Genomic DNA, 56,828 nt, shown 5'->3' on the forward strand with positions numbered 1-56,828 from the left:
CGGCGGGCCGTAACAAAGCCTTGCGCGGGCACCGCTCCACCGCATCATGCCCGGCGGAAACGGTTCGAGTCCTGTACCGCGCACCACATCAAAAGCCGGACGGTTGGTCCGGCTTTTTTGTTTTGCCTTGTCATCGCAAAATCCCGCCCGCCCCTGCCTGGGGACGGGCGGGATTTGTGGTTTACGGCTGCAATTTGGCGAAGACTTCCCGGTAATAGGGCGCAAAGACGCTGTTTTTCTGCCACAGGAAGGTGAAATCGTGGGCCAGGGTGAAGTCCGGCAGATCAATCTGCTGCAGACTGCCCGCGGCCAGCTCTTTGGCTACCACCGACCGGTAACAGAAGGTGATGCCGCAGTTTTCCAGCACCAGGGCCTTGATGGCGTTCAGGCTGCCCAGTTCCGCCAGGTGGGGGAAGTCCGCCAGGGACAGCCCCCGCTCCTGCAAAGCCCGCTGGAGCATCTCCCGGGTGCCGGAACCTTCCTCCCGCACCAGCAGGTGGGCGTCCAGCAGGTCCCGCAGCCGGTGGGTGCCGGCAGCCAGCGGGTGCTCCGGCGCGCAGACGGGGAGCATCTCCTCCCGGGTATAGACCAGCCCGTCGTAGTCCTGCCGGGGGTAGAAGCCTTCAATGACCGCAAAGTCGATCTCCCCCCGGTCCAGCATAGCCAGCAGGGCGTCGGTGTTGTTCACCACCATCCGCAGCCGCAGGTCCGGGTCGGTGCGCAGCAGCCGGGCCAGGGGACCGGGCATCAGGTATTCTCCGATGGTCAGGGTGGCCCCGAAATGCAGGGTGCGCCGCCCGGCCGCCGCCCGCAGCAACTCTTTCAGGTGCAGATCGTCGTGCCGGGCCGCCGAGGCGGTGCGCAGGAACAGGGTGCCCGCCTCGGTGAGGGAAAGCTGCTTGCCCTCGTATGTGAAGAACCGGGCGCCGTACTCCGCCTCCAGGGCGCGGATATGCTGGGACACCGCCGGCTGGGTGATGTGCAGCTGTTCGGCGGCCCGGGTGTAGTTCATGGTCTGGCACAGCGCCAGAAAGGTTTCCACTTTATGGTCCAGCATGGGGTTTTCCTCACCTTTCCATATATTTCCTTTATTTTAGGGAAAGTATAACACATTTTTATCTATAAATAAAGAATTATAATTTTACATAATACTGAAAACACCATATACTGGTCGACGGAGAAAATCAACCAACCGACTTACGGAGGAGAATCATACCATGGAAAACGTAAAGAAACTGCTGCCCGGCATCGGCGCCTGCCTGGTCATTGCGGTGCCGTCCTGGCTGCTGGGCAAGGCCTTCCCGGTCATCGGCGGCGCGGTGTTCGCCATCCTCATCGGCATGGTCATTGCCCTGTTCTACAAGAACAAGACCCTGACCCAGCCGGGCATCACCTACACGTCCAAGAAGATCTTGCAGTATGCGGTCATCCTGCTGGGCTTCGGGCTGAACCTGTCCGAGATTGCCCGGGTGGGCGCCCAGAGCCTGCCGGTCATCGTGTCCACCATTACCACCTCGCTGGTGGTGGCCTTCCTGCTGCAGAAGGTCCTGCGTCTGCCGGGCAACACCTCCACCCTCATCGGTGTGGGGTCCTCCATCTGCGGCGGTTCCGCCATTGCCGCCACCGCCCCGGTCATCCACGCCGATGACGACGAGATTGCCCAGTCCATCTCGGTCATCTTCCTGTTCAACGTGCTGGCGGCCCTGATCTTCCCCTGGCTGGGCGGCCAGCTGGGCCTGAGCAACGAGGGCTTTGCCCTGTTTGCGGGCACCGCCGTCAACGATACCTCCTCAGTCACCGCGGCGGCGGCTTCCTGGGATGGGCTGCATCCCGGCGCCAACGCCCTGGAAGGCGCCACCATCGTCAAGCTGACCCGCACCCTGGCCATCATCCCCATCACCCTGGTGCTGGCCATCCTCGGCGCCGCCAAGGCCCGCAAGAGCGGCGAAGCCCAGCAGGGCAGCTTCTCGCTGAAAAAGGTGTTTCCCTTCTTCATCCTCTTCTTCCTGCTGGCTTCGGTCATCACCACCGTCTGCGTGGCTTCCGGTGTGGATGCTTCCCTGTTCCAGCCCCTGAAGGAACTGTCCAAGTTCTTCATCGTCATGGCCATGGCGGCCATCGGCCTGAACACCGACCTGGTAAAGATGGTCCGCACCGGCGGCAAGGCCATCGTCATGGGCTTTGTGTGCTGGGTTGCCATCACCGGCGTGAGCCTGGGCATGCAGCATATCATCGGTCTGTGGTAAGCCGGTTTTATACGTAAATCAAAAACAGCCCCTTCCCCGTGGTTGTCACGGCGGAAGGGGCTGTCTGTTTGTATGGGCGGATTACTCGTGGACTTCGTTCACCAGTTTTTCGCCCCGCTCAAAGGCGCGGGCGTTTTCCATGGTGGTGATGGCGATGCTCTGCAGCGCCGTGCGGGTGAAGAAGGCCTGGTGGCTGGTGACCACCACGTTGGGGAAGCTGAGCAGCACGGGGACCACCTCGTTCTGCAGCACGTCGTCGGAGAAGTCCTCGAACACCTGGCCGTCCTCGTCCTCGTACACGTCCAGGCCCACACCCGCAAACTTGCGGGCGCGCAGGGCGTCGATGAGGGCGTTGGTGTCGATGAGGCCGCCCCGGCTGGTGTTGACCAGGATGGCATTGTCCCGCATCTTGGCGATGGTCTCGGCGTTGATCAGGTGATGGCTTTCGGCGGTGAGGGGGCAGTGCAGGCTGATGAGGTCGGCGGCGCGAAGCAGCTCGTCCAGCTCCACGTACCGCACAATGCCTTCCAGCTCGGGGTTGTGGTACTGGTCATAGGCCAGCACGGTCATGCCGTAGCCGTGGCAGATGCGGGCCATGGCCGCACCGATGCGCCCGGTGCCGATGATGCCGGCGCAGGAGCCGTAGAGGTTGTAGCCCAGCAGGCCGTCCAGGGCAAAGTTGTTGTTGCGCACCTTGATGTAGGCCTTGCAGATGCGCCGGTTGGCCGCCTGGGCCAGGGCCATGGCGTGTTCGGCCACCGCTTCGGGGCTGTAGCCGGGCACACGCAGCACCGTGATGCCCAGCCGCTTGGCGGCGGCCAGGTCCACGTTGTTGTAGCCCGCGCAGCGCATGAGCAGTAGACGGATGCCCGCCTCGTGCAGGGCTTCCAGCACGGGGGCGGAGCAGTCGCTGTTCACAAAGGCGCAGACCGCGTCCCCGCCCTTGGCCAGGGGGGCGGTGTCCACGTCCAGGTTGGCAGCCAGGAACCGGATGGAGCAGCCGTAGTCCGGGTCGGCTGCCAGCAGCTCAAAGTACAGGCGATCATAGTCGCGGGTACCGTAAAAAACAATCTTCATATATACTCTCCTATAAAATAGTTCCTTTTTCGTATCCGCTGTTAGTATACCCGGATTCCCGGATATATTCGGTTGCTTATGCAACGGATATGACAAAGTAAGAGAATATCACAATTCTTGCCGGATGTCCACACAGACGATCTCGGTGCGGCCGGCGGTGCGCAGCTTGTAGCCCCAGGTGCCGGTGCCGCCGCTGACCACGGCGGTACAGGTATCGGTGATGCGCTTGCGGCCGTAGTTGACCTCGTTGTACCGGAACAGCCGGGCCACCAGCCCCGCGGGCCAGATCTGCCCGCCGTGGGTGTGGCCGCTGAGAATCACATCCGCCCCGGCCGCGGCGGCATCCCGCAGTTCCCGGGGTTCGTGGTCCAGCCAGAGGGTGAACACCCCGTCCGGGCCGCCGGGCTGCAGTTCGGCGGGGGCCAGGCGCCTGCCCTTGGTATCCAGCCAGTCCTTGCGGCCCACCACCCGCACCGGTGCGGCGTCCCGGCCGGAAAAGGCCACCAGTTCCCCGCAGTCTTCCAGGATGGTGACCCCGGCGGCGGCAAATTGTTCTTCCAGCTCCTGCCGGGTGTAGCTGGGGGTGTGCCAGTAGTGGAAGAAATCGTGGTTGCCCGGCACGAACCACTTGCCCCCGGGCATCTGCCACCGGCCGAACAACTCGCAGAAGGCGTCGAAATCCTGGCGGGAGGTGTACTCGTCAAAGATGTCCCCGGTGAGCACCAGCAGATCCGGATGCAGCGCCGCCACCCGGTCATACAGTTCGGGGATGCGGTCCCGGTTCATGGCGCCGGTGCCGGGGTGCAGGTCGCTGAGCTGCACCACCCGCAGCCGCCCGCCGGGCAGCGGCTTTTGGGTGGTGAGGGTGTAGGTGGTGGTGCACAGCTTCACCGCCTTGCGCCAGCCCCACAGCAGCAGCACCGCCGTGACCTCCCAGGCCAGCAGTCCCCCCTGCCAGGCCAACCGCCAGACCTGCCACACCGGCCCGTCCGCCAGATGGGCCAGCAGGGTGATCAGGTCCCCCGCCGCGTACACCCCGCACAGCTGGGCCGCGGCGGCCAGCCCCACGCCCAGCGGGTCCCGGGCCACCCAGACCAGCACCGCCAGCAGCAGAAAGGGCAGCCCGAAGAAGAGCACCGGCATCCCGGTCAGCGGCCGCAGAAAGGGCAGGGCCAGAAAGTTCAGATACAGCACCAGCGCAATAAGCCCCTGCCCGATGCGGGGGATGACGAACTGGATGAAACGGTTGTACATGGCGGAGAAGTCCTTTCCTTGGCGGCGCAAACGCAAACAGGCCGCCCCGCCGTGCCCGGAACGGACGACGGCGCGGCGGCCTGCGGTTAGTATACGCCGGTTGGCGGCAGGTATGCGCGCTTACTGGTTTTTGGCCTTGATGGCGGCGTCGATGGCCTTGGCGGCCTCCTTGCCGGCGCCCATGGCCAGAATAACGGTGGCGGCGCCGGTGACGGCGTCACCGCCCGCGTAGACGAAGGGACGGCTGGTCAGCCCGTCGGGGCCGTTGGTGATGATGCAGCCGTGCTTGTCGGCGTCCAGGCCGGGGGTGGTGGACCGGATCAGGGGGTTGGGGCTGGTGCCCAGGGCCATGATCATGGTGTCCACGTCCAGCTCGAACTCGCTGCCTTCCTTGACGATGGGACGGCGACGGCCGGAAGCGTCCGGCTCACCCAGTTCCATTTCCACGCAGGTCATGCCCTTGACCCAGCCGTCCTCGTCGCCGAGAACCTCCACCGGGTTGGTCAGGGTCTTGAAGATGATGCCTTCCTCCTCGGCGTGCTCCACTTCCTCCTTACGGGCGGGCAGTTCGGCCATGCCGCGGCGGTAGACGATGTAGACGGTCTCGGCGCCCAGGCGTTTGGCGCAGCGGGCGGCGTCCATGGCCACGTTGCCGCCGCCCACGACGGCCACAGCCTTGGATTTCTTGATGGGGGTGTGGGAATCGGGCAGGTAGGCCTTCATCAGGTTCACGCGGGTCAGGTACTCGTTGGCGGAGTAGACGCCCTTCAGGCTTTCGCCCGGGATGCCCATGAACCGGGGCAGGCCGGCGCCGGACGCGATGTACACGGCCTCGAAGCCGTATTCGTTGAGCAGTTCGTCGATGGTCAGCACCTTGCCGATGACCATGTTGCACTCAATATCCACGCCCAGGTCCTTCAGGCCGTCCACTTCCTTCTGGACGATGTCCTTGGGCAGACGGAATTCGGGAATGCCGTACATCAGCACGCCGCCGGCCACATGCAGGGCCTCGTAGATGGTGACCTTGTAGCCCATCTTGGCCAGGTCGCCGGCTGCGGTCAGGCCGGAAGGACCGGCGCCGATGACCGCTACCTTATGGCCGTTGGGTTCGGGCTTGACGGCCGGGGTATGTACGTTTTCCCGGTGCCAGTCGGCCACAAAGCGTTCCAGACGGCCGATGCCCACCGGCTCGTTCTTGATGCCGCGGACACACTTGCCCTCGCACTGGTTTTCCTGGGGGCAGACACGGCCGCAGACCGCGGGCAGGGCGCTGGACCGGGCAATGACCTGGTAGGCGGCCTTGAAATCGCCCTTGGCCACCTCGGCGATGAAGCCGGGGATGTCAATGTCCACGGGGCAGCCGGAACGGCAGGGATGGTTCTTGCACTGCAGGCAGCGCTTGGCCTCGTTCACGGCCATTTCGGCGGTGTAGCCCAGAGCCACTTCCTTGAAGTTCTTGTTGCGGACGTTGGGGTCCTGGCTGGGCATGGGGCACTTTTTGGGATCCATGTTGGGCATTTTACTCGACCTCCTTCTTGAACAGGTTGCAGGCCTCTTCCCGGGCATGGGTCTCGAATTCCTTGTACATGGTGCCGCGGTGCATAGCCTCGTCAAAATCCACCTCAAAGCCGTCGAAGTCCGGCCCGTCCACGCAGGCGAACTTGGTCTGGCCGCCCACGGTCAGGCGGCAGCCGCCGCACATGCCGGTGCCGTCCACCATGATGGGGTTCATGGAGACGATGGTCTTGACATTGTGGGGTTTGGTGGTCTTGACCACAAACTTCATCATGATCAGGGGGCCGATGGTGATGACCTCGTCGAAGGTTTCGCCGCCGGAAAGCTTTTCTTCCAGGGGCACGGTGACCACGCCCTTGCGGCCGTAGGAACCGTCGTCGGTCATGATGATGAGCTCATCGCAGCAGGCGCGGAACTCATCTTCCAGAATGACCAGGTCCTTGTCACGGAAGCCCACGATGCCGGTGACCTTGGTGCCCTGGGCATGCAGGGCCTGGGCCACGGGCAGGGCGATGGCGCAGCCCACGCCGCCGCCCACCACGCAGACCTTCTTGAGGCCTTCGATCTCGGTGGCTTTGCCCAGCGGGCCCACAAAGTCGTGGACAAAACCGCCCTCAGGCAGGGTGTTGAGTTCCATGGTGCCGGCGCCCACCACCTGGAAGATGATGGTGACGGTGCCCGCCTGCCGGTCATACCCCGCAATGGTCAGCGGGATGCGCTCGCTGTCCGCCTTGGCGCGGATGATGATGAACTGCCCTGCCTTGGCCTTTTTGGCGATCAGCGGTGCCTCGATGACCAGCTCGGTCACCGTGGGGTTCAGTTCGCGTCTTTTCACGATTTTGAACACTGTTGTACCCTCGCTTTTCCTGCGGGCGGCGCGGCGCGTACCGGCCTGGCCCGGTAATGTTTGCCGGCTGTGGGGCAGTCGGCCTATTATAAGTTATTGTACGGCATTTTTTTCCGAAAGTAAAGCACAAAAACCGTGCCTTTGCCCCGGTGCAGAACAGGCAGGGGGCTTTTCCCGCGGCGGGTTTTGTGCTATAATTGAAAATTATCGTATCGGACCATGGTTTCCGGCGCTTGTTTTCGGCTTTTTTTGCGCATTTTTCACCCGCAAAGCCAAAAAAGGCATTGCGCCCAAAAACGGTTTGGTATAAGATAAAGGTGGAACAGATTCGGAAACCTTCCCCGGTAATACCGGGAGATCTTTCTGTTAAGAGGAGCGCGACTTATGTTAAAACAAGATATGTTGCAGCTGAAGATGACTGCAACCCGCGTGCGCATGGGCATCATTGAAGCAACCCATGCCGCCAAGAGCGGGCATCCCGGCGGCAGCCTTTCGGCCGCGGATGCGCTGACCTATCTGTACTTCAAGGAAATGCAGATCGACCCCGAAAACCCGCAGGCCCCCGACCGTGACCGGTTCGTGTTGTCCAAGGGCCATGCGGCACCGGGGTTGTATTCGGTGTTGGCGGAGCGGGGCTTCTTCCCGGTGGAAGACCTGCGCACCCTGCGCCATCTGGGCAGCTACCTGGAAGGTCATCCCAACATGAACACCGTGCCCGGCGTTGACATGAGCACCGGCAGCCTGGGGCAGGGCGTTTCGGCAGCCTGCGGCATGGCGTTGGCCGCGCGCACCCAGAAGAAGGACATCAACGTCTACACCATCATGGGCGACGGCGAGATCGAAGAGGGCGAATGCTGGGAGGCTTTCATGTTTGCTTCCCACTACAAGCTGGACAATCTGTGCATCATGATCGATGTGAACGGGCTGCAGATCGACGGCGCCACCAGCTCCATCATGAACAGCGAACCTCTGGACCAGAAGATGGACGCCTTCGGCTTCAACACCATCGTGTGCAATGGCAACTCCTTCAACGATCTGGAGCAGGCCTTTGTGCTGTTTGACCGGTCCCACGGCAGCGGCAAGCCCACCTGCATGCTGCTGCACACCACCAAGGGCATGGGCGTCAGCTTTATGGAGAATGCCGTTGCCTGGCACGGCAAAGGCCCCAACGATGAAGAATACCAGCGCGCCATGGCGGAGCTGCAGGCTGCCCATGATCAGCTGGAGAAGGAGTATGAACAATGGCTGAAGTAAAAAAGATCGCCACCCGTGACAGCTACGGCGCGGCACTGGTGGAACTGGCGGATGCCGGCCACGACGATCTGGTCGTATTTGACGCCGACCTTTCGGCTTCCACCAAGACGGCTGTCTTCGCCAAGGCATACCCGGCCCGCTTCTTCAACTGCGGCATTGCCGAGGGCAACATGATGGGCGTGGCCGCCGGCATGAGCACCTTCGGCTATGTGCCTTTTGTTTCCAGCTTTGCCATGTTTGCGGCCGGCCGCGCCTGGGAGCAGGTGCGCAACTCCATCGGCTACCCCCATCTGAACGTGAAGATCGCCGCCACCCACGGCGGTCTGTCGGTGGGTGAGGACGGCGCTTCCCACCAGTGCTGCGAGGACTTCGCCCTCATGCGGGTCATTCCCGGCATGACCGTGATCTGCCCCGCCGACGACGTGGAAGCCAAGGCCGCCGTGAAGGCCGCCTACTCCCACAACGGCCCGGTGTATCTGCGCCTGTCCCGTCTGGCCACCCCGGTGTTCCATGACCCCGAAAAGTATCATTTCGAGATCGGCAAGGGCGAAACCCTGACCGACGGCTTCGATATTGCGGTGATCTCCACCGGCCTGATGACCAGCGAGGCCCTGAAGGCCGCCCTGCAGCTGAAAAAGCAGGGCACCCTGAGCGTGCGGGTCATCAACATGCCCTGCATCAAGCCCCTGGACGAAGAGCTGGTTCTGCGCGCCGCCAGGGAGTGCAAGAAGATCGTCACGGTGGAAGAGCACAGCATCATCGGCGGCCTGGGCGAAGCGGTCTGCTCTCTGCTGGCCGAAAAGTGCCCCACCCCCGTACGCCGCATCGGCGTGAAGGACGCCTACGGCCACTCCGGTCCGGCCTGGGACGTGCTGCGTGAGTACGGCCTGACCGCCGAGGCCATCGCGGACGAAATCCAGGATTTCGCCAAAGAAGAGTAATCCAATAAAATATAACAGCCCGGATGTTTCGCAGGAAGCATCCGGGCTGTTTTTGTTTTGTCCAAAGGCGTACAGGGGAACTCAGTGAACAGGTGTTCCGATGTGTTTTTCCAGTCGCCACCGGGGAGCCGGACCATCGTCCGCCCAATATTCCTCCATAGAAGCGATCCGATCCCCCCTGATTTTTATAAAGGAAGTCACATGGCAGGACAGGCTTTGATCCCTGGCGCGCACGTTGGTCACCGTGATGATCAGGTCGCGAAGACGTTCCACCCGCTCCACCGTTCCTTCCCAGTCCCCCGGATATTCACAATTGGCAATCAGGAATTCATCAAGGGTAAACCGTTCATTGGTGCAATGCCAGGTCACCCGGGCATCCGGATGAAAATACTTTCTGATTTCCTGCGCGTTCTGGTCCAGTATTGCTTTCCAAAAGGCGTATATATCCATGCGGTATCTCCTATCCACGCATCGTACCGGTCATTGCCCGCTCTTCACTTTCTTGCCCAGCAAGGTATCCCGGGCACAGAGAAGATAGGGCAGATAGTTTTCGCAGGCGGCCTCCCACTTGCGGCGCACAAAGCTGCGCCGGGGGCCTTCGTTGTGTTTGATGGCTCCCACATTGATCCATTTGCTCTTCTGGCGCACCAGAAGATGGGGCGCAAAGGGCTGTTCCACGTCCTCCGGCATACAGTAGCCCGGGTCCAGCACCCGGAACCGCCGGGGCTGCTCCGCCACCAGGCGGTTGAGCTGGCTTTCGTCATGCCAGCGGGCAATGACCCCGTCGGCCAGATCGGCCTCGGTGCGGTCGTTGAGGGTGTGGCACAGCCAGAGGAACGCCTGGGCCGTGCCCCCGTTGAAGCCCCCCGCCACGTAGACCTGCCCGGCGTTGTAGGGCATGCAGGCCCGGCTGCGGGGGTTGCGGTCATAGGGCAGGAAGTACGGCTTTTTGTGCCAGTAACCCAGATGGCAGGCCACCACCAGGTCTTCCCCCTTTTCCGGGCGGGGCAGAACGTCCGCCGGGGTGATTTGGGCGGTGCACAGCAGGTTGGCGTTGGCAAAATACAGATAATCGCAGCTGCGCAGTTCCTCCTCCGCCTGCAGAAAGACCGCAAACCGCTTGAGGGTGCTGTAGGGCCAGTCGTAGGCTTTCTGGTAGATGCGGCGCACGGCGGGGTCGTCGTCATGGTCGATGCGCTCGGCGTCGGTGAAGACGTAGTAGGTTTTTTCCACGCCGGGAAGGAAGTTCTGTTGAAAACTTTGGAAAAAATCCGGCCAGAAGACGGTGTACGCCCCGGTGCAGATATACAGAATGCCGACTTTCATTGGTTTTCCCCCTTATGAAGACGTCCGGACAGTTTGCGGACCAGATCCAGACCGCGGCCCCGGAGATAGGCGGCGTCGCTGGTCCAGCCGTACAGAAGCAGATTGCACAGGTTGGGCACCACCGCCACAAGGCACACCTTGCCGATGAAGGCCAGAATGCCCTGGCCACACAGTTCGCACAGCCGGGCGGTCAGGAACATGATGGCGAACAGGGTGACCCAGTGCAGCAGCTGCAGGCCCAGATACCGCCAGCCGCAGCCCTTCATGTAATGGCGGCAGACCACCCGGGCCCGGCCGATCCACATGAGGCAGTGGGCAAAGACGGTGGCCCCCACCACGCCGGCCAGCCCGAAGGGGATGACCAGGGCGAAGCTGAGCAGCACGTTGCTGGCGGCAGAAGCCACCATGAACCACTGGTCCTCCTCAAAATGGCCCAGCACCGCCCGGTAGGAACCCAGCATGCGGTGGTTCCAGCCGATGTACTCGTTCATGCAGAACCAGAACACATAGGCCATGGGCAGCAGGTAGCTCTCCCCCATCCACAGCCGGATGAAGGGCTGGAACAGGCAGAAGTAGGCCACCGCCACAAAGCTGCCGAAACAATAGCTGAACAGATCCAGCCCCCAGAACACCGCTTTGGCGTGGCCGTCGGCCTCGGCGTCCCGGTCATAGACAATGCTGCCGATGGCGGCGGCGAAGGAGTCCAGAATCTTGTTGCAGATGTTGTTGACGCTGGTGGAGATGGTGGAATAGTTGCCGGTCTGGGTGACCAGCGCGGCGCCCCGCATGCTGGTGATGACGATGTTGTCCGAGGAACCGTAGATGGTGTTGGACAGCTTGTGCACCAGATAATACCGCAGATCGTGGAAGATGCCCAGATCCTTGAAATCGGACAGGGACACCTTCACATCGTACAGTTCGGGGAAGTCCTTGCGGTACCGCCGGGCCACCACCACGTTGGCCAGGGTGTTGAAGAGAATCTGGATGCCGAAATACAGGAAGTAGTTGGGAATCCACAGAGCAATGGCGATCTTGGCCAGGCTGGTGGCCACGTTGAAGCCCAGGTCGATCTTGGTACACACATAGCCCTGTTGGGTACAGGTGTACATGAGCCGCCGGGTGACAAGGAAGTAGCTGGACAAGGTGGACAGGGCGGTCATGGCGTAGATGCCGTAGACCATGAGCCAGTCCGGTTCCTGTTCCTGCACCACCAGCAAGGGCAGGAAAAAGGCGCAGATCACCGCCATCAGGGCGATGAAGGCGCCGATGGCCCGGTAGGCCCACTTGTACAGGGACATATACCGGCTGATGCGGTCGATGTCCTTGGCAGCGATCTGTTCATACAGCCGGTAGCTGATGACGCTGCCCACCCCGAATTCGGCGATGGAGAAGAAGTTGAAGATGTTGTTGATGGTGTCCGAATACCCGGGGACGAAGGCGTCGAAGTTGGTGACGAAAAGTTTGCGGGTGACAAGGCCCAGCAAAAGCAGCACCAGGCTTTGCCCCAGGGTATAGACCAGATTGATGAGGGTGCGTTTGGTTCGCAAGGCGGAATCTCCTTAGTGTTTCAGGTGTGCGGCCAGCCACAGTCCGGCCCGGGGGCCCAGCAGGGTGAGCATCCAGCGGAACAGCACCCAGTCGGTACGGCCGGAAGCCTGTTCCCCCTTGTTGTACAGATCCCGGCAGCGGGCGATGAGGGCGGCGCAGGCGCGGCGGGTGGCCTTGTCCTTCACGGCGGCGGCCCGGGCCTGGGGCCAGAACACGTTGGCCATCCGGCGCCAGACTTCCTGCTGTTCGGCGGCGCCGAAGCCCCCCGCATCCGGCCGGGCAAAGAGTTTGCGGAACCCCTTGCGGGCGGCCAGGATGCCCACAAAATGCTTGGGCAGATTGCTGTTCAGAAGACTGCCCGCCCGGTTGACCCGGTAGACGGTGAGGGGGAAATCCAGAAAATACAGCCGGATGCAGTGATGGAGCAGGAGCAGGTCGAAGGGGTAATCCTCCGCCCAGACCACCTTGGGCCAGAACCGCACCCCGGTGCTTTCCAGAAAAGACCGGCGGATGCAGAACCGCCACACCGACCAGTTGCCGCTGGTGTACAGTTTCTCCACCCGCTCGGCGTAGTCGGCGTCGGTGAAGGGGCCGGGGACGAAATCCGGCAAAGGCGGGGCGGTGGGTTCTGTTTTGGGCGCGGCGGCGTCCAGTTCCAGATACCGTCCCACGTACCAGTCATACCCGGGGGCGGCGTCCAGGGCCGCCCGCAGATTTTGCAGCATGCCGGCGGGCCACAGGTCGTCGCTGTCCAGAAAGAGAATCCACTCTCCCCTGGCGGCGTCCAGGCCGGTGTTGCGGGCGGCGGCCAGGCCGCCGTTTTCCCGGTGAAGGGCCACCACCCCGGGGCAGGTCTCGGCAAAGAAATCACACATTCTGCCGCTCTGGTCGGTGGAGCCGTCGTCCACCAGGATGCACTCCCAGTCGGGGGCGCCGGGCTGCTCCACCACGCTCTTCACGCAGGCGGACAGGTAATTTTCCACATTATACACCGGCACAATCACCGAAAACCGGATGGGTGTTTGTTCGTCGCGCCGCATGGCGTACCTCCCTTATCCTTGGCGGGTGGGCAGCAGGGTCCAGTCGGCGGCATACAGCGCGCTGCGCTTGCCATTGGCGTACCAGCGGTCGGGGGCAAAGACCCGACGGCCTTCCGGTTCGGCCAGATACTGTCCCCACCAGCTGAAGGTGGAATTGCTCAGGATAAAATGACGGCACCGGGCCATCAGGTCCAGGTCCCACACCGCGGGCCAGCTGCCCCGCACAAAGGTGGCGGGCAGGCCGGCGGTGTCCAGGTGCTGCTGCACATAGTCCGGTTCGTCGGAAAAGACAAAGAGTTCGGCTCCGGGCAGGGCTTTTCCCACCGCCCGGCAGGCATCGGCATAGTACCGGAGCCCGCAGACCTGCAGGGCTGCGTTTTCCGGCTTGCGGTAGTCCCCGCACCGCCAGTGCAGCGCCACCGGGCAGGGGGCCGCGGCGATCTGCGCCGCCACCGGGGCGGCCGCCGGGGGCAGATCCCCCTGGGGGCGCAGCTCGGTGCGGATGGTGTGGGCGGCATCGGCAAAATAGCCCTCCGACTGGAAGTACCCCCAGGCCAGAAAGTCCCGGCTGTGCCCCCGGTGGGCAGGCAAAAAGCCGTCGGAGGCAAAATGCAGCCCCAGGGCATTGAGGACCGGAGCCATCCGCCGTTCAAAGACGGTGTAATCCCGGTTCATCATGCCGCCGCGCTGTTCATATTTGATCATCAGGGCCTTGGCGGCGTTCTGCCGGGGCAGATGGGCCTTGGCGAACCCCGGTTCGGCCAGAATCCGCACGTCCGGGGCAATGTTCAGCGCCTGCAGAGCGCAGTGGGTGTGGGCGGGAGCGCCGTCCCGCCAGTCCTGCCGGTCCAGCAGAGTCACGGGCTCGGCACAGCGCAGCCCCAGGGCCCGGGCAAAGGCGTAGATGAACATCTGGTTGCCCAGCCCCCCGGCCAGTTCGGCGTAGATCATTTGCTTCCCACCCCCGCCAGCAATTCGTACAAAGCCTGCATGCGCAGGGCGGCTTCCTGCTGTTCGTAGCCCGCCGCTTCCAGCTCGGCCCAATGGTCGGCGTGGGGACCGCCCGGGGCGGCTTCGTCGGCGGCTTCCACCCACTGTTTCAGCGGCGCGGTCAGGGGCAGGAACCGCACCAGGTCGGTGACGGCGCCGTCGTCCGGCACGTTGGTGGAGGCCAGGCAGGGGGTGCCGCAGCCCTGGGCTTCCACCAGGGTGATGGGGCTGCCCTCAAAGTTGCTGGGCAGCAAAAACAGGTCGAAGGCGTTCATGAAGGCGGGAATGTCCTCCTGCACGCCGGTCTGGATGACCTTGTTTTCCAACCCCAGGCTGGCAATCTTGCGGTCGATGGCCTCCCGGTCCTCGCCGGTGCCCACCATCATCAGGCGCCAGCGGCAGTCGTCCCGGACCATGGCGGCAAACACATCCAGCAAAAACAGCAGGTTTTTCTGGTGGTTGTACCGCCCCACAAACCCGCACAGCCGGGCATCGGGGGGCAGGTGATAGGCCTTCCGCACCCGGTTGCGGGCCGCCTCGTCGGGATAAAACCGACTGCGGTCCACCGCGTTGCAGGCCACCGAAAAGTTGGTTCTGCGGTCGATATGGTCGCCGAAGACGAACCGACCCGCCGCCACCCCGCAGCCCAGAAACCAGTGGGCGGTGAGCTGGTACAGCCCGTGAGCCAACCGCCAGACAAAAGTCATGGGCGGGTAGACGATGTGACTGTGCACGATGAGCTTGGCCCCCGGGCAATACAGCCGGATGAGCACGCAGGCCAGGGCGTTGACCTTGCTGGCGGTGTGCAGATGCACGATATCATACCCTTTGTGGGTGCGCAGGAACTTGACCAGGGCGGGCAGACGCTTTTTGTCGTCGTCCGGGATGGAATACCAGTGCACGCCGTGGGCTTCCAGGGCGGGGCCGGTGCTCTGCTGGTTGGGCGGACAGGGTCCGGCCAGCAGGTCCACCCGGTAGGTTTCGGTGTCCATATGCAGAAGCAGATTCTGGATATACCGCTGAACCCCGCTCTGGATGCCCAGGTTGTTGCCGATCATCAGGATGCGCATGAAACTCTCCTTTGGGATGTGTTTACCAGTAACTGCCGCCCTCCACCTTTTCCTTGGCGGCGGGCTGCTCCCTGGTGCCGGGACGCACCCAGGCATCGTTGTACAGCTTGCCGATGACCGGGTGGTCGTCCCACCGCTTGCCCTTGATGCCGAACAGCAGCTGGGTGGCGCCGCTCATCTGCACCGCCACGTGGCCGGTTTCCCGGGCGTGGGCGGCCAGGGGCAGGCCGTAGGCCCCCGCCCCGATGATGGCCACCTCATAGTCGGCGGCGTCCATAGCCGCTTCCATGGCGGCCAGGGCGTCAAACCAGGAGGCATACCCGGTGTCCTGCCCGGCCAGGCCCTGCACCGCCTGCACCACCGTCAGGGAGGCGAATTCCGGCAAAATGTCGGTGCCGGGGAAAAGTTTGTCCCGCTTTTGGTACTGGGACAGGATGCTTTCTTTGAATGGATGGACCACCAGCACCTTTTTGCCCGCCAGGGCGGCGCTCCAGGGGTGCTCATGGTAGTAGGGTTCCAGGGCCCGCAGCTGGGTGAAACGGGTGCGGGTGCAGCCCCGGATGACCTGCCGTTCCGCCCCCACATCCCACAAAGCCAGCAGGTCGGCCTGTTGGGCACAGCGGATATACAGTTCACAGAACCGGCGCAGGGTGTCGTCGTCGGTGGGAAACACCCCCGACAGGTCCCGGATCTCCCGCCGGATGCGGTCGGAAAAAGTCCGGCCGCCGTCCCGGTAGTATTCGGCCACGGTGCGCATCTCGGTGGCGCCGCAGCGGCCGAACAGGAAGGGCCGGCCGGCACGCACCGCCTCCCCCGCCAGGCGGTTGCCTTCGGCGGCGGGCAGCACGGTCACGCCCCGGTATTTCCAGCCGAACCGGGCGGACTTGACCAGGTTGCGGGCCAGTTCCAGCAGCTTGCCGTCATTGTCCATCCCGGTACACCCCTTCCTGTTGCAGCATGGTCAGCACGGTGCGGGCGCTGTTGTCCCACAGGAACTGCGTCCGGATGCGCTGCCGGGCGGCTTCGCCCATGGCAGCGTTGCAGGCGGCGGCCTGCACCCCGGCGGCAAAGACGGCGGCGTCCCCGTCCAGCAGAAGGCCGCTGACGCCGTCCTCAATGATCTGGTCCGGGCCGGGGGCATGGCGGGCCACCGGCACACAGCCGGCATACATAGCTTCCAGCAGGCTCATGCCGAAGATTTCGTGGTCGTTGAAGTTGACAAACACGTCACAGGCGTGGTAATAGGCATGTACTTCGGTGTTGGGCAGGCTGGGGATATACCGCCAGCGGCCGTCCAGCCCGGCGGCCTGCATCTGGCCCTGCAGCTGCTCGGCCAGAGCGCCGCTGCCGATGACCACCGCCTGCCAGTTTTCGGGCAGGGCGGCCAGCAGCGGTACCAGGTCCAGGGGGCGCTTGTAGGTGTCCAGCCGCCCCACAAAAAGCAGAATCTGGGCGTCCGGGTCCAGCCCCAGTTTGGCCCGCAGTTCGGCCTTGGTGCCCTCCACCGTGGGGATGATGGCGGTGTCCAGCCCCACGGGCAGCACCCCGGCGCAGGGCACGCCGCAGTCTTCCAGGGTATGCTGCACCGCCAGGGTCTTGGCGTAGGTGGGGGTTTTGCGGTAGACGGCCAGGTTGCGGCGGCAGAGCAGGTTCATCACCGCCCGCACCGCCGGGTTGCGGGCATCGGAGCGCACCGCCCCCAGCTGGCTGTAAAAGAAGATGCCGTGCTCCCGGCAGAAGCGGTACAGCCCCGGCACGCCCAGGGAGTTATCCCCCATGACGTGGACGGCGTCCACCTGCTCGTCCAGCAGGGGCTGCCAGGTACTGTAGAAGGCATGGACCCGCCAGGCTTTGGCCGGGACATACAGGATCTTCACCCCGGGGGTGGGTTCCTCGGTTTCGATGGCGTCGGCGCCCACGGCCGGGTAGAGCACCACGGCCCGGCAGCCCCGACCGGCCAGAGCCCGGGCCAGGCCCACCTCCTGCCGGTTGTAGGCACCCTTTTTGCCCGAAGCCCCGCAGTACAGCTGGGGAATGGCGATGGTCAGCATGACTTGGGGTCCTCCTGTCTGGGAATGGGGGCAACCTTGGCCAGATACCGGGCGTCGATGACCTCGATGTCCTCGTCCCGGCAGTAGGTGTGGATGCCGATGACCGACGCCGGGTCCAGCCCGGCGATGGTCACGTTGGCGGGCATGGCGGCGCACAGGGGCGTTTCCTTCTCCTGGCGGCAGGACCAGAACTGCAGGTAGACGCCGTAGTCCACCTTGGTGCTGACCTGGGCCGGGCGCACCGTCTGCCCTGCCCACCGGAACAAGGGCCCGGCATTGCGGGCGCCCAAATCGTAGGTGCGGTGTTCCAGCCCGAAGGTCTCGTCCTCCTCCAGGGCAAACCCGCCTTCCGCCTGCTCGTCCACCCGCAGGTCATACCGGCGGTACCGGGTGTACAGACCGTTTTCCGCCTTGACCTGGCTGCACAGCAAAGACAGCCCACCCGGGCGGATGTCCAGCAGAATGGTGTCGGCCAGCTCCTGGTCCCCGGTGGAAAAGCTGTGGGCCAGCTCCCACTGGTCGGGGAACTGCTTGCAGCGGTAGAGGTTCAGGCTGTGGTTGGTGCCGGTCTCGGGAATCATCCAGATGCCCCCGTTCCATTCGAAGACGGTGGGAAAGGACAGGTGAAAGCTCTCGGTGAGCACCGTTTTGGGCGTTCCGGGATGGCGGGGGTCGGTGAGGTCGATGACCGCAATGTCCCCCTTGCCGGCGGCCATGTCAAAGGCTTCGCAGAACAGCCAGCGCTTGCCCTCGTGGTGGAACAGCAGCGGGTCGGCATACCAGGTGCCGGGCTGTTCGGGCAGGCGGATGTAGTCCCCCTCCCCCAAGGCGGGCAGAGGATCGCACCCCGGGGCGGTGGGCACCGGGCGCAGGGCGATGGTGTAGATTTCCTTCCATCCGGCCAGCTTTTTGGCCAGGCGCGCCGGGGGCATGTGCAGGGCGCGGTACAGTTGGTTCATGGGGTGTCTCCTTATTGCGGCGCGGGGGTCCCGGTGAGGACGGCCCGGTAAATTTCCATCAGACGGCGGTAGTTTTCTTCCGGCGCAAAGGCGGCCAGGGCCCCGGCGCGCATGGCGTCGGGGTCGGCTTTGTCCCACAGGCCGGGCAGGGCCTGCACGGCGGCGGCCAGGGCGTCCGGGTCCCCGGGGGTGAAGCGCAGACCGTCCACCCCGGGGCGGACCATGGCCCCCACGTTGCCCAGATCACTGGCCAGCACCGGGGTGCCCATAAGATGGGCCTCCGCCGGGACCAGGGCAAAGCTCTCATAGCACAGGCTGGGAGCCAGCACCCCCAGGCTTTGGCCGAACAGGGCGTGCAGCTCCGCCCGGGGCAGGCGGCCCAGCAGCCGCACCCGGGGCACGGCCTGCTCTGCGGCCCAGTCGGCCAGGGGGCCATCCCCCACCACCAGCAGTTCGGGGGTGTCGGGGCTGTGGGGCATCCGCTTCCAGCCTTCCAGGGCGGTACGCAGGCCTTTCAGTTCCTCCAGCCGCCCCGCAAAGACGATCTGGTTTTTCCGACGGGACCGGGGCAGCACGGGGGGCAGCGGATCGTCCGGAGCCAGGGCGTTGGGCTTGACGCAGAGCCGGGCCGGATCGAACACCCGGTGCAGGGTGTTGAATTCCAGCAATTTTTGCTTGTCAAAGTCGGTGAGGGTGATGAGATTCACCCACCGGTAGGTGCCCAGCAGACGGTGAAAGGCATACACAAAGGCGCAGACGGCGCTCTGGGCCAGGCTGTCCCGGTAGCAACGGTACCGCACCGCCTGCCACAGTCCGCCCTTGCGGCGGGGGCAGTCCTCACAGACCCGGCCATCCCGCAGCAACACCCCGTTGGGGCAGAAGATCCGGAAATTGTGCAGCGTCTGCACCACCGGCACCCCCAGCGACCGGGCCGCCCAGAACACCGACGGGCTGACGGTGAGCAGGGTGTTGTGTACATGCACGATATCGATGTGGTGCCGACGGATGAGGGCCCGCACCTCCCGCCAGGTTTTCCAGCTGAACACCGCTTCCAGGCCCATGGCCAGGGCCCCGCCCTCGTTGGTGCGCTCATAGGTGAACACCTGATGGCCGTGGCGTTCCAGCATGGCCTTCTCGTCCGCAAAGACGGCGTCCTCGCCCCCGGCCAGGCGGTAATGGCAGTGGACCAGCAGGATATTGTATCTGTTTTTTTCCACCGTCAACCCTCCAACCCGTATATTTCGGCATTTTACCTATTATACCCCGTGCGGCCATAAAAAGAAAGAGACAGGGCGGATTTTGCCCCCTGAACTTGACGGATCCGACACCCCGGCGTACAATACCCTCATCATCGAATCCCAAGCAGGAGAACAGAAAGGAGCCGCCCATGGAACTGCAACTGATCCGGATGGAGGAATGCTATCGCCCCCTGGCGGAAGAACTGATGGCCGAGTGGACCGCCGCCGGGGAGAAGATCATCCCTTATGCCATCCGCAAAACCGATTACCGGGACTTTTCTGCCTGGCTGGACAGCCTGGAGGTGCACGAGCCCTGCCCGGAAGGACTGGTACCGGATTCCACCTATTTCTGTCTGGACGCAGAGCGGAACAAGCTGGTGGGGGCGGTGAACATCCGCCACCGGCTGAACGAAAGGCTGCTGCTGGATGGCGGGCACATCGGGGACGGGGTGCGGCCGTCGGAGCGGGGCAAGGGCATCGGTACCCGGATGGTGGGGCTGGCGCTGGAAAAGTGCCGGGACCTGGGCCTGGACCGGGTTCTGATGGTCTGCGACAAGGAGAATGTCGCTTCGGCCAGAACCATCCTGCGCAACGGCGGCGTGTTGGAAAACGAAGTGGTGGTGGACGGCGTGGCGGAACAGCGCTACTGGATCCAGCTGTAAGATAAATGCAAAAAGCCCCGCCTGCCTTTTGGGCAGACGGGGCATTTTTTGTTATGTCAGAGCGACGGAAAGATTATTCCGCAACCTGAGAAGCCGCAACAGCGCAGGCGACGGTCATGCCGACCATCGGGTTGTTGCCAGCGCCGATCAGGCCCATCATCTCCACGTGAGCGGGCACGCTGGAGGAGCCGGCGAACTGAGCGTCACCGTGCATACGGCCCATGGAGTCGGTCAGGCCGTAGGAAGCCGGGCCGGCAGCCACGTTGTCGGGATGCAGGGTACGGCCCGTACCGCCGCCGGAAGCGACGGAGAAGTACTTCTTGCCGTTCTCGATGGCCCACTTCTTGTAGGTGCCGGCCACCAGGTGCTGGAAGCGGGTGGGGTTGGTGGAGTTGCCGGTGATGGAAACTTCCACGCCTTCCATCTTCATGATGGCAACGCCTTCCAGAACGTCGTTGGCGCCGTAGCACTTGACAGCGGCGCGCTCGCCCTCGGAGTAGGGGATGGTCTCGACAACCTTGACCTCGCCAGTCTTGAAGTCGAAATCGGTCTTGACGTAGGTGAAGCCGTTGATGCGGCTGATGATCATGGCAGCGTCCTTGCCCAGGCCGTTCAGGATAACCCGCAGGGGCTCCTTGCGGACCTTGTTGGCGGTACGGGCAATGCCGATGGCGCCTTCGGCGGCGGCGAAGGATTCGTGGCCGGCCAGGAAGCAGAAGCAATGGGTGTCTTCATGCAGCAGCATGGCGCCCAGGTTGCCGTGGCCCAGGCCAACATGGCGCTGTTCGGCAACGGAACCGGGGATGGTGAAGGCTTCCAGGCCTTCGCCGATGGCGGCGGCGCAGTCGGCAGCGTTCTTCAGGCCGCGCTTGACAGCGATGGCGGTGCCCAGGGTGTAAGCCCAGACAGCGTTATCGAAGCAGATGGGCTGCACGCCGCGGATGATCTTGTCGCAGTCGATGCCTTTGGAAAGGAGCAGCTCGTTGCAGGCGTCCAGGGATTCGAGGCCGTTGGCTTTCAGGCACTCGTTGATTTTGGGCATGCGGCGCTCCTGAGATTCAAAAGTAGCCATATAGATGATACCTCCCTGTCTTATTCTTCGCGCGGGTCGATGTACTTCACAGCGCCCTGCTCAGCGGAGAAGCGGCCATAGGTGCCGATGTTCTTCTCATACGCGGTCTTCGGGTCAACGCCGTGGCGGATGTCTTCCATCATCTTGCCCAGACGCACGAACTGATAGCCGATGACCTGGTTGTCCTTGTCCAGAGCGGTCTTCAGGATGTAGCCTTCGGTCAGTTCCAGGTAACGGACGCCCTTGGCCTTGGTGGAGAAGATGGTGCCGGTCATGCTGCGCAGACCCTTGCCCAGGTCATCCAGGCCGGCGCCGATGGGCAGGCCGTCTTCAGAGAAGGCAGTCTGGCTGCGGCCGTAGACGATCTGCAGGAACAGTTCGCGCATGGCCACGTTGATGGCGTCGCACACCAGGTCGGTGTTCAGAGCTTCCAGAATGGTCTTGCCGGGCAGAATTTCGCCGGCCATAGCGGCGGAATGGGTCATGCCGGAGCAGCCGATGGTCTCGACCAGGGCTTCTTCGATGATGCCCTTCTTGATGTTCAGGCTCAGCTTGCAGGTGCCCTGCTGGGGGGCGCACCAGCCCACGCCGTGGGTGTAACCGCTGATGTCCTCAATCTTATAGGCCTTTACCCACTCGCCCTCTTCCGGAATGGGCGCGGGGCCGTGCTTCGGGCCTTTGGCGATGGGGCACATGTGTTCGACTTGTGCAGAGTAGGTCATAATTTTCTCTCCTTTGCCTGTATTGTGCGCATGCCGAAGGCCAGCGCACGCCTTGTGAATTCATTCACAGCCAATTTTATTATACGTCCCTGCCGGGCAATTTTCAAGGTGTCTCGACGGAACTTTTACGGTTTTTGACGATTTGTTCGCCTGCACGGAAAAAGTTTTTCGTTTTGTTGTCACGGCAACATTACAAACGCCCCGCCATCGTGTATACTAAAGGCACAGGCAAAGGCCATGCGCCTCCTGTGCTGATTCTGAACCAACGGCGGCAAGGCTGTGCCGCCCGTTTCACCCCCAACAACAAAACGGAGGTTATACTTATGATCAAGATTTATCGCTGTGCCCATTGCGGCAACATCATCACCATGCTCCACGACTCCAACGTTCCCGTGTTCTGCTGCGGCCAGAAGATGGACCTGCTGGTTCCCGGCAGCGTAGACGCCGCCCAGGAAAAGCATGTTCCCGTGGCCACCGTCAATGGCAGTACCGTGGACGTGAAGGTTGGTTCCGTGACCCATCCCATGACCGCCGAACACTGGATCGAGTGGATCCTGCTGGAGACCGACAAGGGCTTCGCCGTGAAGCACCTGACCCCCGATGCTGCTCCCGCCGCCACCTTCGCTCTGGCCGAAGGCGAGACCGCCAAGACCGTTTACGCCTACTGCAATCTGCACGGCCTGTGGAAGACCGACCTGTAAGGCGGGTCCTGTTTTCATCCAAACTTTCCCTTTTTTACTCTCCATACACCAAAAGCGGCGCCCGCATACGGACGCCGCTTTTTTTCATTGTGTTTTTTCGGGCAACGGCCCGTGCACCCCGCCCCATTGCCGGGGCGCCTGGGCAAACACCACCCCCGCCAGCAGCAACGCCGCCGGGTTGGTGGTCAGGTGAAAACTCTGGCACTCGGTGTAGGCGTACACCAGCATGATCAGCAGGCAGCACACCTCCACCCGGCCGCCCCGCCGGGCAAAGCCCCACAGGGCCGCCAGAATGCCCAGCACCAGCAACACCGTCACCACCGGGCCGAACTGGTACAGGGAGAAGACAAAGCTGTTGTCGATGGCGGGCCATTCGGGCAGAACCTGGCCGGCGATCTTCACATCCAGCAGCCGGTAGGCCAGCCACACCTGGGAGAGCCGCCCGGTGAGCACATAGTCCAGCTTTTCCATCCAGTCGGGACCGAAATCCGACCAGCCGGGGCCGTTCTTCACCATGGGCACGGGCAGCAGGAAGGCCAGGGCCGTCAGGCCCAGCACCGCCGCGGTGCACAGGTACCGGGCAAACCGGGGCAGCGGATGGTCCCGCCGCAGCCGGCACCAGGCCAGCAGCACCGCCAGTCCCAGGCAGCTCAGGGCCGCCGTGCGGGACGCCGGGCCCACCATGAGGAAGATCCCGGCCGCCGCCGCCACCGCGGCGTCAACCCAGCGGGGCTTTCTGGCCCGGAGCATGGCGTAGGCCAGCACCAGACCGAACACCAGTCCCCCGAAGGTATTGGGGTGGCCGTAGCCGTAGGTGCCGCGGATTTCATACACGTTGCGCTCCGCCGCCAGGCCCGGGGCCGGGGGCAGCAGCCCGGCAAAGTTCAGCCCGGCCACCAGCACCACCGCCGCCAGACCGCTGTACAAAAAGGCTTTGAGGCCCTTTTCCAGCGGCAGGTCCTTGGCGGCCATCACGGCCACCACCAGACCGATCCACCAGATGTTGTGGCAGTTGAAGTAGACCCACCGGGCGATGAAGTACAGTGCCCCGGCTACCCCCAGGGTCCGCCAGGTGTACCTGGTGCCGAAGAGGATCTTGGCCCCGAAGAAGAGGAAGGCCGCCCAGTCCAGCACCGGCGCCAGCACCCCCTGCACCCAGGGCCAGGCATCCCGGGCCATGCTGTTGCAGAAAGCCACGCTGACCTCATAGGCAGCCAGACCCGCCGCAAAGCAGACCCCGCCGGCTTTGGTGCGCCAGGCGGCGCCCCAGTTGCCGAACAGATAATGGTCCTGCCCCCATAGCCAGCCGAAGGCACGCCCCGCCCGGCCGGGGCCCGGCGTCTGGGCAAGCCATGCCTGCCCCAGGTCCCATACCGCCGCCGCGAACAACGCCAGCAGCAGTCCGTTTGCAAATCCGAACACCCGGCCCGGCCTCCTTTACAAAAAACGTTCTGGGCCTATTATACCTGCCGGGTCCCGGTTTGACAAGCCGCACGGGGGATGGTATCCTTGACCTGTACCTTATTATAAAGGAAAGCAACCCCGCCAAATTCCGGAAAGGAGGCCCCGCCATGACCGCGGACCGTTACCGGGCGGTAATCGGCTGGTTCAACGCCCGCCCCGCCGCCAAGAAGCTGCTGCGCGCCGTATCCCTGGGTTCGGTGGCGGCAGTGTACCTGCTGTATGCAGGGCTGGCCGTCCTGATGATGCTGCGGGGCAATTCCCTGCTGTGGCCTTTGCTGGCGGTGCCCGCCGTGGTGTTTGTGCTGGGCACCGCCCTGCGCCGGGCCATCAACCGTCCCCGCCCCTACGAGACCCTGGGCTTTGCGCCCCTGTTTCCCAAGGACACCAAGGGCCAGAGCCTGCCCAGCCGTCACTGCTTTTCGGCGGCCTGCATCGCGGTGGCGGCCATTCCGGTCAGTCCTGCCGCCGCGGCCGTGCTGGCCGGGCTGGCGGTGGTCATCGCCCTGACCCGGGTGCTGTGCGGGGTGCATTATATCAGCGACGTGCTGGTCGGGCTGGTGTTCGGCGCGGCGGCGTCCCGGCTGGGACTGATTCTGTATTTTACCCTGTTCTGACAAGGGGAAAGGAACCTTCATGAAACACAAGATTTTGCTGTTCCTGACGGCGCTGGGGCTGGCCTTCGGGCTGAGTGCCTGTTCCTTCGGGGACTTCATGGCCTATCTGTACGGCAGCGAGAACGCCGCCAAGGACGCCCCGGCCTACGTCCAGTACGACGGGGCCAACGGGGTTTCGGTGATTTACGACACCAGCGTGTGGGAAGCTCCCACCGAACCCCAGCCGGACACGGTAAGCCTGATGTGCGGCACCAGCTTCAACTATACGGCGGTACTGCTGCAGGTCACCGATACCTACACCGATTTTCTGGCCCAGTCGGGGGCGGAACTGGCCAAGGAGACCACCGCCGCCGTGGAAGAGCCGATGGACTTTACCGTTCCCGATGCCGTCGTGAAGGCGGTGGGCTACGACTGCGGCGGTTACCAGGCGGTGTTTGCCGAAGTCACCTACGACAGCGGCCTGACCGTGTATGTGTCCGCCATGACCCACTCCGCCGAGACCGACCACATTGTGTCCCTGCTGCAGGGGGTATTTCCTACCGGTCAGACACCGGAGAGCGCCGCCCTGCTGACCGAAGACGCCGCGGCCTGACAGGCAACGCAAAAGGCCGGGGCAAGCCCCGGCCTTTGTTGTCAGATTCAGCGGATAAAGTTGGTGCGCAGCGCGTTTTCAGCCACCGGGGGTTCAATGCCCGCGGCGCGGCCTGCCTGGATGCACTTGAGCATCCAGGCCATGTTGTGGCCCAGGTTGCGCATGATCTGCATGCCTTCCTCGTCCTGGGCGGCCTGTTCGGCGTTGCTGCCGTGGACCATGGGCCAGTAGGTGGAGCTGATCAGGGGCATCTCATAGAACTGGGGTACCTTTTCCAGGGCTTCCAGGGCGGAGGTAGTGCCCGCACGGCGGGCGCTGGTCACGATGGCCGCCGGCTTGTGGCGCAGGGTCCGCCCGGCGCTGTAGGCCAGCCGGTGCATGAAGCCCAGCATACCTGCCGCTGCGGTGGCGTAGTGCACCGGCGCGCCGAAGACAAAGGCGTCGGCCTTTTCGGCCAGGGGCACCACATCGGCCACCGGGCCGCCGAAGACGCACTTGCCCGCCTTGGCGCAGCCGCCGCAGCCCACACAGCCGCCCACCGGGGCCGTCCCGATGTGGAAGATGGTGGTCTCGATGCCGTCGGCGTTCAGGGCCTTGGCCACCTCCTGCAGAGCGGCGTCGGTGCAGCCATGGGCGTGGGGGCTGCCGTTGATGAGCAAAACATTCATGATACAATCCCTCCGTGTGCGGCGCCGGACAAATCCGGGCCGGTAAATCATTCCAATACCAGTATACCACAGGCGGCAAGCCCCCGGCCAGGCCGCCCCACCTTATACGCCCCACCTTATATATAAAGGAAGTTGCCCTATGTCCACCCCGACCTGTCCCTTGCAGTCCCGCCGCTGCGGCGGCTGCCCCTTGCTGCACCTGCCCTACGAAGAGCAGCTGGCCCAAAAGCAGCAGAAAGCCCGGGCCCTGCTGGAACGCTATGCCCCCGTGGCCCCCATTCTGGGCCAGGCCGACCCCTGGCATTACCGCAACAAGGCCATCGCCACCTTCACCCAGGGCCGGGGCGGACTGCAGGCGGGCATCTACGCCGCCGGCACCCATCATGTACTGCCCATGCCCCAGGCGGGATGTCTCTTGCAGGATGAGGTCCTCAACCAGACCCTGAAAGCCGCCCTGGATGCCGCCCGCACCTGCCGCTGGCCCGCCTTTGACGAGGACCGGGGGACTGGCCTGGTGCGCCATCTGCTGGTGCGCCGGGGCGTGCACACCGGCCAGGTGATGGTGGTGCTCGTCACCTCCGACCCCCGTCTGCCGGGCAGCCGCAATTTTGTTGCCGCCCTGCGCAAGGCCGCCCCCTGGGTGACCACGGTGGTGCACAACTGCAACCCCCGCCGTACCAGCGCGGTGCTGGGCCGGGATGTGCGGGTGCTGTATGGTCCGGGGCATATCCTGGACACCCTGTGCGGGCTGAAATTCACCATCTCGGCTTCCAGCTTTTACCAGGTGAACCCCGCCCAGACCGAAGTGCTTTATCACAAAGCCATGGAAGCCGCCGCCCTCACCGGCAAGGAGACGGTGCTGGACGCCTACTGCGGCACCGGCACCATCGGGCTGTGCGCTATGGCCGCCGGGGCGGGACGGCTCATCGGGGTGGAGAAGACCCCCGCCGCCGTGAAGGACGCCGGGGCCAACGCCGCCCGCAACGGCATCCGGAACGCCCGGTTCTTCTGTGCCGACGCCACCCACTGGATCGGGGAAGCCGCCCGGGAAGGCCTCTCCCCCGACGTGGTGTTCCTGGACCCGCCCCGGGCGGGCACCACCCCGGAGTTCATCGCCGCCGTCACCGCCATGAAGCCCCAGCGCATAGTGTATGTGAGCTGTGACCCCGAAACCCTGGCCCGGGACGTGGCTCTCTTTGCCCGCCGGAGCTGGCAGGCCACCGGATTCCAGCCCGTGGACCTCTTCCCCCACACCGAACATCTGGAGACGGTGTGCACCCTGGTGCCGAAAAAGTAAAACGATGCCCACAGCAGCGCGGCGGCGGACTTTCGTCCGCCGCCGCTTTTTGTTTCAGTTCAACATCCACACGCCCAGGTTGAGATACCCCGCAAAGGTCAGCCAGGCCAGGTAGGGCCACTGCAGCCGGGCGGCCCACACATCCGCCTTCCCGAACCAGCGGATCATCACAAACACCAGCGCCCACAGCGCCGCCAGCCAGAGGAAGGCGAATCCGTACCACTGCAGGTTGAAGAAGATCAGGCTCCAGAAGAAGTTGAAGCCCAGCTGCACCAGATAGACGGTCAGCGCCCTGGTCCGGTCCTCACCGGCGGGGCTGCGGTCGATGACCGAAGCCCCGTAGCCCATCAGGGCGTACAGAATGGTCCAGGCGATGGGAAAGACGATTCCTGGCGGCGAAAACGGCGGTTTTTCGATCTGCTGGGCATACAGCTGGGCGCCGTCCCGGCTGAGCCACCCCGAAAAGGCCCCCACCGCCTCGGTCACAATGATCCAGAACGCGATATTTTTCCACCCTTGTTTGTTCATAACGGCATCACCCTCTGCCAGTATATGCAGTTTGTGCCGCCCTATGCCCCCTTTCCGGAATAGGGCGGTCCCGGCCGGGCCATACTTCCGCAAAGAGAAAAAGGAGGGTCTGCCATGCGCCGCTATCGCCTGGACCCCGCCGGACGGCTGCACACGGCGGCGGGCAATCAGGGCAACGTGTTTTTGCTCACCCCGGAGGAACTCCCCCGCTGTCCGGGGCTGCCCCACCGCCGGGCCCTGGCCGCCGCGCTGGAAAACATCCGCTACTGCCGGGCGGCCGCCTACCGGGACTGTGTGCAGGGCACCATCCGGCTGCCCACCGGGGGCATGCCCCTGCGGTTCTGTTTTTGCCTGAACGACGCCGAATTGTATCTGATTCCCGCACCGGAAAGTCCCGCTCCCCTGACCCCGGCCCTGCCGGCGGCGGCCCCCGCCACCCCCGCCGGGGTGCTGCTGGCCCTGCTGGAACAGCACATGGGGGCCGACGCCCTGGTGTTGCAGACCCTGGAAAAACGGCTCAACGCCCTGGAGGAAGCCCTGGCCGCCGGGCATATCCGGGGATTTGAGTCCACCGTCATGGCAGAGCGCCGCACCCTGGCCGCCCTGCACGGGGCCTATGCCCAGCTGGTGCTGCTGGGGGACGAACTGCAGGCCGACGCGCCCCGGATGCTGAACCGGGCGGAGCGGGCGGCCTGGCAGCGGGCCACCACCCGGGCCGCCCGCCTGCGGGACGAAGCTGAGACCCTGCGGGAATACATCCTGCAATTGTGGCAGGTATACCAGTCCCGCATTGAGCTGGAACAGAACCGGGTGGTCACCATGCTCACGGTGGTCACCACCCTGTTTTTGCCCCTGAGCCTGATTGTGGGCTGGTACGGCATGAACTTTGACGGCATGCTGGCCCCCAACGTGCCCTGGGGCTACCCCACGGTGGGGGCAGTGTGTGCCCTGGTACTGGGGGCGGGGCTGCTGTTTTTCCGCCGCAAGGGGATGCTGTAAACAAAAAGAAGGACCCCGCCGCAAACGGAGTCCTTCTTTCGGGATGGCTGCTATGGCCGGGATGTGTGCTTACTCCACATCCTGCAGGGCGTCGTAGTCCACCTCACCGGTACGGACCTTGACAACCTTGGCCACGTTGTAGACAAAGATCTTGCCGTCGCCGATATGGCCGGTGTACAGCGCCTTGGTGGCTGCATCGATGATCTTATCCACAGGAATCTTGCTGACGACGACTTCCACCTTGACCTTGGGCATCAGGGTGGCGTCGACCTCGGCACCACGGTATTTCTCGCCGCTGCCCTTCTGCAGGCCGCAGCCCATGACCTGGGTCACGGTCATGCCGGTCACGCCTACGGCGTTCAGGGCACGCTTCAGATCGTCGAACTTGGCCAGCTGCACGATCATGGAGACCTTGTGCATGCCGGAATCCAGATCGGCGGGCAGGGGGGCTTCCTTCTGGACCTTGATGGCGGCCGCCACCTGGGCGGGGCTGGCCTTTTCCAGATCGCTCTGGCCCAGGTCGGTGTTTTCGTTCACGGACAGATCAGCATAGCTGGCATCGCTGATGGCGAAACCGGCGTAGGCGCTGGCCAGGCCATGTTCGTGGATATCCAGGCCGTCGATTTCCTCCTTTTCGGAGACACGCAGGCCAACGAACTTCTTGATCAGGCTGAAGATGATGAACATGCTGACCAGGACCCAGGCAGCCACACAGACAACGCCCAGAGCCTGGATGCCCAGACGGGCGAAGCCGCCGCCGTAGAACAGGCCGCCATCGGTGGCGAACAGGCCCACGGCTAGGGTGCCCCAGGCACCGTTGGCGCAGTGGACGGAAACGGCACCCACAGGGTCATCGATGCGGGCGATCTTGTCGAAGAACTCAACCGAGAGGACAACCAGCACACCGGCGATGATGCCGATGATGGCGGCGCCGTAGGGATCGACCTCATCACAGCCGGCGGTGATGGCAACCAGGCCGGCCAGCGCGCCGTTGAAGGTCAGGGACACATCGGGCTTGCCGTAGCGCACCCAGGTGGTGATCAGGGCGGCCACGGTGGCCAGAGCAGCGGCCAGGTTGGTGTTGAAGCAGATCAGGCCGGCGGAGACCATGGTGTCGTCACCGGTCATGGAGACGGTGGAGCCGCCGTTGAAGCCGAACCAGCAGAACCACAGGATGAAGACGCCGAGAGCCATAGCGGTCATGTTGTGGCCGGGGATGGCGCGGGGCTTGCCGTCCTTGTCGTACTTGCCGATACGGGGACCCAGCATCCAGGCGCCCAGCATGGCGGTGACGCCGCCGACGAAGTGGACGGCCGTGGAACCGGCGAAATCATGGAAGCCCAGCTGGGACAGCCAGCCGCCGCCCCAGATCCAGTGGCCGGAGATGGGATAGACGATCAGGCTGATGGCGGCGGAGTACAGGCAGTAGGCGCTGAACTTGGTGCGCTCGGCCATGGAGCCGGAAACGATGGTGGCGGCGGTGGCGCAGAACACCGTCTGGAACACCACATACACCCAAACGGGCAGGGTGCCGAAGTCATAGCTGCCGCGGATGAACGGGTCGAACCCGCCGATCAGCGCGCCGGAGCCGGCGAACATCACGCCGAAACCTACCAGCCAGTAGCAAGGTGTGCCGATACAAAAGTCCATCATGTTCTTCATGAGGATGTTGCCCGTGTTCTTGGCACGGGTCAGGCCCGCTTCGCACAAAGCAAAGCCCGCCTGCATGAAGAACACCATAAACGCCGCTACCAGCGTCCATGTTACGTCTGCGGAATTGTACATATTCATGTCTCCCCTCTTGCATGTTCAAAATCAAATGACAAAAGGCGCCGGGCGGTGTTTTACCGTCCGGCGCCTTTGCCATTTGCTTTGTTGTCCCCATGCTAGCACAGCCGCGGCGGCGGGTCAAGGGGTTTTGTTCACATTCCGTTCATCTTTGTGGGTTTTTGTGGGTGCAAAGGGAAAGTTTTCCACAATTCTTGTGCAATCCTGTTAAAAATCAGGAGGCATTACTGTACGTCATCGGCGTGCAGCCGGTCCAGCAGTTCCATCACAGCCAGGGTCCGGGTGCGGGCTTCAGCCTCGGCGGCCCGGTCCTTTTCCGCCACGATCCGGGCGAATTCCGCAAATTCGTAGGCCATACGGTGGCGGGTGGCCCGGGGTGCATCGGTGCGGGTTCCCCCGCCCCGGATGCCGCCCAGCACGGCGTACACCTCGTCCAGACTGTTGGTGCCCCCGTGCAGCATCAGGTAGCCGCCGGGGCCCTGGATGCTGGCGAACTTTTCGCTCTCGCTGTCCTTGGCGGCCAGGGCCACGGCACAAAAATCCGGGTAATACAGCAGGGCGGTGCCCGCCGTGTCGATGCCGTTTTGCCCCAGGCTGGGCCGGTACTCGCACTCTTCCGGCATGCCCAGCAGTCCCCAGAAAAAGTGCAGGTTGTACACGTTCATATCATTGAGGGCGCCGCCGTTGCAGGCAGGGTCGAAGGTGGTGTTCCAGATGCCCTTGAGGTAGTCGTCGTACCGGGCACTGCGGGCGCAGAAGCTGGCCATGGCCCCCCGCACCGGCCCGATATTGCCCATATTGTCCCGCAGGAAGCGGTAGGCGGGCAGGTAGGGGGTGGTGATGGCCTCAAAGAGGATGACCCCCTTGCGGTCGGCCAGGTCAAACAGCTCCCGGGCTTCGGCGGCGGTGGCGGTGAAGGGCTTTTCCAGAATCACATGATACCCTGCTTCCAGAGCCTTTTTGGCCGCGGTGTAGTGCAGGTGGTTGGCGGTACCGATGTAGACGGCGTCGAAGCCGCCGGCGGCGTAGCAGGCGTCCTCGTCGGTAAAGACCCGGGGCACGCCGTGGGCTTCGGCCATGGCTCGGGCCTTGGCCTCGCTCTGGGGGCGGCAGCACAGGGCGGTGACCTGGATTTCGGGCATTTCGGTCAGATGGGCCATGAACTCCGCCACAATGCGGCTGGTGGACAAAACAGCCAGTTTCAGGGGCATAAAAATCCCTGCCTTTCCTTGATTTGGGCGGCCGGTTCCCGGGGAAACAAAACCGCGTTTTTTTCCATTATACCCCAGCCGGAATCCGGGTGCAATCGGGCGCACCGCCCCTTGTTTTTTGTTTTGTTCACCGTTATAATGAGTATAGTGGGGATGGTGCGGCCTGCGCGGCCCCGCCAGCCTCAAAATTTGAACTGTGAGGTGGATTATATGGAACCCCTGGTCATCACAATGGCACGTGAATACGCTTCCGGCGGCAGCGAAATTGCACAGCGCGTCGCAGATCTTCTGGGTGTGCCCCTGTACAACAAGGAGCTGATCACCCTGGCCGCCAAAAAGAGCGGTCTGACCGAAGAAGCCATTGCCGCCAGCGAGAATCAGCGCAGCGGCAGCCTGATCTACAGCCTGTATATGATGGGCAACACCATGCCCCTGGCCGACCAGGTGTACATCCTGCAATCCAACGTGATCAAGGAGCTGGCCCAGCAGGGTTCCTGCGTGATTCTGGGCCGCTGCGGCGACTATGTCCTGCGGGACCGTCCCAACGTGCTGAGCACCTTTGTGTATGCGCCGCTGGATCTGCGCATCCGCAACGCCAAGGAACGTCCCGGCGCCAAGGACATGCCCGACCGTCTGTGGGAGACCGCCCTTGCCAAGCATGACCGCGCCCGCGCGAGTTATTATAACTATTACACCGAGAACCGTTGGGGCGAGGCCAAAAATTATGACTTGTGCCTGAACGCTGCCCTGGGCCGGGAAGCCTGCGCCCAGCTGATCGTGCAGGCCGCCAAGGCAATGGAGGCATCCGTGTAAGAAATGAGTAAGACCGTATCCGCCGCCCGCATGGGCACCGAACCGCTGAATCCGCTGCTGCTTTCGCTGGCGATCCCCATGATGATCTCCATGCTGGTGCAGGCGCTGTACAACGTGGTGGACAGCATCTTTGTATCCTACGTCAACGAGGCGGCCCTGTCCGCCGTCAGCCTGGCCTATCCCATCCAGAACCTGCTCATCGCCTTTGCGGTGGGCACCGCGGTGGGTGTGAACGCCTACCTGTCCAAGAATCTGGGCGAAGGCAACCACGCCGAGGCTGACCGCGCCGCCGCCAACGGCTTGTTCCTGGCCGTGTGCAGCGCCATCGCCTTCCTGCTCTTCGGGCTGTTCGGGGCCAGGGCCTTCATCCACGCCCAGACCTCCGATGCGCTGATTGCCCGCTACGGCTCCGAATACCTGAGCATCTGCACCATCTTCAGCCTGGGCTGCTGTGTGCAGTGCATGATGGAAAAGATTCTGGTATCCACCGGACGCAGCACCTTTGCCATGACCACCCAGCTTATCGGTGCCGTGACCAACATTGTACTGGACCCGGTGTTCATCTTCGGGCTGTTCGGCGTGCCCCGCATGGAGGCCGCCGGCGCCGCCGTGGCCACCGTCATCGGCCAGTTTGTGGGCGCGGGTGCGGCTTTGACCCTGCATTTCCTGTACAACAAGGACGTGCACATCTCTTTGCGGGGATTCCGTCCCGCCCCGCGCACCATCCTGCGCATCTACCAGGTGGGCATCCCCTCCATCGCCATGAACGCCATCGGCAGTGTGATGACCTTCGGCATGAACGCCATCCTCATCGCCTATTCCAGCACGGCGGTGGCGGTTTTCGGGGTATACTTCAAACTGCAGAGCTTTGTGTTCATGCCGGTGTTCGGGCTGAACAACGGCATGGTTCCCATCGTCAGCTACAACTACGGCGCCCGCAAACCCGACCGCATCCTGGGCACCAAGCGCCTGGCCGCCATCTACGCTGTGGGCATCATGTGCCTGGGCTTCCTGGCCGGGCAGTTCCTGCCGGGGGTGATGCTCAGCATCTTCAACGCCAGCCCGGACATGCTCAGCCTGGGCACGGTGGCCCTGCGCATCATCTCCATCTCCTTCCTCATGGCCGGTTTCAACGTCATCTCCTCCGCCTACTTCCAGGCGCTGGGCCACGGCGTGCTGGCCTTGTGGGTGTCCATCATCCGCCAGCTGGTGGTGCTACTGCCCACCGCCTGGCTGCTGAGCCTGGCCGGCCGGGTGGAGCTGGTGTGGTGGGCCTTCCCCATCGCCGAAGTCTTCGCCTTTGTGCTGTGCATCGCCTTCCAGCGGGTGTGCTACAACAAGATCATCCGCCCCATGCGCACTGCCGCGGCGGCGGCATGAGACCTCTGCAAGGAGGGGTTTGACTATGCTTCGCAACATGCGTACCGGTATGTTGATTCTCAGTGTGCTGTATTTTGTGCTGGGCCTGGCCCTGCTGGCCGCCCCCGCCACCAGTCTGCCCTGGATATGCGCCGGGTTCGGGGCGCTGATCGCCCTCACCGGTGCCCGCAGCCTGTGGCGGTATTCCCGCAACAAGGAGCGGGGCCTGGCCGCCCTGTTCACCCTGGCGGGCGGGGTGGTCACCCTGGCCCTGGGCCTGTTTTCCCTGCTGCGCCCCGATTTTGTACAGTGGGTGCTGCCGGTGGTGTTCGGCGCTTTCCTGATCGTGGACGGTGGTGCCCGGGAACAGAGCGCCTGGCAGCTGGTGCGCCGCAAGGGCCAGCGCTGGTGGGTGCTCATGCTGCTGGGCTTTGTCACCGGCATTGCGGGCATCCTGCTCATTATGCAGCCCTTTGCGGACTGGAAGGTGGATTCCATCTGGCTGTCCGGTCTGCTGCTGATCCTGGAGGGTGTGCTCAACGCCGGATGCACCGTCTACACCGCCATGCTCCTGCGGGATCTGGACAGGGTAGAAGCCGAACCGGAGGAACCGGCCCCATCCGTGGAAAGCGATGTGCTGCCCTCCGATCCCGAGGATTCCCGACCGTAAAGTTGAATTCACAAACAAAAGGAGACCCTTTTCCCTATGGCAAACCAGTATGATCTGATCATCGTCGGCGCCGGCCCGGCCGGTATCTTCACCGCCCTGGAACTGCTGCGCAAGAGCAGCCGTCCCGAGGCGCTCAAGATCCTGCTCATTGAAAAGGGCAAGCCGGTGGAGCGCCGCCATTGCCCCAAGGCCGAGGTGGGCCACTGTGTGAACTGCAAGCCCACCTGCGCCATCACCACCGGTTTTTCCGGTGCGGGAGCCTTCTCCGACGGCAAACTTTCCCTGTCCCGTGAGGTGGGCGGCGAACTGCCCGAGCTCATCGGGGAGGATTTTGCCCAGGACCTCATTGACTACACCGACAAGATCTATCTGGAATTCGGCGCCGACCCCCATGTGGAGGGCGTGTACGAGGGTGCCGAGATCAAGGAGATCCGCAAGCGCACCATCCAGGCCGGCCTGCAGCTGGTGGACTGCCCCATCCGTCATCTGGGCACCGAAAAAGCCCAGCAGCTCTATCTGAACATCCAGAACTACCTGGCCGCCAAGGGCGTGGAGATGTGGTTTGACACCGAGTGCGACAACATCCTGCTGGACGGGGATACCTGCCGGGGCGTGGTGGCCCGCAAGACCGGCGAGCCGGACACCGAGGCGGTGGAAGTGACCGCCCGCCAGGTGGTCATTGCCACCGGACGCCGGGGCGCCGAATGGCTGGAAAAGATCTGCGCCGAGCACAACATCGCCCACCGTCCCGGCACTGTGGACATCGGTGTGCGTGTGGAATGCCGCAACGAGATCATGGAGACCATCAACAACGTGCTGTATGAGGGCAAGCTCATCGGCTATCCCAACCCCTGGAAGAACAAGGTGCGCACCTTCTGCCAGAATCCCGGCGGCTTTGTGGCCCAGGAAAACTACGACAACGACCTGGCGGTGGTCAACGGCCACAGCTTCAAGGACCTGAAGAGCTCCAACACCAACCTGGCCATTCTGGTCAGCCACAACTTCACCGAGCCCTTCAACCAGCCCATCGCCTACGCCCAGAAGGTGGGCGAGCTGACCAACATGCTGGGCGCGGGGCACATTCTGGTGCAGCGGTACGGGGATATCCTGAACGGCAAGCGCACCTGGCCCCAGGAACTGGCCCGCTCCAACGTCCGCCCCACCCTGAAGGATGCGGTGGCCGGGGACATCACCGCCGCCATGCCCTACCGGGCCATGGTGAACATCATCGAGTTCATCAAGATGGTGGACCATGTGGTGCCGGGCTTTGCCGCCCCCGAAACCCTGCTCTATTCCCCCGAGCTGAAGTTCTACTCCAACAAGGTGCGGATGGACACCGACCTGGAAACCAACGTGGCCAACCTGCACTGCCTGGGGGATTCCTCCGGCTGGACCCGCGGGCTGATGATGGCTTCGGTCATGGGCGTGCTCATGGGCCGCAAGCTCATTGAAAACCACGGCTTCTGATCAAAACCAAAAAAATCCCCGGCACGAAGTTTTTGCCCTTCGTGCCGGGGATTTTCTATTTCCTGGGAAAGGATTTCATGCTGTGCTGCGGATGGGATCAGCCGGCGGCGTTCTCGGTGGTGGAAGCCGCGCTGGTGTTGGTGCCTTCGCCCAGCACCACCTGGTAGGTGGCCATCTTGCCGTCCCGCTCGATCTGCAGGTTGACGGTGTCGCCCACCGCCTTCTGCTGCAGGTACCCGGTCAGGTCACTGCTCTCGGAGACGGAGTTGTCGTCAATGGCAATGATGCGGTCGCCCACCTGCAGGCCGGCGTTGGCCGCGCCGCTGCCCGGGGTAACCTGGTAGATATACACGCCGTAGTCGGACACACCGAACTGCATGGCGTTGTCCTGGGTGACGGTGATGACGGTCACACCCAGGGCCGGGCGCTTGACATAGCCGTTCTCAATCAGGTCCTGGGCAATGTCCATGGCCGTGTTGATGGGGATGGCAAAGCCCAGACCTTCGGCGTTGGTGGCTTCACCGGTGTTGGTGGTGGAGCCGCTCTTGGCGTTGACAATGCCGATGAGTTCGCCCTGGCCGTTGAACAGGCCGCCGCCGGAGTTGCCCGGGCTGATGGCCGCGTCGGTCTGGATCAGGCTCATCTCATTGCTTTCCACCTCCACCGAACGGTTCACCGCGCTGATGATGCCGTCGGTGACGGTGCCGCTCAGGGTGCCCAGGGGGTTGCCCACGGCCACCGCCAGTTCACCCACGGCCAGCGCGTCGGAATCGCCGATGGTGGCGGCGTTCAGGCCGGTGGCGTCAATCTTGACCACCGCAATGTCGGAGGTGGTATCCTCGCCCACCACGGTGGCGGTGTATTCGGTGTCGTCGGGCAGCTGCACCGTGATGTTGGTGGCGCCGTTGACCACGTGGGCGCAGGTCAGGATGTAGCCGTCCTGGCTGATGATGACACCGGAACCGGCGCCGCTCTGCACATAGTTGCCGAACCAGCTGTTGGTGCTGACCATCTGTTCGGTGGTGATGGCCACCACGCTGGGCTGTGCCTTGGCCGCGATTTCGGTCATGGTCAGGTTGGTGCCGCCGGCGCTGCCCTGGTTGGAAGCGGTGGCGTTTTCGTCACGCTGCACCTGCTGCACCACCACCTGGTTGCCGTTGAGCCCGGCGCGGGTGGCGGCCACCGTGCCCAGCAGACCGCCGCCGAAGCCCAGCACCACAACGCCCACACCGGCCAGCACACGCAGGCCGATCTTCTTGCCGTTCTTCTTGTGAGGACGGGGCGGCTGGGGCGGGGTGGTCTGGGTGCCGTAACCGTTCACCGGACCGGTGGGCCCGCCGGGATTGCCGTAGCTGCCGGCGCCGGGATTGGACGCGGTGTAGGTATGGGCCTCGCCGGAGTTGGGCGCATCGGCCGAAGCCTGGCTGGTATAGTCGGTACGGGCGGTGTTGGCGGTGTTCATGCCGCTGCTGCCCACGTTGGGATAGCCCCCCGCGGTGTTCTCGGTTGCGGAGCCCTGGGGCGGCGTGGTCCCGCCGGTGGGCGGGGTATTCTGCGGGTTCTGGTTATACAGACCCGAGTAATCGTATTCGCTCATGATTTGTGCACTCCTTTTATCTATTCAATACGCGGGATCGGCGCCAAAGCGCCTCCGGCTCTCTTTCTTTCGAGCTTGTCTATGAGTATAGTCGCCAATTGTGAAATTGGTTTTTCCTGACCGTGAAACAAATGTGAAAAGCCCGCGGCCATCGCCTTTGCCGGCCTTGACAAACCACGGTTCTTGGCCGTATTCTAATGACAAATCACAGGAAAGGAGCCCCGCCATGCAGGTCACCCGACAAGGCAACCGCTATCTACTGTACAAGGAATCCTCCCTCATCGGTCAGGCCGAGCTGGACGGCGACCGCATCACCCTGTTCACCGTCCATACCCAGTGGCGGGGTCGGGGATACGGCAGCTATCTGTTACGGGAAATGCTGCGGATGAACGACGGATTTGCCCGCCAGATTTCCAGCCGGTTTGTGGCCCCCGCCCCGGAAAACGACGCCGCCATGGCCCTGCTGCAAAAGTTCGGGTTTTCCCCCACGGGGGCGCCGGACGGGTCCTGGCAGCGGGTGCATGCCCCCGACCTGAGCGCCGTGGAGCTGTGCCACCGGTTTCTGGAAAGCACCATTCCCACCGGCGGGTCCTTTCTGGACGCCACCTGCGGCAACGGCCACGACACCCTGTTTTTGTGCCGCAAGGCATCTCCCAACGGCCGGGTTCTGGCCATGGACATCCAGCCCGCCGCAGTGGAAGCCACCAACCGGCTGCTGGCCGAGCACGGCCTGCAGGGGGTGGGGCGGGCCATCGTCTGCAACCACCGGGACCTGGGGCATCTGATTCCGCCGGGCACCCTGGACGGGGTGATGTTCAACTTCGGCTGGCTGCCCGGGGCGGACCACGCCGTCCACTCTGCCGCCGAAAGCACCCTGCCCGCTTTGCAGGCGGCGCTGGATGCCCTGAAACCCGGCGGCGTGCTGGCCGCGGTGCTGTACAGCGGCAAGGTCATCGGCGACGGGGAAAAGCAGGCGGCGCTGGAATTCTTCCGGTCTCTGCCCCTGACCAAGTACACCGTACTGGTGTGCGAGTTCGCCAACTGGGCGCCCACGGCGCCTCTGCCCTGCTTTGTGCTGAAACGGCCCTTCCACACCGGTCTTTGAGTATTATACCACACCCCGGGTTCGCCTCCAAGGCGGTCCGGGGCATTTTTCTGGCCCGGGAATGTAAAAATTCGTTGCAATTGCGCGCCAAACAGGGTATGATAAAAGAGTATGTATAGAATAGAGGAGTGTGCCCCCATGTGACCGATGCCTTTTTGCCGTCACTGTCACAGATACGAAGGAGTAAAGGAAAATATGGCTTCATTGCGTGAAGAAATCGAAAGCCGGCGCACATTTGCGATCATCTCGCACCCCGACGCCGGCAAAACCACCCTGACCGAAAAGCTGCTTCTGTACGGGGGCGCCATCCAGACCGCCGGTTCGGTCAAGGGCAAGCAGAGTGCCAAGCACGCTGTGTCCGACTGGATGGACATTGAAAAGCAGCGCGGCATCTCGGTCACCTCGTCGGTGCTGCAGTTCCGCTACCAGGGCAAGTGCATCAACATTCTGGACACCCCCGGCCACCAGGACTTCTCCGAAGATACCTACCGCACCCTGATGGCGGCGGACTCTGCCGTCATGGTCATCGACGCGGCCAAGGGCGTGGAGGCCCAGACCATCAAGCTGTTCAAGGTCTGCACCCTGCGCCACATCCCCATCTTCACCTTCATCAACAAGATGGACCGGGAGGCCCGGGACCCCTTTGAGCTGATGGAGAACATCGAGGAGATTCTGGGCATCAAGACCTATCCCATGAACTGGCCCATCGGCTGCGGCAAGGGCTTCAAGGGCGTGTTTGACCGGGCCAGCCGCCGGGTGCTGGCCTTTGAGGGCGACGGCCGCGCCAACGGCGTGCGGATGGTGGATGAGATTGAGGCAAGTCTGGGCGATGCCGCCCTGGACGAGCTCATCGGCACCGAAAACCACCAGCGCCTGGCCGACGACATCGAACTATTGGACGGCGCCGCCGAGGAGTTTGACCTGGAGGCGGTACACCGCGGCGAGCTGTCCCCGGTGTTCTTCGGCTCGGCGCTGACCAACTTCGGCGTGGAACCCTTCCTGCGGGACTTTTTGCGCCTGACCCCCACCCCGCTGCCCCGCAAGGACGCCGAGAGCGGCGAGCTGGTGGATCCCATGCGTTCGGATTTTTCCGGGTTCATCTTCAAGATCCAGGCCAACATGAACAAGAACCACCGGGACCGCATCGCCTTTGTGCGCATCTGCTCCGGCAAGTTCGAGCGCGGCATGGAAGCCTACCATGTGCAGGAGAACAAGAACATCAAACTGGCCACCGGCACCAGCATGATGGCCGACGACCGCGCCATTGTGGACGAAGCCTACGCCGGGGACATCATCGGCCTGTTTGACCCGGGCATCTTCTCCATCGGCGACACCTTGTGCACTGGCAAGCCCCATGTGCGGTTTGCGGGCATTCCTACCTTCGCCCCCGAGCACTTTGCCCGGGTGACCCAGGTGGACACCATGAAGCGCAAGCAGTTCGTCAAGGGCATGGAACAGATCGCCCAGGAAGGCGCCATCCAGATCTTCCGGGACCTGGACGCCGGCATGGAAGAAGTCATCGTGGGCGTTGTGGGCGTGCTGCAGCTGGAAGTGCTGGAATACCGCCTGAAGAATGAATACAACGTGGATATCCGGATGCAGAACCTGCCTTACGAGTATATCCGCTGGATTCTGAACACCCCTGACGAGCTGGACCCCAAGACCCTGGACGTGACCAGCGACACCCGCTGTGTGGAGGACCTGAAGGGCAACCGCCTGCTGCTGTTCGGCAGCCCGTGGAGCATCAACTGGGCCCAGGAACACAACAGCGACCTGCGCTTGTCCGAGTTCGGCAACCTCACCTTCTGATTGTACGATGCACCGTTCACCCGTCCGCAGATTGCGGGCGGGTGTTTTTGTTTGTTGGGCACCGTCCTTGTCCTGTCCCCGGTTGTGTGGTATAATAGCCACAAATTTCTGAAACGTTTTTGTCTGGGTCGGTTTTGTGACCGAACCCACTTTTTGAATATGATACAGGAGGGTATCTCATGCCGCTTTTGAGCCGGGCCGAGACCCAGTTTCTGCGCCGCCATCTGGACCACGTGTGCCACGTCACCCTGGACCCGGACGGTCCCGGCGCCCTGCGCATCCATCTGGTGCCCAGCCGGCACCAGCACACCGCCGTACCCTTTGTGGCCATCCTCAACGGGCGGGACATTCTGCCCCTGAGTGTCTCCTGGGCCATTCTGCTGGCCAACCTGATGGAAGCCCTGCAGCCCTATGAGGGCCGCCGGATGGAGGAAGAAGAACAGAAACAGGCGGCCGAAACCGCCGTACAGGCCACCGCCGCCGTTTACAGACAAACGCCAACGGAACAGATCGCCGCCGATTTGGATTCCATGATGACCTCCCTGCTGGCCATTGCCCGGGGCGAAACCCCGCCGGTGGAGGTACAGCCCATGGACCTGGGGGCCTATGCCCCCCACATGGCGGCCCCCCACCGCGTGGACCTGCTCGTCAGCGCCATGGTCAAGGATGGCGCCTGGCACTGCAACCAGAAATGTCTGCACTGCTACGCCGCCCGCCAGCCTTACGGCGAAACCGAGGAGCTGGACACCGACCAGTGGCTGGCCGTCATCCAGAAATGCCGCACCGCGGGCATTCCCCAGCTGACCTTTACCGGCGGCGAACCCACCCTGCGCCACGACCTGGTCAAGCTGGTGGACGCCGCCCAGTGGTTTGTGACCCGGCTGAACACCAACGGCCGGATGCTCACCAGCGCCTTGTGCCACGATCTGTACGAGGCCAGCCTGGACAGCGTGCAGGTCACCCTGTATTCCGCCGAAGAATCGGTTCATAATACCCTGGTGGGGGCCCCCGGCTTTGCCGACACGGTGGCGGGCATCCGCAATGCCCTGGCCGCCGGGCTGAACGTGAGCATCAACACCCCGCTGTGCAGCCTGAACAAGGACTACGCCGCCACCCTGGCCCTGGCCCACGAACTGGGCATCCGGTACGCCACCTGCAGCGGGCTGATCCCCGCCGGCAGCGCCCAGACCCCCGAAAGCCGGGGCACCCGGCTGAGCCCCGGGGAGCTGACCCGGGTGCTGCGGGAAGCCCTGGACTTTGCCAATGCCCACGGGATGGAGCTGGATTTCACCAGCCCCGGCTGGCTGTCCGACGAAACCTTGCAGCAACTGGGCTTCAAACAGGTGCCCAGCTGCGGGGCCTGCCTGTCCAACATGGCCATTGCCCCGGACGGCACCGTCCTGCCCTGCCAGAGCTGGCTGTGCGGCCCTGGTCTGGGCAACATCCTGCACCAGCCCTGGCGGCGCATCTGGAACCACCCGGCCTGCCGGCGTATCCGCCGCCAAAGCGCCAAAATGCTGCACATCTGCCCCCTGGGTGAAACACCTTTGAAGGAGGACGCGCCATGAAAGCCTGTGTACGTTTCCGCCGTCGCCTGACCGCCCTGTGCGCCGTCCTGCTGCTGTTGCTGCTGGCTGTTCCCTCCGCCCACGCCCAGGAAGGGGACCTGGACCGCATCAACCAATACACCGTCACTGTGGACCCCCGGGTGGACGGCAGCGCCGACATCACCTACGACATTGACTGGGAGGTCATCGGCGGCAGTTCCGAGGACCCGCTTTCCTGGGTCAAGATCGGCCTGCCCAACGACCAGGCCAACGACTTTGAAAATCTGACCCCCGACACCGTGTCCAGCGTACGGCTGCAGAAGGAAGGCAGCAACATTTTTGCCCGCGTCACCTTTGTGCGCCGCTACTACGAACCGGTGTACGCCGCCCAGGCGGGCCAGCAGAGCCGGGTGCAGTTTGCCTTCAAGGTGCACCAGAGCTATCTGTACACCCGCAACAGCGACGGCACTGCCAGCTACGTCTTCACCCCCGGCTGGTTCGACGACCTGGAAGTGCAGAATCTGACCATCCGGTGGAAGGCCGCCGACGGCATGACCGCCGACACCGACACCCTGGAAGACGGCTACTATGTGTGGGATTTCGGCACCCTGGACCACGGGGAGAAAGCCACCGTCCGGGTTCAGATGCCCGCCGCAGCGGTGGCCGCCTATGACCCCGCCACCGAAATGCCCGCTTCGGCCCAATCCGACCCCATGGGGACCGTGCTGGCGGTGCTGCTCTTTTCCGGTGTGCTGGGCCTGATCGTCTATCTCCTCTACCGGCAATCCGCCCGGCCCCACTGGCGGGGCGGCTTCAGCGACGGGGAGGTGCTGTGGTACACCAACGGGGTGCACACCATCCACCTGGCCCCGGGAGCGGTGCCCCCTTCCGGGTACCGGCCTACCAATCCCCCCGCCGGGTTCCATGCCGACGGCGGGTCCTTCCGGGGCGGCGGCGCCGGACGCACCGGCGGCAGCTGTGCCTGCGCCTGTGTGGCCAGCTGTGCCTGTGCCTGCGCCTGTGCGGGCGGCGGACGAGCCGGCTGCAGCGTAAAGAACTTCTACCGCATTGCCGTGACCACCGGCAAGGAGGACGGCAAGGAGGAATCCCATGAGCATTGAGGACGGATACGACGCCTGGGTGCGGGGCCTGATGGGCTCCGCCCGGGGCGCGGACAAGCAGCAGGCCGACGCAGCCGCCGCCAGCCTGGCGGACATGCAGGCCCAGCTGGATGCTCTGACCGCCGCCAAAAAGCGCAGCCGCGGCACCCGCAACGTGCTGGATGCGGTGGACAAGGCGGCGGCCGCCACCACCGAGAACGTGCGCCGGATGAGCAGCGAGCTCACCCGCAACCTGCGCACCGACGGACTTTTGCAGAACGCCCCCGCCCAGCCTGCGGCCGCCCCGGCCCGGGGTGCGGGGTTCGAGGGCCTGGCCGCCGAGGTCCGCACCGAAGTGCTGGGCCAGGACGCCTTTGTGGCGGATGTGGTCAAGGCCTTCCGCCGTCCCTTTGTCATGGGCACCGAGGACCCCCGCAAAGCCCGGGGGCCCATGCTGCTCTGCGGGCCGGAGGGCACCGGCCGCCACTATACCCTGCGGTGTGTGGTGCGCCGGATGGCCGACCGGGGGCTTTTGCCCAACGCCGACATCGACACCCTGGACCTGGCGCTGTACCCCGGCCCCGCCCAGGAAAAACTGTTTTTGCAGGATCTGTACGCCGCCCTGCAGTCCCCCGCCCAGGTGCTGGCCTTTGACCATTACGAGGCCTGTGCCGCCTCCTACCTGAACATGCTGGCCGATCTGGCCATGGACGGCACCCTGGCTTTGTCCAGCCGGTATGTATTGCAGCGGGGGATTCTGGTGGACGTGGGCACCGCCCTGGCCCCCGGCGCCGTGGGCGAGCTGAGCGCCAGTGGCAAATACTTCGTCTTTTTCTCCGAGAAGGACGAGGCCGCCCTGGCCGACCGGTTCGGCGCCCGGTTTGTGGACGCCCTGGCCGGGGATATCTGCCGCACCGATCCCTTCACCCCCGAAAGCCTGGCGGCCATCGCCGCCCGGGAGCTGAATTTTCTGGCCCAGAAAACCCGCCGCCAATGCGGGCTGGCCCTGTCCATGGGTGCCGACCTGCGGGACTACCTGGCCGCCCAGTACGGCAAGCGGGGCGGCATGAGCGCCATGCGGGACTTTGCCGACCGGCTTTTCCGGGCACTGGCGGAATACGTGCTTTCCTCCGACACCGCCCCCGCCGACGGCACCCCCGTCACCCTGACGGTGCGGGAGGGCCGGATCTTCGCCGACGTGAACGGGGGCGAGCCCTTTGACCTGCTGGCCCTTCTGCCCCAGCAATACCGGGGTGATGTGGAAGCGGTGGAGGCCGAGCTGGACCGGATTGTGGGCCTGGACGAGGTGAAAGCCTACGTGCGGGACATTGCCAAAAACGTGCAGGCCCAGCAGCGGCGCAAGGCCCAGGGTCTGCCGGTGGCGGAAATCAACATGCACATGATCTTTACCGGCAATCCCGGCACCGGCAAGACCACCATTGCCCGGATTCTGGCCAAGTACCTGAAAGCCATCGGGGCGCTGGCCGGCGGGCAGCTGGTGGAGGTGGGCCGGGCCGACCTGGTGGGCCGGTATGTGGGCCACACCGCCCCCCTGACCAACCAGGTCATCAACAGTGCCCTGGGCGGGGTGCTCTTCATCGACGAAGCCTACAGCCTCTACCGCGGGGGCGAAGACAGCTTCGGCCTGGAGGCCATCGACACCCTGGTCAAGGGCATTGAGGACCACCGCAACGACCTGGTGGTGGTGCTGGCCGGGTACACCCGGGAAATGCAGACCTTCCTGGCCGCCAACTCCGGGCTGGCCAGCCGGTTCCCCAACCAGATCGAGTTTCCCGACTACACCGCCGACGAGCTGTGGGCGATCACCCGGTCCCTGGCCCAGGCCAAGGGCTACCGCCTGGACGAGGGCTGCGCCCTGCCCCTGAAGAGCTGGTTTGCCCGCCGCCAGGCCACGGACGCCGCCAAGGCCGGCAACGGCCGCATGGCCCGCAACGTCCTGGAACGGGCCATCCTGAACCAGTCCCGCCGCCTGGTGGCCGACCCGGCCGCCCCCCTGGACCTGCTTTTGCCCGGGGATTTTGAGCTGGACGAATAAAACCGAAACATGCCTTGCCCGGTTTTCCGGGCAGGGCTTTTTGTTTGGAACGGAAAAGAAATGATAAAAAAATTTTCTTTGCTTCATTTTCTTGATCTGTATCTATTTTTGTTGTTCAGTTGTCCAAAAGCCACCCTTTTGGGGTTCCGGTTGTGCAAATTGACCGTGCCCTGGTGCCAAACCGGTGCCACGGCACAAGGTATGGTCGGGGATGCCCGCCACAGCGTCCTTTTTCCCGTATCGGCAAATTCGTTCCGTTCTTGACAATCTCCCCCCGCCGCGTGCATAATAGAGTAGGTTTCGTCTACCAAAATGTGGGGCGGACCCGATTGTCATCGCATTGTCAGCAATCATTTTTGTTTTTGATTCACAAAGGAGTTGTGGCGGATGGTACATATTTTGACCAATTCTGTCTGCGATCTGACCCCGCAGCAGTTGGAGGAACTGGGCGTCACCGCCATTCCGGACACCATCGCCTTCAGCCCCACCGAACAGTACCGCAACAACATCGAAATCGACCCGCCCACCCTCTACCGCCGCCTGGAGGGCTGCGCCGAACTGCCCAAAACCGCCCACCCCAACCTGGACCAGTTCATGCAGGCTTTCCGGGAGGCCGCCGCGGCCCCGGGCTGTACCGAGCTGCTCTGCCTGAGCCTGACCAGCAAGATGTCCGGCTCCTGCAACACCGCCCGCACCGCCGTCAAGTTGCTGGAAGAGCAGGGCTTTGCCACCCCCGTCACCGTCTATGACAGCCAGCAGGTTTCCTACGGACTGGCGGTGCTGGTCAAGGAGGCTGCCCTTCTGGCAGCCCAGGGCCTGACCGCCGCCCAGATCGTGGAAAAGCTGGAGGCGCTGCGTCCCCACGTGGGGGTATACTTTGCCATGGAATCCCTGGCCAACGCCCGCAAGGGCGGCCGCGCCGGGGCCATCCGGGTGCTGGCCGCCGACCTGCTCAAGGTCAAACCCATCCTGGTGTTCAAGGACGGGCTGGTCAGCGATATCGGCATTGTGCGCGGGTTCGACCGCGCCGTGGACCGGGTGGTGGATATTTACCGGGAAAAAGCCGTCTACGGCGGCGAGGTGTTCCTTTTCCACGCCGACCGCACCGGGCTGGCCCAAACCGTGGCCGACCGGCTGCTGGCCATCGACCCCGACGCCCGGATCACCATCGGCTGGGTGGGCGCCGTCATCGGCATCTACACCGGGGCGGGCTGTCTGGGCCTGGCCTTCCGCCAGAAATGACGGCGGTCCGGCTGTGCTGCCTGGGGTTGGGGGCCCTGGCTTTCGGGCTGATGGCTCTTTCCGATTACGCCCAGGTGCTCCGCGGCAAGCGGGGCGCCGGGATTCTGTTTCCCCTGGGCGGGGCGTTTCTGGCCCTGGCCACCGCCGTACTGGCCGCCGATGCCTGGCGCCGGTACGCCCGGGGTCCGCTGTCCCCTTTGTGGGGCGCGGGTGCCCTGCTCATGCTGGCACTTTTGGTCTATACCCTGTTTTTTGCCCTGCCGGCGGGGGGCAGCAGCGTCACCACCGCCGAGAAGGATGTGCTCCGGCCCCTGGTGAACACCGGCGTGTTCGCCCTGTGCCGCCATCCCGGCGTGTTGTTCCTGGGCGGGTTTTACGCCTGCCTGTGGGGGGCCCTGGGGGGCTGGGCCCTGGGTGCCGCCTTCCTGCTTTTCACCGCCCTGGACGCCGCCTATGCTGCCTGGCAGGGGACCTGCGTGTTTCCCCGCAGCATCCGGGATTATGCGGCCTACTGCGCCGAAACACCCCGGTTTCTGCCCACCCTGCGCAGCCTGCAACGCTGCCTGCACACCCTGCGCACCCCGAAGTAAAATCTGGAAAAGGGATGGTTCACCATGACCTTTGAGGAAAAACTGAAACAATGCCCGGCCGCCGAGGTCTGGCAGGAATATTGCGGCTTTCTGGACCTGAGCTTGCCCGAGTACATGCAGATCCAGAAACGCCTGGTCATGGAGCAGGTGGAGCTGATGGCGGCCTGCCCCCTGGGGCAGCGTCTGTTCAAGAACGGGGTGCCCCGCACTGTGGAAGAGTTCCGCACCATGGTCCCCCTGACCAAGTTTGAAGATTACGCCGACGTACTGCTGCCCCAGCGGGAGGAGATGCTGCCCGCCAAGCCGGTGGTGTGGCTGCACACCACCTGGGAGGGCGGCGACTTTCCTTCCAAGCGTGCGCCCTACACCGAGAGCATGCTGGAAGCCTACACCCGCAACATTCTGGCGGCCATGATCCTGTCCACCAGCACCGGCCGGGGGCACTTTCATGTGCGGCCCGGGGCCCGGGTGCTGTACAGCCTGGCCCCCATGCCTTACGCCACCGGCATGTTCCCGGACCTGATCCGCCCGCAGATCCGCCTGCGGTTCATGCCCTCGGTGCGGGAGGCCCGCAAGATGAGCTTCGGCCAGCAGACCCGCCTGGGGTACAAGCTGGCGGTGAAGCACGGCATGAACCTGTTTTTCGGCATGAGCAGCGTGCTGTACGGGGCCACCCGCAGCCTGGACGGGCTGGTCGGCAGCGGCGGGGGCGGCGGCAGCCTGAAGATGCTGTGGGGCATGAGTCCCCGCATGCTGGTGCGGCTGCTGTCGGCGCTGTACCGCTGCAAGCGGGACGGCACGCCCCTGCGGCCCCGGGACCTGTTCAAGCTGGACGGGTTCGTCTGCGTGGGCACCGACACCGCTTTGTACAAGAACGAGCTGGCGGAAGCCTGGGGCATCCGGCCGCTGGAACTGGCCGGCGGCACCGAGCCTTCCTGCATGGGCACCGAGACCTGGAGCAAGAACGGCCTGGTGCTCTTCCCCGACGCCTGTTTCTACGAATTCATCCCCGAGCACGAGTATATCCGGGAACTGGAAGATCCTTCCTACACGCCCCAGACCTATCTGATGGATGAGCTGGTGGCCGGCCAGAAATATGAGCTGGTCATCACGGTGCTCAAGGGCGGGGCCTTCCTGCGCTACCGGGTGGGGGACATCTACCGCTGCCTGCGGCTGCGCAATCCGGAAGACCAGCTGGACCTGCCCCAGTTCGAGTATGTGGACCGGATTCCCACCGTCATCGACATTGCGGGCTTTACCCGCATCACCAAGCGGGAAATCGAGAAGGTCATCACCCTGTCCCGGCTGCCGGTACGGCACTGGTTTGCGGTGAAGGAGTACGACGCCGACGGTCACTCCTACCTGGACCTGTATGTGGAGCTGGATGCCGTCGACGCCGGGTCCGCCGTCCTGACCAAACAGATTCTGCAGGAGCATCTGTCCATCTATTTCCGCTCCTACGACGGGGATTACAAGGACCTGAAACGGCTGCTGGGCATGGACCCGCTGCGGGTCACGGTGCTGAAAGCTGGCACCATGGACGCCTACACCGCCCGCACCGGCCGCCATGTGCCGCCGGTGGGTGCCCCCCGGGAAATTGTGGTGGACATTTTGCACATGCAGGGTCCCGCCCCGGAAGGGGGTGAGGCCCGGTGAGTCTGAACGAACGGCTTTTCATCGTTGTGCCGCTTCTTTCTCTGCTGTGCAACCTGTTTTTGTTCCTCACAGCCCTGAGCACCAAGAAAGACCGCCTGGTGTACGCCTTCATCGCCCTGCTGGGCGCCTTTACCATGTGGTCCGGCGGGTCGCTGTTCATGCGGCTGCAGCTGGCCCCGGGGTACCCGTTCTGGTACATGGTGTCCATCACCGGCATCTTCCTGGTGCCCTTCCTCATCTACAACTTCATCTACCGGTTTACCGACACCAAAGCCCCCTTCTCCCATGTGGTACAGGGGCTTATCTGGCTGGTGATCCTGCTGCTCAACGCGGGCAACGTGTTCATCACCAACCCCCACATGGTCAACGTGGGGCACGAAACCCGGTTTGAATACGGCACCTCTCCCCTGGTGATCATTCCTATCCTCATGGCGGTGTACACCCTGCTGGCGGCCTGGCGGCTGGCTTACAAGAGCTGCCGGGACGGCCGGTCCGATCTGGCCCAGTTCCGCCCCATGCTGGTGGGCGTGGCGGTCATGTTCGCCTGCACCGTCTCCGCCGTGCTGCCCCAGATGGTCTCTCTGCCGGTGGACACCTTCTCCTGCATGGTCAACGCCTGCTGCCTGTACTACATGCTGTACCGGCGCCGGCTGGTGCCCCTGCGCAGCTTTGCCTCCAACGGGCCGGTGTTTGCCATCGCCCTGATCTGCGCCAGCGTGCTGCTGGTCAGCGGCTACCGCGCCGCCGATGCCTTCTATGCCCGGTATTTCAGCCAGTTCATGGCCTACAAGACCATCGTCTTTTCGGTGGCGGTATCGGTGCTCACGGTGCTGCTGTTCTGCCTTGTCCGGCGGCTGATGACCGCCATCCTGCTGAAGGGCGCCGAGCAGCAGAGCGAGGAGCTGCGCCGGTTCAGCACCGACGTGAACAAGACCCTGAGCCTGGACGCCCTGCTGCAGCTCTACCGGGATTACCTGCAGCACTCCATGCCCGGCTATACCGCCCGGGTGTTTGTGCTGGACAGCCGCACCGGCTGCTATGACATGTGCGACGCCACCGAAATGTCGGTGGCCTGCCGGGACAGCTTTGCCGCCGATGACCCCCTGATGGCCTGGCTGAAGACCCGGGGATGCTGTTCCCAGTATGTGGAATTCACCCGGTCCCGGCATTTCCGTGCCCTGTGGCAGAAGGAAAAGGACCGGCTGGAACAGATGCGGGTGGAACTGATGCTGCCCATCATGAGCGGGGAGGATATGACCGCCGTGACCCTGTTTTCCCGCCAGGACGACGCCCCCCGCCGGGCCCTGTCCCAGGAGCGGATGGGCATGCTGGATTCGGTGGCGGCGGTGCTGGCCATTGCGCTGAACAACGCTTCGCTGTACGAAGCCCTGCGCAAAAAGGCCCAGTTTGACCCCCTGACCGGGCTGTACAACCGCAGCTATTTCCAGGAAGTGCTGCAAAAGGACTTCGCCTTGGCCCGGCAGGCCCAGCTGTCGGTGCTGATCATCAGCTTTGACGATTTCCGTCTGTACAACGAACTGTACGGCAGCGCCGAGGGCGACCGTATCCTGAAACGGTTTGCGGACGCGTTGCGGGTGCTGGTGGCCAGCCGGGGCACGGTGGCCCGGTACAGCGGCAAGGAATTCATTGTCAGCTTCCCCTTCTGCGCCCCCGATGTGGCCACCGACTGTGCCGAGCAGGCCCGCCGCTGGCTGGAACGGGAGGTGGTGGGCTCCGCCCAGCTGAACCGCCGGTTCCTGACCTTCTCCGCCGGTATCAGCAGCTATCCTTCCTGCGCCCGCAGCGTGGAGGAACTGCTGACCTATGCGGGTATGGCCGTCTACTCGGCCAAGAACAGCGGCAAGAACCGCACCTGCCTGTACACCCCGGAACCGGAAGACAAGCGCATTGCCAAGAGCTACGCGTCCAAGCGGGCGCTGGCCGACAGCTGTTCTTCCACCATTTTCGCCCTCACCGCCGCCATCGACGCCAAGGACCACTACACCTTCAGCCATTCCCAGCATGTGGCGGAGTATGCCGCCGCTCTGGCCCGGGCCGCCGGGCTGGACGCGGAACATGTGGAGATCATCCGCCAGGCCGGGCTGCTCCATGACATCGGCAAGGTAGGCACCCCGGAAACCATCCTGACCAAGACCGGCCACCTGACCGACGAGGAATACGACATCATCAAACAGCATGTGGAATCCTCCACCTCCATGATCCGGTATCTGCCGTCCATGGACTATGTGATCCCCTCGGTGCTGGGCCACCACGAACGGTGGGACGGCAGCGGCTATCCCCGGGGCATTGCCGGGGAACAGATCCCCATCGGGGCACGGTGCCTGTGCCTGGCCGACTCCTTCGACGCCATGGTCTCCCGCCGCAGCTACAAGGATGCGCTCAGCGTGGAGCGGGCCTTGCAGGAGATCGAGGCAAACCTGGGTTCGCAGTTCGACCCCCGTCTGGGCAAGCTGTTCATTGACCTGGTGCGCAGCGGTAAGATGCGGGTCTATTCCGACCCGGTGCCCGAAACCTGAATTCCATAAAACAAAACCGGCGCTCCCGCTTGTACACGGGAACGCCGGTTTTGCTTTGGGGCAAAAGAAAAGCCCCTCCGCCGCGGGGGGACGGAAGGGCAAGGGGAAAGGTTCAGTGGTTCTTTTCGGTGCAGCTGTGGCTGTGGGCATGGTTGAACCGACGCAGGCCGGTGCGGTCCAATGCCACCATGAAGGCGGGGATGAACACCAGCTGCAGGATGATGCCGGGAACGGCGTTGGTGAAGGCCCCGGCCAGGAAGGCGGCCCAGGTGAACCCGGAACCTGTCAGGCCCAGCAGGACCACTTCCACCAGACCCCAGACCAGACGGCCGCCCAGCATGGCACCGATCAGGCAGACATACAGGGCCTTGAGGCACTTCCAGCGGGAATGGGCGTACAGCCAGCCGGCCAGGATGCCGTAGGCGGCCAGCTCAAAGGCCATGGCCACACCGGTGGGATAGATGGGCGGCATCCCGAAGAGCAGATAGCGCAGCAGGGGCAGCACAAAGCCCACCAGACCGCCGTACTGCCAGCCGCAGATCAGGCCGCACAGCAGCACGGGCAGGTGCATGGGCAGCAGCATGCTGCCGATCTGCGGAATCTGCCCGGTCAGGAAGGGCAGCACCAGGCCGATGGCCATGAACATGGCGGACAGGGCCAGATTCTGCACCCGCGGATTCAGAGTGTTCTTTTGCATTACCAGAAATCTCCTTTTCGCAAAGCGTGTGCGGCCGGGGTAAGGCCGGCCGTACTGGTATTATGATACCATATCCTTCCAACGCCCTGCAATATCAAATCAGTGTAACTTTTGGTACTCTTGCGGGTCCACCGGTTCACACCATTCGTTGGAGGTTTCCTCCCCCGGCACCTCGATGGCCAGGTGCTGGAAGGCACTGTCGGGGGCAGCGCCGTGCCAGTGCTTGACTTCCGGCGGAATGTTCACCACATCCCCGGGATGCAGTTCCCGGGCAGGTTTTCCCCATTCCTGGTAATAGCCCCGGCCGGCAGTGACCAGCAGAATCTGCCCGCCGCCGCTCTTGGCGTGGTGGATATGCCAGTGGTTGCGGCAGCCTGGCTCAAAGCTCACGTTGGCAATGCCCACCTGGGTGGAAGACAGTCCCTGCAGCCAGCTCTGGCCGTCAAAATACTGGGCGTAGGCGTCGTTGGGTTCGCCCACGGGGAAGATGCTCTGCTGTTTCAGTTCGTTCCAATCCATCGTATGACCCTCCTGTGTTTGGGGCCGGGAAAGCGGCCGTTTTTCTTTTATTGTACCCCTTCCGCCCTTGACAGGGAAGTGCCGGTTTTGTACCATAGCATTAACCAAAAGTTTCTACTGCAAGGAGGGGTTCCATGTTCAACCCACAACTGACCGCCTTTGTCCGGGTGGCGGACCTGGGCAGCTTCAACAAGGCGGCAGAAAGCCTGTTCATCTCCCCCACCGCCGTGATGAAGCAGGTCAACGCCCTGGAAAAGCATCTGGACCTGACCTTGTTGGTGCGCGGGCGCCGGGGGGTGTCCCTGACCCCCGAAGGCCGGGTCATCTACCGGTATGCCCGGCAGATGTTTGAGCAGTCGGCCAAAGCCGTCCAGGAGGCCCGGGCGGCGGCGGATTTTGCGGCCACCACCTTCTGTGTGGGCACCTCCATCCTCAATCCCTGCAAGCCCTTCATGGATTTGTGGGACAGGCTGGCGGGGCAGTTTCCCGGCTACCGGCTGCACATTGTCCCCTTTGAGGATGACCACGAAGGCATCCTCGGCGAGATCGGCGCATTGGGGGTGAAATTCGACTTTCTCATCGGTGCCTGCGATTCCCGCCAGTGGCTGGACCACTGCCGGTTTCTGCCCCTGGGAGAGTACCACCATTGTGTGGCGGTGCCCCGGGACCATCCCCTGGCCGGACGGCAGCGGCTGACCCTGCAGGATCTGTACGGCCAGACCCTGATGATGGTCAAGCGGGGGGATTCCCCCTCGGTGGACCGGGTACGGGCGGAGGTGGAGCGCCACCCCGCCATCCGCATCGAGGACACGCCCCAGTTCTACGACCTGGAGGTGTTCAACCGCTGTGCCCAGACCCGCCAACCCCTGCTGACCCTGGATTGCTGGACGGAAGTACACCCTTCTCTGGTGACGCTGCCGGTGGACTGGGATTTCCACATTCCCTACGGGCTGATGTACCAGAAAGACCCCATCCCCGACGTAGCCCGGTTTGTGGAGCTGGCCCAGGCGCTGGTCCGACCGTAACGGGCCGACAAAAACAGGAGCCGTCCCGGCCGGGACGGCTCCTGTTGCTGTAGGGGGTTATTCCACCCCGAAGGGGAAATCCTTCAGATAGACGGCCGCGCTGCGGCTCATCTCCCTGCTGAAATCGCTGTTGTACTTGAAGGCACAGAAGGGCGGAATCTTGGCGTCGAAGTCGTACTCGCCCCCGGCCCGGGCGGCAAAGTCCGCCCGCAGCTCCTCCTCGGTGCGGTCGCGGTAAACGTTCTCGCAGACGACGGCTTCGGCGGGGAAACGGGTGGGCTTTTTCCGGTCTTTCTGCTGCTGGGTTGGACGGCCGAAGATCAGCATGGCCGCCGGCACCACCTGGGGCGGCAGATGCAAAGCGGCGCGCACCGCCTCGCAGTTTTCCAGCACGTCCCCGATATAGCAGCTGCCGATGCCCAGGCTTTCGGCGGCGGTCACGGCGTTCTGGGCCGCGATGCAGCTGTCTGCCACGGCCAGCAGCAGGTCCCCGGGACCGGGGTCCCGGATCTCCACCCCCGCTGCCCGGTAGGCCCGGGGCCAGCGGCGGCAGTCGGCCAGAAACACCAGGCACAGAGGCGCCTGGGCGATCATGGGCTGGTGGTCGCACAAATCGGCCATGGTCCGGCGCAGCTCAGGGTCGGTGATGTCCAGAATGGTATACAGCTGCTGGTTGCCGGCGGTGGGTGCCTGGAAGGCCGCTTCCAGAATGGCGGCCCGCTCCTCGGCGGTGACGGGTTCTTCGGTAAACACCCGCACGGATTTGCGGGCGCTCAGCTGCCGCAGGGTCTCGTTGTCCACCATCCGATCACACCTTCTTCAGCACGTAGTCCTGGGTGCCCAGGCCGATCTTCTCGGCATGGTCCAGGCATTCCTTCCAGGTAGCGGCGGGGGTCACATCGATGAAGTTGTCCCCGCAGCAGCTGAAGTTCTTGTCCGCCCGGTGCTCGCCCAGCAGGCTGTCGGGCAGGGGCTCGGCGGCCTGCACGGCGTCGGCGCAGGCGCGGTCCAGGGCCACCGGGTCAAAGCTGGCAAACATGCCGATGTCCGGCACGATGGGGGCGTCGTTCTCCCCGTGGCAGTCGCAGAAGGGGGACACGTCCATCACCAGGCTGATGTGGAAGTTGGGACGGCCGTGGCAGACCGCCATGGCGTACTCGGCCATCTTGCAGTCCAGCAGGGCGTTGGCGTTGTCGTCGGGGGCGTAGATGGCGTCAAAGTTGCACCGGCCGATGCACCGGCCGCAGCCCTTGCACAGATCCTGGTCGATGACCGCCTTGCCGGTGTCGTAGCTGATGGCGTCGGAGCCGCACTCCTTGGCGCACTGCTGGCAGTTGCGGCAAAGACCTTCCTGCACCACCGGCTTGCCGGCCTTGTGCTGTTCCATCTTGCCGGCGCGGGAGCCGCAGCCCATGCCCAGGTTCTTCAGCGCGCCGCCGAAGCCGGTGGACTCGTGGCCCTTGAAGTGGTTCAGGGAGATGACAATGTCCGCGTCCATGATGGCCCGGCCGATCTTGGCGGTGGGGCAGTACTCGGCGTTGGGCACCGGCACTTCGATGTCATCGGTGCCGCGCAGGCCGTCCGCAATGATGACCTGGCAGCCGGTAGTCATGGGCCAGAAGCCGTTTTCCTGGGCGGCGCCCAGGTGTTCCAGGGCGTTCTTGCGGCGGCCCGGATACAGGGTATTGCAGTCGGTCAGGAAGGGCAGGCCGCCCTGGGCCTTGACCACGTCCGCCACCGTCTTGGCCCAGTTGGGGCGCAGGAAAGCCAGGTTGCCCGGCTCGCCGAAGTGAATCTTGATGGCCACGAACTTGCCGTCCATGTCGATCTGGCCGATGCCGGCGGCCTTGATGAGCCGTTCCAGCTTTTCCTGCAGACTGGTGCCGGGATGTACCCGGAAGTCGGTATAATACACGGTTGCTTTTTCCATAATAGACACAGCCTTTCCCAATAAAGCTTCCGAATCAGGGAAATCTTTCCCACCCATATTATAAAACCGATGGTGCCGTTTTGCAAATTCCTGGAATTTCACATTTTAACGCGTGACATGGTGCAAACCTTATGGTATACTAAAGAATACAATTTGATTACAAAAGCCGTGCACGGCGGGAGATTTCTTCCGCCGCGCTTACTTTGAGCCTTGGAGGTGCGTTTCCACGATTTCTGCAACCAAACGTCTGCGCCGCTGGCTGGCCGGCGGCGCGGCCGCCTGTCTGCTGGCTTTCGGGCTGCCTGCGCAGGCCCATGCGGCCGATACCTTTGACGCCACCCTGGACCAGCTCAGCGAGCTGCAGTCCCTGGCCGAAACCTACACCCAGGAAAAGGGCAGCGGGGACGATCCCCTCGTCCTGATGCTGGCCTACACCCGGATGGGATCCTACAACGATACGGTCTGGCAGCTCACCGCCGGGTCCAAGGACCCGGATTTCGAGACCTATGTGCTGGACAAGAACAGCGACCTGGGCGATTTGATGGGCATGGGGGAACTTTCCCTGCCCAACGGCCAGACGGTGGACTTCGGGCATCTGCTGGCCTCCATCAACCTGGTGTACCGGGGTTTGCCCATCACCGGCAGCTGGGGCGGCGACTGCATGGAGCTGGCCCAACAGTATGAGGGCCAGGCTTCGGACGCCGAAGGCTACCGCAGCCTGATGGAAGGCGCCCTGGGCGGCGACGATGCCACCAGCATGTTCGGTGCCAGCGACCTGCGCTCCGACCTGGATTCGGTGAACATCGGGTCCCAGCTCACCGCCGATTCCAACCTGGCCGACCTGATGCGCACTTACTATACCGACCTGGATGATTACAACCGCGCCTACCAGTTCGTGGCCCTGAGCTTCGGCAACACCGACACCGGCAACACCGACCAGTTCCGGGAAACGGTGTACAACGCCCTGGTTTCGGACACCGGCATGCAGCTGCTGCTGTATATGAAAGGGATGTGGACCTCCGACGGCTGGACCCTGAAGAGTGAGTACGAACCCGCCCTGCGGGGTGCCGCCTACGCCTTTGCGGACAATCTTTCCGCCACCCTCAACGGGGAGACGGTCAAGTCCGAGGGCAGCGGGCTGAAGGTCATGTCCGGCCAGTCGTTGTCCGATGCCCTCAACGCCCTGGGCGAAGGGGACGCCGCCAACGCGGCCCTGGGTGCCCTGAGCAGCGCCGCCAGCACGGTGACCGATTCCGACGCGGTTTCCGGTGCGTTGGACGAGGCCACCGCCACCCTGAAATCCGGCTTTAATGCCCAGGTGTTCCAGCTGGTGCTGCTGGTGATTGCCGCCGCTGCCCTGTTCGGGGTGATCATCTTCCTGGCGCTTATGTCCCAGCAGGTACGGCGCCGCCGCTGAGTTCTGCACATGAAAAAA

General features: G+C 63.7%; 51 protein-coding genes. 24 read left to right on the forward strand and 27 right to left on the reverse strand.

What is annotated here, in order from left to right; all coding sequences use genetic code 11:
* Window positions 1–181 precede the first annotated feature (181 nt).
* Window positions 182–1,057, reverse strand: a complete 876-nt coding sequence (locus H6B15_RS09150) for a LysR family transcriptional regulator (RefSeq protein ID WP_204647682.1) — start codon at window positions 1,055–1,057, stop codon at window positions 182–184.
* 160 nt (window positions 1,058–1,217) lie between these two features.
* Here H6B15_RS09150 and H6B15_RS09155 point away from each other — a divergent pair, with 160 nt between their 5' ends.
* Complete coding sequence (locus H6B15_RS09155) at window positions 1,218–2,246, forward strand: YeiH family protein (RefSeq protein WP_204647683.1); 1,029 nt, start codon at window positions 1,218–1,220, stop codon at window positions 2,244–2,246.
* Between the two features lie 81 nt (window positions 2,247–2,327).
* Here the strand turns inward: H6B15_RS09155 and H6B15_RS09160 are convergent, their stop codons facing one another.
* The 4 genes from H6B15_RS09160 to H6B15_RS09175 form a co-directional block, all read right to left on the reverse strand.
* Window positions 2,328–3,323, reverse strand: a complete 996-nt coding sequence (locus tag H6B15_RS09160; protein ID WP_204647684.1) for a 2-hydroxyacid dehydrogenase — start codon at window positions 3,321–3,323, stop codon at window positions 2,328–2,330.
* 108 nt (window positions 3,324–3,431) lie between these two features.
* The gene (locus tag H6B15_RS09165) at window positions 3,432–4,577 is read right to left on the reverse strand and encodes a metallophosphoesterase (RefSeq protein ID WP_204647685.1); all 1,146 of its coding nucleotides are present in this window, start codon (window positions 4,575–4,577) and stop codon (window positions 3,432–3,434) included.
* Window positions 4,578–4,697: 120 nt separating this feature from the next.
* Window positions 4,698–6,095 carry an NADPH-dependent glutamate synthase gene (gene gltA, locus H6B15_RS09170; protein ID WP_204647686.1) on the reverse strand — a complete coding sequence of 466 codons (1,398 nt, stop codon included), beginning with the start codon at window positions 6,093–6,095 and terminating at the stop codon, window positions 4,698–4,700.
* Between the two features lies 1 nt (window position 6,096).
* On the reverse strand, window positions 6,097–6,939 hold the full coding sequence (locus H6B15_RS09175; protein WP_204647687.1) for a sulfide/dihydroorotate dehydrogenase-like FAD/NAD-binding protein: 843 nt from the start codon (window positions 6,937–6,939) through the stop codon (window positions 6,097–6,099).
* Between the two features lie 384 nt (window positions 6,940–7,323).
* Here H6B15_RS09175 and H6B15_RS09180 point away from each other — a divergent pair, with 384 nt between their 5' ends.
* Together H6B15_RS09180 and H6B15_RS09185 are read left to right on the forward strand one after the other, a co-directional pair.
* Complete coding sequence (locus H6B15_RS09180; RefSeq protein ID WP_204647688.1) at window positions 7,324–8,193, forward strand: transketolase; 870 nt, start codon at window positions 7,324–7,326, stop codon at window positions 8,191–8,193.
* Entirely contained in the window at window positions 8,181–9,134 is a 954-nt protein-coding gene (locus H6B15_RS09185; protein ID WP_204647689.1) for a transketolase family protein, read from the forward strand. The genes H6B15_RS09180 and H6B15_RS09185 overlap by 13 nt, the downstream gene beginning before the upstream one ends.
* A gap of 81 nt (window positions 9,135–9,215) precedes the next feature.
* On the opposite strand, the gene H6B15_RS09190 is transcribed toward H6B15_RS09185, so the two are convergent.
* Genes H6B15_RS09190 through H6B15_RS09235 form a run of 10 tightly spaced genes read right to left on the reverse strand, consistent with a single transcriptional unit; the run spans window position 9,216 to window position 19,335 of the window.
* Entirely contained in the window at window positions 9,216–9,584 is a 369-nt protein-coding gene (locus H6B15_RS09190; protein WP_204647690.1) for a nuclear transport factor 2 family protein, read from the reverse strand.
* A gap of 30 nt (window positions 9,585–9,614) precedes the next feature.
* Window positions 9,615–10,460, reverse strand: coding sequence for a family 6 glucosyltransferase (locus H6B15_RS09195; protein WP_204647691.1), 846 nt, complete (start codon window positions 10,458–10,460; stop codon window positions 9,615–9,617).
* Entirely contained in the window at window positions 10,457–12,007 is a 1,551-nt protein-coding gene (locus tag H6B15_RS09200) for a lipopolysaccharide biosynthesis protein (RefSeq protein ID WP_204647692.1), read from the reverse strand. The genes H6B15_RS09195 and H6B15_RS09200 overlap by 4 nt, the downstream gene beginning before the upstream one ends.
* 12 nt (window positions 12,008–12,019) lie before the next feature.
* Window positions 12,020–13,048 (reverse strand): glycosyltransferase family 2 protein, encoded by a 1,029-nt coding sequence (locus H6B15_RS09205; RefSeq protein ID WP_204647693.1) that lies wholly within the window; start codon window positions 13,046–13,048, stop codon window positions 12,020–12,022.
* Between the two features lie 12 nt (window positions 13,049–13,060).
* Window positions 13,061–13,999 carry an alpha-1,2-fucosyltransferase gene (locus tag H6B15_RS09210; protein ID WP_204647694.1) on the reverse strand — a complete coding sequence of 313 codons (939 nt, stop codon included), beginning with the start codon at window positions 13,997–13,999 and terminating at the stop codon, window positions 13,061–13,063.
* Window positions 13,996–15,108, reverse strand: a complete 1,113-nt coding sequence (locus H6B15_RS09215; RefSeq protein WP_204647695.1) for a glycosyltransferase — start codon at window positions 15,106–15,108, stop codon at window positions 13,996–13,998. Before H6B15_RS09215 ends, H6B15_RS09210 begins: the two co-directional genes overlap by 4 nt.
* 22 nt (window positions 15,109–15,130) lie before the next feature.
* Entirely contained in the window at window positions 15,131–16,039 is a 909-nt protein-coding gene (locus H6B15_RS09220) for a hypothetical protein (protein WP_204647696.1), read from the reverse strand.
* Complete coding sequence (locus H6B15_RS09225; RefSeq protein WP_204647697.1) at window positions 16,029–17,159, reverse strand: glycosyltransferase family 4 protein; 1,131 nt, start codon at window positions 17,157–17,159, stop codon at window positions 16,029–16,031. Before H6B15_RS09225 ends, H6B15_RS09220 begins: the two co-directional genes overlap by 11 nt.
* Complete coding sequence (locus H6B15_RS09230) at window positions 17,153–18,118, reverse strand: glucosamine inositolphosphorylceramide transferase family protein (protein ID WP_204647698.1); 966 nt, start codon at window positions 18,116–18,118, stop codon at window positions 17,153–17,155. The genes H6B15_RS09225 and H6B15_RS09230 overlap by 7 nt, the downstream gene beginning before the upstream one ends.
* Window positions 18,119–18,129: 11 nt before the next feature.
* Complete coding sequence (locus tag H6B15_RS09235) at window positions 18,130–19,335, reverse strand: glycosyltransferase (protein WP_204647699.1); 1,206 nt, start codon at window positions 19,333–19,335, stop codon at window positions 18,130–18,132.
* Between the two features lie 170 nt (window positions 19,336–19,505).
* Here H6B15_RS09235 and H6B15_RS09240 point away from each other — a divergent pair, with 170 nt between their 5' ends.
* Window positions 19,506–20,018: a GNAT family N-acetyltransferase gene (locus H6B15_RS09240; RefSeq protein ID WP_204647700.1), complete on the forward strand. Its 513-nt coding sequence runs from the start codon at window positions 19,506–19,508 to the stop codon at window positions 20,016–20,018.
* A 73-nt stretch (window positions 20,019–20,091) separates the two neighbouring features.
* On the opposite strand, the gene H6B15_RS09245 is transcribed toward H6B15_RS09240, so the two are convergent.
* Both H6B15_RS09245 and H6B15_RS09250 read right to left on the reverse strand, forming a co-directional pair.
* On the reverse strand, window positions 20,092–21,090 hold the full coding sequence (locus tag H6B15_RS09245; RefSeq protein WP_204647701.1) for a GGGtGRT protein: 999 nt from the start codon (window positions 21,088–21,090) through the stop codon (window positions 20,092–20,094).
* Between the two features lie 20 nt (window positions 21,091–21,110).
* A complete protein-coding gene (locus H6B15_RS09250; protein ID WP_204647702.1) occupies window positions 21,111–21,812 on the reverse strand; it encodes an iron-sulfur cluster assembly scaffold protein in 702 nt (233 codons plus the stop codon).
* Window positions 21,813–22,135: 323 nt separating this feature from the next.
* Here H6B15_RS09250 and H6B15_RS09255 point away from each other — a divergent pair, with 323 nt between their 5' ends.
* Complete coding sequence (locus H6B15_RS09255) at window positions 22,136–22,513, forward strand: desulfoferrodoxin family protein (protein ID WP_204647703.1); 378 nt, start codon at window positions 22,136–22,138, stop codon at window positions 22,511–22,513.
* Window positions 22,514–22,597: 84 nt separating this feature from the next.
* Here H6B15_RS09255 and H6B15_RS09260 read toward each other — a convergent pair whose 3' ends face one another.
* Window positions 22,598–23,935, reverse strand: coding sequence for a hypothetical protein (locus tag H6B15_RS09260; protein WP_204647704.1), 1,338 nt, complete (start codon window positions 23,933–23,935; stop codon window positions 22,598–22,600).
* A 149-nt stretch (window positions 23,936–24,084) separates the two neighbouring features.
* Here H6B15_RS09260 and H6B15_RS09265 point away from each other — a divergent pair, with 149 nt between their 5' ends.
* Window positions 24,085–24,591 carry a phosphatase PAP2 family protein gene (locus tag H6B15_RS09265; RefSeq protein ID WP_204647705.1) on the forward strand — a complete coding sequence of 169 codons (507 nt, stop codon included), beginning with the start codon at window positions 24,085–24,087 and terminating at the stop codon, window positions 24,589–24,591.
* A gap of 19 nt (window positions 24,592–24,610) precedes the next feature.
* Window positions 24,611–25,183: a hypothetical protein gene (locus tag H6B15_RS09270; protein WP_204647706.1), complete on the forward strand. Its 573-nt coding sequence runs from the start codon at window positions 24,611–24,613 to the stop codon at window positions 25,181–25,183.
* Window positions 25,184–25,230: 47 nt separating this feature from the next.
* On the opposite strand, the gene H6B15_RS09275 is transcribed toward H6B15_RS09270, so the two are convergent.
* On the reverse strand, window positions 25,231–25,851 hold the full coding sequence (locus H6B15_RS09275) for a flavodoxin family protein (protein ID WP_204647707.1): 621 nt from the start codon (window positions 25,849–25,851) through the stop codon (window positions 25,231–25,233).
* 139 nt (window positions 25,852–25,990) lie between these two features.
* Between H6B15_RS09275 and rlmD the strand changes: the two genes are divergently transcribed.
* Window positions 25,991–27,148, forward strand: a complete 1,158-nt coding sequence (gene rlmD / locus H6B15_RS09280; RefSeq protein WP_204647708.1) for a 23S rRNA (uracil(1939)-C(5))-methyltransferase RlmD — start codon at window positions 25,991–25,993, stop codon at window positions 27,146–27,148.
* A 54-nt stretch (window positions 27,149–27,202) separates the two neighbouring features.
* Here rlmD and H6B15_RS09285 read toward each other — a convergent pair whose 3' ends face one another.
* Complete coding sequence (locus H6B15_RS09285) at window positions 27,203–27,676, reverse strand: TspO/MBR family protein (protein WP_204647709.1); 474 nt, start codon at window positions 27,674–27,676, stop codon at window positions 27,203–27,205.
* Between the two features lie 114 nt (window positions 27,677–27,790).
* Between H6B15_RS09285 and H6B15_RS09290 the strand changes: the two genes are divergently transcribed.
* Entirely contained in the window at window positions 27,791–28,675 is an 885-nt protein-coding gene (locus H6B15_RS09290) for a CorA family divalent cation transporter (RefSeq protein ID WP_204647710.1), read from the forward strand.
* Window positions 28,676–28,744: 69 nt separating this feature from the next.
* Here H6B15_RS09290 and H6B15_RS09295 read toward each other — a convergent pair whose 3' ends face one another.
* On the reverse strand, window positions 28,745–30,460 hold the full coding sequence (locus tag H6B15_RS09295) for an ammonium transporter (protein WP_204647711.1): 1,716 nt from the start codon (window positions 30,458–30,460) through the stop codon (window positions 28,745–28,747).
* Between the two features lie 227 nt (window positions 30,461–30,687).
* Window positions 30,688–31,674, reverse strand: coding sequence for a Gfo/Idh/MocA family protein (locus H6B15_RS09300; RefSeq protein WP_204647712.1), 987 nt, complete (start codon window positions 31,672–31,674; stop codon window positions 30,688–30,690).
* Between the two features lie 210 nt (window positions 31,675–31,884).
* On the opposite strand from H6B15_RS09300, the gene H6B15_RS09305 reads away from it, so the two are divergent.
* Genes H6B15_RS09305 through H6B15_RS09320 form a run of 4 tightly spaced genes read left to right on the forward strand, consistent with a single transcriptional unit; the run spans window position 31,885 to window position 35,983 of the window.
* Window positions 31,885–32,487 (forward strand): AAA family ATPase, encoded by a 603-nt coding sequence (locus H6B15_RS09305; protein WP_204647713.1) that lies wholly within the window; start codon window positions 31,885–31,887, stop codon window positions 32,485–32,487.
* 3 nt (window positions 32,488–32,490) lie between these two features.
* Window positions 32,491–33,867: an MATE family efflux transporter gene (locus H6B15_RS09310; RefSeq protein ID WP_204647714.1), complete on the forward strand. Its 1,377-nt coding sequence runs from the start codon at window positions 32,491–32,493 to the stop codon at window positions 33,865–33,867.
* Window positions 33,868–33,892: 25 nt separating this feature from the next.
* On the forward strand, window positions 33,893–34,516 hold the full coding sequence (locus H6B15_RS09315; protein WP_204647715.1) for an HdeD family acid-resistance protein: 624 nt from the start codon (window positions 33,893–33,895) through the stop codon (window positions 34,514–34,516).
* Window positions 34,517–34,552: 36 nt separating this feature from the next.
* Window positions 34,553–35,983 carry an NAD(P)/FAD-dependent oxidoreductase gene (locus tag H6B15_RS09320; protein WP_204647716.1) on the forward strand — a complete coding sequence of 477 codons (1,431 nt, stop codon included), beginning with the start codon at window positions 34,553–34,555 and terminating at the stop codon, window positions 35,981–35,983.
* 97 nt (window positions 35,984–36,080) lie between these two features.
* Here the strand turns inward: H6B15_RS09320 and H6B15_RS09325 are convergent, their stop codons facing one another.
* The gene (locus tag H6B15_RS09325; protein ID WP_204647717.1) at window positions 36,081–37,580 is read right to left on the reverse strand and encodes a S1C family serine protease; all 1,500 of its coding nucleotides are present in this window, start codon (window positions 37,578–37,580) and stop codon (window positions 36,081–36,083) included.
* A gap of 226 nt (window positions 37,581–37,806) precedes the next feature.
* On the opposite strand from H6B15_RS09325, the gene H6B15_RS09330 reads away from it, so the two are divergent.
* From H6B15_RS09330 to H6B15_RS09370, 9 genes are all read left to right on the forward strand, one after another.
* The gene (locus H6B15_RS09330; RefSeq protein ID WP_204647718.1) at window positions 37,807–38,685 is read left to right on the forward strand and encodes a GNAT family N-acetyltransferase; all 879 of its coding nucleotides are present in this window, start codon (window positions 37,807–37,809) and stop codon (window positions 38,683–38,685) included.
* A gap of 195 nt (window positions 38,686–38,880) precedes the next feature.
* The gene (locus H6B15_RS09335; protein ID WP_204647719.1) at window positions 38,881–40,494 is read left to right on the forward strand and encodes a peptide chain release factor 3; all 1,614 of its coding nucleotides are present in this window, start codon (window positions 38,881–38,883) and stop codon (window positions 40,492–40,494) included.
* 179 nt (window positions 40,495–40,673) lie between these two features.
* The gene (locus tag H6B15_RS09340; protein WP_204647720.1) at window positions 40,674–42,062 is read left to right on the forward strand and encodes a radical SAM protein; all 1,389 of its coding nucleotides are present in this window, start codon (window positions 40,674–40,676) and stop codon (window positions 42,060–42,062) included.
* Complete coding sequence (locus H6B15_RS09345) at window positions 42,059–43,162, forward strand: hypothetical protein (protein WP_204647721.1); 1,104 nt, start codon at window positions 42,059–42,061, stop codon at window positions 43,160–43,162. The genes H6B15_RS09340 and H6B15_RS09345 overlap by 4 nt, the downstream gene beginning before the upstream one ends.
* Window positions 43,152–45,197: an AAA family ATPase gene (locus H6B15_RS09350; RefSeq protein ID WP_204647722.1), complete on the forward strand. Its 2,046-nt coding sequence runs from the start codon at window positions 43,152–43,154 to the stop codon at window positions 45,195–45,197. Before H6B15_RS09345 ends, H6B15_RS09350 begins: the two co-directional genes overlap by 11 nt.
* 387 nt (window positions 45,198–45,584) lie before the next feature.
* Window positions 45,585–46,439 (forward strand): DegV family protein, encoded by an 855-nt coding sequence (locus H6B15_RS09355; RefSeq protein ID WP_204647723.1) that lies wholly within the window; start codon window positions 45,585–45,587, stop codon window positions 46,437–46,439.
* A complete protein-coding gene (locus H6B15_RS09360) occupies window positions 46,436–47,029 on the forward strand; it encodes a hypothetical protein (protein ID WP_204647724.1) in 594 nt (197 codons plus the stop codon). The genes H6B15_RS09355 and H6B15_RS09360 overlap by 4 nt, the downstream gene beginning before the upstream one ends.
* 24 nt (window positions 47,030–47,053) lie before the next feature.
* Window positions 47,054–48,685, forward strand: a complete 1,632-nt coding sequence (locus H6B15_RS09365; RefSeq protein WP_204647725.1) for a GH3 family domain-containing protein — start codon at window positions 47,054–47,056, stop codon at window positions 48,683–48,685.
* Window positions 48,682–51,222 carry an HD domain-containing phosphohydrolase gene (locus H6B15_RS09370; protein WP_204647726.1) on the forward strand — a complete coding sequence of 847 codons (2,541 nt, stop codon included), beginning with the start codon at window positions 48,682–48,684 and terminating at the stop codon, window positions 51,220–51,222. The genes H6B15_RS09365 and H6B15_RS09370 overlap by 4 nt, the downstream gene beginning before the upstream one ends.
* 112 nt (window positions 51,223–51,334) lie before the next feature.
* Here the strand turns inward: H6B15_RS09370 and H6B15_RS09375 are convergent, their stop codons facing one another.
* Complete coding sequence (locus H6B15_RS09375) at window positions 51,335–51,919, reverse strand: ECF transporter S component (RefSeq protein ID WP_204647727.1); 585 nt, start codon at window positions 51,917–51,919, stop codon at window positions 51,335–51,337.
* A gap of 99 nt (window positions 51,920–52,018) precedes the next feature.
* Entirely contained in the window at window positions 52,019–52,438 is a 420-nt protein-coding gene (locus H6B15_RS09380) for a cupin domain-containing protein (RefSeq protein WP_243424356.1), read from the reverse strand.
* A gap of 134 nt (window positions 52,439–52,572) precedes the next feature.
* Between H6B15_RS09380 and H6B15_RS09385 the strand changes: the two genes are divergently transcribed.
* Window positions 52,573–53,463: a LysR family transcriptional regulator gene (locus H6B15_RS09385; protein WP_204647729.1), complete on the forward strand. Its 891-nt coding sequence runs from the start codon at window positions 52,573–52,575 to the stop codon at window positions 53,461–53,463.
* Between the two features lie 57 nt (window positions 53,464–53,520).
* On the opposite strand, the gene H6B15_RS09390 is transcribed toward H6B15_RS09385, so the two are convergent.
* Entirely contained in the window at window positions 53,521–54,267 is a 747-nt protein-coding gene (locus H6B15_RS09390; RefSeq protein ID WP_204647730.1) for a nitroreductase family protein, read from the reverse strand.
* A gap of 4 nt (window positions 54,268–54,271) precedes the next feature.
* Window positions 54,272–55,393 (reverse strand): DUF362 domain-containing protein, encoded by a 1,122-nt coding sequence (locus H6B15_RS09395; protein ID WP_204647731.1) that lies wholly within the window; start codon window positions 55,391–55,393, stop codon window positions 54,272–54,274.
* Between the two features lie 421 nt (window positions 55,394–55,814).
* Between H6B15_RS09395 and H6B15_RS09400 the strand changes: the two genes are divergently transcribed.
* Complete coding sequence (locus H6B15_RS09400) at window positions 55,815–56,810, forward strand: hypothetical protein (RefSeq protein ID WP_204647732.1); 996 nt, start codon at window positions 55,815–55,817, stop codon at window positions 56,808–56,810.
* Window positions 56,811–56,828 lie beyond the last annotated feature (18 nt).

The sequence above is a fragment of the Gemmiger formicilis genome, from assembly GCF_016900095.1.
GTDB lineage: Bacteria > Bacillota > Clostridia > Oscillospirales > Ruminococcaceae > Gemmiger > Gemmiger formicilis_A.

Excerpts from the sequence above, each read along its gene's own strand:
- H6B15_RS09150 (WP_204647682.1), bottom strand. The coding sequence starts at position 1,057 with ATGCTGGACCATAAAGTGGAAACCTTTCTGGCGCTGTGCCAGACCATG.
- H6B15_RS09155 (WP_204647683.1), top strand. The coding sequence starts at position 1,218 with ATGGAAAACGTAAAGAAACTGCTGCCCGGCATCGGCGCCTGCCTGGTC.
- H6B15_RS09160 (WP_204647684.1), bottom strand. The coding sequence starts at position 3,323 with ATGAAGATTGTTTTTTACGGTACCCGCGACTATGATCGCCTGTACTTT.
- H6B15_RS09165 (WP_204647685.1), bottom strand. The coding sequence starts at position 4,577 with ATGTACAACCGTTTCATCCAGTTCGTCATCCCCCGCATCGGGCAGGGG.
- gltA (WP_204647686.1), bottom strand. The coding sequence starts at position 6,095 with ATGCCCAACATGGATCCCAAAAAGTGCCCCATGCCCAGCCAGGACCCC.
- H6B15_RS09180 (WP_204647688.1), top strand. The coding sequence starts at position 7,324 with ATGTTAAAACAAGATATGTTGCAGCTGAAGATGACTGCAACCCGCGTG.
- H6B15_RS09185 (WP_204647689.1), top strand. The coding sequence starts at position 8,181 with ATGGCTGAAGTAAAAAAGATCGCCACCCGTGACAGCTACGGCGCGGCA.
- H6B15_RS09190 (WP_204647690.1), bottom strand. The coding sequence starts at position 9,584 with ATGGATATATACGCCTTTTGGAAAGCAATACTGGACCAGAACGCGCAG.
- H6B15_RS09195 (WP_204647691.1), bottom strand. The coding sequence starts at position 10,460 with ATGAAAGTCGGCATTCTGTATATCTGCACCGGGGCGTACACCGTCTTC.
- H6B15_RS09205 (WP_204647693.1), bottom strand. The coding sequence starts at position 13,048 with ATGCGGCGCGACGAACAAACACCCATCCGGTTTTCGGTGATTGTGCCG.
- H6B15_RS09210 (WP_204647694.1), bottom strand. The coding sequence starts at position 13,999 with ATGATCTACGCCGAACTGGCCGGGGGGCTGGGCAACCAGATGTTCATC.
- H6B15_RS09215 (WP_204647695.1), bottom strand. The coding sequence starts at position 15,108 with ATGCGCATCCTGATGATCGGCAACAACCTGGGCATCCAGAGCGGGGTT.
- H6B15_RS09220 (WP_204647696.1), bottom strand. The coding sequence starts at position 16,039 with ATGGACAATGACGGCAAGCTGCTGGAACTGGCCCGCAACCTGGTCAAG.
- H6B15_RS09225 (WP_204647697.1), bottom strand. The coding sequence starts at position 17,159 with ATGCTGACCATCGCCATTCCCCAGCTGTACTGCGGGGCTTCGGGCAAA.
- H6B15_RS09230 (WP_204647698.1), bottom strand. The coding sequence starts at position 18,118 with ATGAACCAACTGTACCGCGCCCTGCACATGCCCCCGGCGCGCCTGGCC.
- H6B15_RS09240 (WP_204647700.1), top strand. The coding sequence starts at position 19,506 with ATGGAACTGCAACTGATCCGGATGGAGGAATGCTATCGCCCCCTGGCG.
- H6B15_RS09245 (WP_204647701.1), bottom strand. The coding sequence starts at position 21,090 with ATGGCTACTTTTGAATCTCAGGAGCGCCGCATGCCCAAAATCAACGAG.
- H6B15_RS09250 (WP_204647702.1), bottom strand. The coding sequence starts at position 21,812 with ATGACCTACTCTGCACAAGTCGAACACATGTGCCCCATCGCCAAAGGC.
- H6B15_RS09255 (WP_204647703.1), top strand. The coding sequence starts at position 22,136 with ATGATCAAGATTTATCGCTGTGCCCATTGCGGCAACATCATCACCATG.
- H6B15_RS09265 (WP_204647705.1), top strand. The coding sequence starts at position 24,085 with ATGACCGCGGACCGTTACCGGGCGGTAATCGGCTGGTTCAACGCCCGC.
- H6B15_RS09270 (WP_204647706.1), top strand. The coding sequence starts at position 24,611 with ATGAAACACAAGATTTTGCTGTTCCTGACGGCGCTGGGGCTGGCCTTC.
- H6B15_RS09275 (WP_204647707.1), bottom strand. The coding sequence starts at position 25,851 with ATGAATGTTTTGCTCATCAACGGCAGCCCCCACGCCCATGGCTGCACC.
- rlmD (WP_204647708.1), top strand. The coding sequence starts at position 25,991 with ATGTCCACCCCGACCTGTCCCTTGCAGTCCCGCCGCTGCGGCGGCTGC.
- H6B15_RS09285 (WP_204647709.1), bottom strand. The coding sequence starts at position 27,676 with ATGAACAAACAAGGGTGGAAAAATATCGCGTTCTGGATCATTGTGACC.
- H6B15_RS09290 (WP_204647710.1), top strand. The coding sequence starts at position 27,791 with ATGCGCCGCTATCGCCTGGACCCCGCCGGACGGCTGCACACGGCGGCG.
- H6B15_RS09295 (WP_204647711.1), bottom strand. The coding sequence starts at position 30,460 with ATGTACAATTCCGCAGACGTAACATGGACGCTGGTAGCGGCGTTTATG.
- H6B15_RS09300 (WP_204647712.1), bottom strand. The coding sequence starts at position 31,674 with ATGCCCCTGAAACTGGCTGTTTTGTCCACCAGCCGCATTGTGGCGGAG.
- H6B15_RS09305 (WP_204647713.1), top strand. The coding sequence starts at position 31,885 with ATGGAACCCCTGGTCATCACAATGGCACGTGAATACGCTTCCGGCGGC.
- H6B15_RS09310 (WP_204647714.1), top strand. The coding sequence starts at position 32,491 with ATGAGTAAGACCGTATCCGCCGCCCGCATGGGCACCGAACCGCTGAAT.
- H6B15_RS09315 (WP_204647715.1), top strand. The coding sequence starts at position 33,893 with ATGCTTCGCAACATGCGTACCGGTATGTTGATTCTCAGTGTGCTGTAT.
- H6B15_RS09320 (WP_204647716.1), top strand. The coding sequence starts at position 34,553 with ATGGCAAACCAGTATGATCTGATCATCGTCGGCGCCGGCCCGGCCGGT.
- H6B15_RS09325 (WP_204647717.1), bottom strand. The coding sequence starts at position 37,580 with ATGAGCGAATACGATTACTCGGGTCTGTATAACCAGAACCCGCAGAAT.
- H6B15_RS09330 (WP_204647718.1), top strand. The coding sequence starts at position 37,807 with ATGCAGGTCACCCGACAAGGCAACCGCTATCTACTGTACAAGGAATCC.
- H6B15_RS09335 (WP_204647719.1), top strand. The coding sequence starts at position 38,881 with ATGGCTTCATTGCGTGAAGAAATCGAAAGCCGGCGCACATTTGCGATC.
- H6B15_RS09340 (WP_204647720.1), top strand. The coding sequence starts at position 40,674 with ATGCCGCTTTTGAGCCGGGCCGAGACCCAGTTTCTGCGCCGCCATCTG.
- H6B15_RS09345 (WP_204647721.1), top strand. The coding sequence starts at position 42,059 with ATGAAAGCCTGTGTACGTTTCCGCCGTCGCCTGACCGCCCTGTGCGCC.
- H6B15_RS09350 (WP_204647722.1), top strand. The coding sequence starts at position 43,152 with ATGAGCATTGAGGACGGATACGACGCCTGGGTGCGGGGCCTGATGGGC.
- H6B15_RS09355 (WP_204647723.1), top strand. The coding sequence starts at position 45,585 with ATGGTACATATTTTGACCAATTCTGTCTGCGATCTGACCCCGCAGCAG.
- H6B15_RS09360 (WP_204647724.1), top strand. The coding sequence starts at position 46,436 with ATGACGGCGGTCCGGCTGTGCTGCCTGGGGTTGGGGGCCCTGGCTTTC.
- H6B15_RS09365 (WP_204647725.1), top strand. The coding sequence starts at position 47,054 with ATGACCTTTGAGGAAAAACTGAAACAATGCCCGGCCGCCGAGGTCTGG.
- H6B15_RS09375 (WP_204647727.1), bottom strand. The coding sequence starts at position 51,919 with ATGCAAAAGAACACTCTGAATCCGCGGGTGCAGAATCTGGCCCTGTCC.
- H6B15_RS09380 (WP_243424356.1), bottom strand. The coding sequence starts at position 52,438 with ATGGATTGGAACGAACTGAAACAGCAGAGCATCTTCCCCGTGGGCGAA.
- H6B15_RS09385 (WP_204647729.1), top strand. The coding sequence starts at position 52,573 with ATGTTCAACCCACAACTGACCGCCTTTGTCCGGGTGGCGGACCTGGGC.
- H6B15_RS09390 (WP_204647730.1), bottom strand. The coding sequence starts at position 54,267 with ATGGTGGACAACGAGACCCTGCGGCAGCTGAGCGCCCGCAAATCCGTG.
- H6B15_RS09395 (WP_204647731.1), bottom strand. The coding sequence starts at position 55,393 with ATGGAAAAAGCAACCGTGTATTATACCGACTTCCGGGTACATCCCGGC.
- H6B15_RS09400 (WP_204647732.1), top strand. The coding sequence starts at position 55,815 with ATGCTGGCCTACACCCGGATGGGATCCTACAACGATACGGTCTGGCAG.